Source organism: Roseicella frigidaeris (genome assembly GCF_003258945.1).
GTDB lineage: Bacteria > Pseudomonadota > Alphaproteobacteria > Acetobacterales > Acetobacteraceae > Paracraurococcus > Paracraurococcus frigidaeris.
Map to the genome: position 1 here is coordinate 1 of NZ_QLIX01000024.1, position 55017 is coordinate 55017.

Annotated in this window: 53 protein-coding genes and 1 riboswitch (1 of these 54 only partly in view); of the genes, 26 read left to right on the forward strand and 27 right to left on the reverse strand. The window is 73.9% G+C overall.

What is annotated here, in order from left to right:
- Window positions 1-147 precede the first annotated feature (147 nt).
- The gene (locus tag DOO78_RS21670; RefSeq protein WP_111471974.1) at window positions 148-1455 is read right to left on the reverse strand and encodes an LLM class flavin-dependent oxidoreductase; all 1308 of its coding nucleotides are present in this window, start codon (window positions 1453-1455) and stop codon (window positions 148-150) included.
- Between the two features lie 209 nt (window positions 1456-1664).
- On the opposite strand from DOO78_RS21670, the gene DOO78_RS21675 reads away from it, so the two are divergent.
- From DOO78_RS21675 to DOO78_RS21715, 9 genes are all read left to right on the forward strand, one after another.
- Entirely contained in the window at window positions 1665-2081 is a 417-nt protein-coding gene (locus DOO78_RS21675; RefSeq protein WP_111471975.1) for a 4Fe-4S dicluster domain-containing protein, read from the forward strand.
- Window positions 2072-2899: a (Fe-S)-binding protein gene (locus tag DOO78_RS21680; RefSeq protein WP_111471976.1), complete on the forward strand. Its 828-nt coding sequence runs from the start codon at window positions 2072-2074 to the stop codon at window positions 2897-2899. Before DOO78_RS21675 ends, DOO78_RS21680 begins: the two co-directional genes overlap by 10 nt.
- A 265-nt stretch (window positions 2900-3164) precedes the next feature.
- Complete coding sequence (locus DOO78_RS21685) at window positions 3165-4346, forward strand: phytanoyl-CoA dioxygenase family protein (RefSeq protein ID WP_165839022.1); 1182 nt, start codon at window positions 3165-3167, stop codon at window positions 4344-4346.
- Between the two features lie 16 nt (window positions 4347-4362).
- Window positions 4363-5538: an iron-containing alcohol dehydrogenase gene (locus tag DOO78_RS21690; protein WP_207803005.1), complete on the forward strand. Its 1176-nt coding sequence runs from the start codon at window positions 4363-4365 to the stop codon at window positions 5536-5538.
- Between the two features lie 117 nt (window positions 5539-5655).
- The gene (locus DOO78_RS21695; RefSeq protein ID WP_111471978.1) at window positions 5656-6078 is read left to right on the forward strand and encodes a CBS domain-containing protein; all 423 of its coding nucleotides are present in this window, start codon (window positions 5656-5658) and stop codon (window positions 6076-6078) included.
- Between the two features lie 367 nt (window positions 6079-6445).
- Window positions 6446-7663, forward strand: a complete 1218-nt coding sequence (locus DOO78_RS21700) for a CaiB/BaiF CoA transferase family protein (RefSeq protein WP_243634720.1) — start codon at window positions 6446-6448, stop codon at window positions 7661-7663.
- A complete protein-coding gene (locus DOO78_RS21705; protein ID WP_111471979.1) occupies window positions 7660-8463 on the forward strand; it encodes an enoyl-CoA hydratase in 804 nt (267 codons plus the stop codon). Before DOO78_RS21700 ends, DOO78_RS21705 begins: the two co-directional genes overlap by 4 nt.
- 255 nt (window positions 8464-8718) lie before the next feature.
- Window positions 8719-9393, forward strand: a complete 675-nt coding sequence (locus tag DOO78_RS21710; protein ID WP_111471980.1) for an exopolysaccharide biosynthesis protein — start codon at window positions 8719-8721, stop codon at window positions 9391-9393.
- Window positions 9394-9592: 199 nt separating this feature from the next.
- Window positions 9593-9809, forward strand: a riboswitch (cobalamin riboswitch).
- A gap of 142 nt (window positions 9810-9951) precedes the next feature.
- Window positions 9952-11958, forward strand: a complete 2007-nt coding sequence (locus tag DOO78_RS21715; RefSeq protein WP_165839023.1) for a TonB-dependent receptor plug domain-containing protein — start codon at window positions 9952-9954, stop codon at window positions 11956-11958.
- Window positions 11959-12144: 186 nt separating this feature from the next.
- Here DOO78_RS21715 and DOO78_RS21720 read toward each other — a convergent pair whose 3' ends face one another.
- Entirely contained in the window at window positions 12145-13092 is a 948-nt protein-coding gene (locus DOO78_RS21720; protein ID WP_111471982.1) for a cation diffusion facilitator family transporter, read from the reverse strand.
- 103 nt (window positions 13093-13195) lie between these two features.
- On the opposite strand from DOO78_RS21720, the gene DOO78_RS21725 reads away from it, so the two are divergent.
- Window positions 13196-13522: a YnfA family protein gene (locus DOO78_RS21725; RefSeq protein ID WP_111471983.1), complete on the forward strand. Its 327-nt coding sequence runs from the start codon at window positions 13196-13198 to the stop codon at window positions 13520-13522.
- Window positions 13523-13660: 138 nt separating this feature from the next.
- Here the strand turns inward: DOO78_RS21725 and DOO78_RS21730 are convergent, their stop codons facing one another.
- The 3 genes from DOO78_RS21730 to DOO78_RS21745 form a co-directional block, all read right to left on the reverse strand.
- Window positions 13661-14227, reverse strand: a complete 567-nt coding sequence (locus DOO78_RS21730; RefSeq protein ID WP_111471984.1) for a cob(I)yrinic acid a,c-diamide adenosyltransferase — start codon at window positions 14225-14227, stop codon at window positions 13661-13663.
- A 67-nt stretch (window positions 14228-14294) separates the two neighbouring features.
- Window positions 14295-15173, reverse strand: a complete 879-nt coding sequence (locus DOO78_RS27695) for an energy transducer TonB (protein WP_165839024.1) — start codon at window positions 15171-15173, stop codon at window positions 14295-14297.
- Window positions 15170-16057, reverse strand: coding sequence for a cation diffusion facilitator family transporter (locus tag DOO78_RS21745; protein WP_111471987.1), 888 nt, complete (start codon window positions 16055-16057; stop codon window positions 15170-15172). The genes DOO78_RS27695 and DOO78_RS21745 overlap by 4 nt, the downstream gene beginning before the upstream one ends.
- 410 nt (window positions 16058-16467) lie before the next feature.
- On the opposite strand from DOO78_RS21745, the gene DOO78_RS21750 reads away from it, so the two are divergent.
- A complete protein-coding gene (locus tag DOO78_RS21750) occupies window positions 16468-18339 on the forward strand; it encodes a family 16 glycosylhydrolase (protein WP_128080113.1) in 1872 nt (623 codons plus the stop codon).
- Between the two features lie 178 nt (window positions 18340-18517).
- Here the strand turns inward: DOO78_RS21750 and DOO78_RS21755 are convergent, their stop codons facing one another.
- Both DOO78_RS21755 and DOO78_RS21760 read right to left on the reverse strand, forming a co-directional pair.
- Complete coding sequence (locus DOO78_RS21755) at window positions 18518-19357, reverse strand: NUDIX hydrolase (protein WP_207803006.1); 840 nt, start codon at window positions 19355-19357, stop codon at window positions 18518-18520.
- A gap of 9 nt (window positions 19358-19366) precedes the next feature.
- Window positions 19367-20356, reverse strand: a complete 990-nt coding sequence (locus tag DOO78_RS21760) for a Bug family tripartite tricarboxylate transporter substrate binding protein (RefSeq protein ID WP_165839025.1) — start codon at window positions 20354-20356, stop codon at window positions 19367-19369.
- A gap of 138 nt (window positions 20357-20494) precedes the next feature.
- Between DOO78_RS21760 and DOO78_RS21765 the strand changes: the two genes are divergently transcribed.
- The 4 genes from DOO78_RS21765 to DOO78_RS21780 all read left to right on the forward strand — a co-directional run bounded on the left by DOO78_RS21765 (window position 20495) and on the right by DOO78_RS21780 (window position 24758).
- Window positions 20495-21214: a DUF1028 domain-containing protein gene (locus DOO78_RS21765; RefSeq protein ID WP_111471989.1), complete on the forward strand. Its 720-nt coding sequence runs from the start codon at window positions 20495-20497 to the stop codon at window positions 21212-21214.
- Window positions 21215-21429: 215 nt separating this feature from the next.
- A complete protein-coding gene (locus tag DOO78_RS21770; RefSeq protein ID WP_111471990.1) occupies window positions 21430-22935 on the forward strand; it encodes an amidohydrolase family protein in 1506 nt (501 codons plus the stop codon).
- Window positions 22936-23001: 66 nt separating this feature from the next.
- The gene (locus DOO78_RS21775) at window positions 23002-23694 is read left to right on the forward strand and encodes a cyclase family protein (protein ID WP_111472038.1); all 693 of its coding nucleotides are present in this window, start codon (window positions 23002-23004) and stop codon (window positions 23692-23694) included.
- 56 nt (window positions 23695-23750) lie between these two features.
- Entirely contained in the window at window positions 23751-24758 is a 1008-nt protein-coding gene (locus tag DOO78_RS21780) for a Bug family tripartite tricarboxylate transporter substrate binding protein (protein WP_111471991.1), read from the forward strand.
- 129 nt (window positions 24759-24887) lie between these two features.
- Here DOO78_RS21780 and DOO78_RS21785 read toward each other — a convergent pair whose 3' ends face one another.
- From DOO78_RS21785 to pobA, 5 genes are all read right to left on the reverse strand, one after another.
- A complete protein-coding gene (locus DOO78_RS21785; RefSeq protein WP_111471992.1) occupies window positions 24888-25853 on the reverse strand; it encodes a Bug family tripartite tricarboxylate transporter substrate binding protein in 966 nt (321 codons plus the stop codon).
- Window positions 25853-26749, reverse strand: a complete 897-nt coding sequence (locus tag DOO78_RS21790; RefSeq protein WP_111471993.1) for an NAD(P)-dependent oxidoreductase — start codon at window positions 26747-26749, stop codon at window positions 25853-25855. The genes DOO78_RS21785 and DOO78_RS21790 overlap by 1 nt, the downstream gene beginning before the upstream one ends.
- 372 nt (window positions 26750-27121) lie before the next feature.
- The gene (locus DOO78_RS21795) at window positions 27122-27916 is read right to left on the reverse strand and encodes an enoyl-CoA hydratase/isomerase family protein (RefSeq protein WP_111472039.1); all 795 of its coding nucleotides are present in this window, start codon (window positions 27914-27916) and stop codon (window positions 27122-27124) included.
- Window positions 27906-29921: an alpha/beta hydrolase domain-containing protein gene (locus DOO78_RS21800; RefSeq protein ID WP_111471994.1), complete on the reverse strand. Its 2016-nt coding sequence runs from the start codon at window positions 29919-29921 to the stop codon at window positions 27906-27908. Before DOO78_RS21800 ends, DOO78_RS21795 begins: the two co-directional genes overlap by 11 nt.
- Window positions 29922-29998: 77 nt before the next feature.
- Complete coding sequence (gene pobA / locus DOO78_RS21805) at window positions 29999-31180, reverse strand: 4-hydroxybenzoate 3-monooxygenase (RefSeq protein ID WP_111471995.1); 1182 nt, start codon at window positions 31178-31180, stop codon at window positions 29999-30001.
- A gap of 103 nt (window positions 31181-31283) precedes the next feature.
- Here pobA and DOO78_RS21810 point away from each other — a divergent pair, with 103 nt between their 5' ends.
- Window positions 31284-31979, forward strand: a complete 696-nt coding sequence (locus DOO78_RS21810) for a glutathione S-transferase family protein (RefSeq protein ID WP_111471996.1) — start codon at window positions 31284-31286, stop codon at window positions 31977-31979.
- A gap of 28 nt (window positions 31980-32007) precedes the next feature.
- Window positions 32008-32775 (forward strand): DsbA family oxidoreductase, encoded by a 768-nt coding sequence (locus DOO78_RS21815; protein WP_207803008.1) that lies wholly within the window; start codon window positions 32008-32010, stop codon window positions 32773-32775.
- Between the two features lie 39 nt (window positions 32776-32814).
- Here DOO78_RS21815 and DOO78_RS21820 read toward each other — a convergent pair whose 3' ends face one another.
- The 5 genes from DOO78_RS21820 to folK all read right to left on the reverse strand — a co-directional run bounded on the left by DOO78_RS21820 (window position 32815) and on the right by folK (window position 37520).
- Entirely contained in the window at window positions 32815-33555 is a 741-nt protein-coding gene (locus DOO78_RS21820; RefSeq protein ID WP_111471997.1) for an SDR family oxidoreductase, read from the reverse strand.
- Window positions 33556-33607: 52 nt separating this feature from the next.
- The gene (gene acpS, locus DOO78_RS21825) at window positions 33608-34018 is read right to left on the reverse strand and encodes a holo-ACP synthase (protein ID WP_111471998.1); all 411 of its coding nucleotides are present in this window, start codon (window positions 34016-34018) and stop codon (window positions 33608-33610) included.
- Window positions 34015-36297, reverse strand: a complete 2283-nt coding sequence (locus DOO78_RS21830; protein ID WP_111472041.1) for a RelA/SpoT family protein — start codon at window positions 36295-36297, stop codon at window positions 34015-34017. Before DOO78_RS21830 ends, acpS begins: the two co-directional genes overlap by 4 nt.
- A 93-nt stretch (window positions 36298-36390) precedes the next feature.
- Window positions 36391-36789, reverse strand: a complete 399-nt coding sequence (gene rpoZ, locus DOO78_RS21835) for a DNA-directed RNA polymerase subunit omega (RefSeq protein WP_111471999.1) — start codon at window positions 36787-36789, stop codon at window positions 36391-36393.
- A gap of 224 nt (window positions 36790-37013) precedes the next feature.
- The gene (folK, locus tag DOO78_RS21840) at window positions 37014-37520 is read right to left on the reverse strand and encodes a 2-amino-4-hydroxy-6-hydroxymethyldihydropteridine diphosphokinase (RefSeq protein WP_111472000.1); all 507 of its coding nucleotides are present in this window, start codon (window positions 37518-37520) and stop codon (window positions 37014-37016) included.
- A gap of 84 nt (window positions 37521-37604) precedes the next feature.
- Here folK and DOO78_RS21845 point away from each other — a divergent pair, with 84 nt between their 5' ends.
- Window positions 37605-38240: a LabA-like NYN domain-containing protein gene (locus DOO78_RS21845; RefSeq protein WP_243634724.1), complete on the forward strand. Its 636-nt coding sequence runs from the start codon at window positions 37605-37607 to the stop codon at window positions 38238-38240.
- Window positions 38241-38489: 249 nt separating this feature from the next.
- Window positions 38490-39149: a uracil-DNA glycosylase gene (locus tag DOO78_RS21850; protein WP_111472002.1), complete on the forward strand. Its 660-nt coding sequence runs from the start codon at window positions 38490-38492 to the stop codon at window positions 39147-39149.
- A gap of 52 nt (window positions 39150-39201) precedes the next feature.
- Here DOO78_RS21850 and DOO78_RS21855 read toward each other — a convergent pair whose 3' ends face one another.
- The 3 genes from DOO78_RS21855 to DOO78_RS21865 all read right to left on the reverse strand — a co-directional run bounded on the left by DOO78_RS21855 (window position 39202) and on the right by DOO78_RS21865 (window position 42060).
- Window positions 39202-40629 (reverse strand): ATP-binding protein, encoded by a 1428-nt coding sequence (locus DOO78_RS21855; protein WP_111472003.1) that lies wholly within the window; start codon window positions 40627-40629, stop codon window positions 39202-39204.
- On the reverse strand, window positions 40626-41339 hold the full coding sequence (locus DOO78_RS21860; RefSeq protein ID WP_165839027.1) for a response regulator: 714 nt from the start codon (window positions 41337-41339) through the stop codon (window positions 40626-40628). The genes DOO78_RS21855 and DOO78_RS21860 overlap by 4 nt, the downstream gene beginning before the upstream one ends.
- 145 nt (window positions 41340-41484) lie before the next feature.
- A complete protein-coding gene (locus DOO78_RS21865; RefSeq protein ID WP_207803009.1) occupies window positions 41485-42060 on the reverse strand; it encodes a MarR family winged helix-turn-helix transcriptional regulator in 576 nt (191 codons plus the stop codon).
- 322 nt (window positions 42061-42382) lie between these two features.
- Between DOO78_RS21865 and DOO78_RS21870 the strand changes: the two genes are divergently transcribed.
- Both DOO78_RS21870 and DOO78_RS21875 read left to right on the forward strand, forming a co-directional pair.
- Window positions 42383-43462 carry a branched-chain amino acid aminotransferase gene (locus tag DOO78_RS21870; RefSeq protein WP_111472004.1) on the forward strand — a complete coding sequence of 360 codons (1080 nt, stop codon included), beginning with the start codon at window positions 42383-42385 and terminating at the stop codon, window positions 43460-43462.
- Window positions 43463-43484: 22 nt separating this feature from the next.
- Window positions 43485-44108, forward strand: coding sequence for a LysE family translocator (locus DOO78_RS21875; protein WP_111472005.1), 624 nt, complete (start codon window positions 43485-43487; stop codon window positions 44106-44108).
- An 8-nt stretch (window positions 44109-44116) separates the two neighbouring features.
- Here the strand turns inward: DOO78_RS21875 and DOO78_RS21880 are convergent, their stop codons facing one another.
- Together DOO78_RS21880 and DOO78_RS21885 are read right to left on the reverse strand one after the other, a co-directional pair.
- Window positions 44117-44890 carry a substrate-binding domain-containing protein gene (locus tag DOO78_RS21880; protein ID WP_111472006.1) on the reverse strand — a complete coding sequence of 258 codons (774 nt, stop codon included), beginning with the start codon at window positions 44888-44890 and terminating at the stop codon, window positions 44117-44119.
- A gap of 71 nt (window positions 44891-44961) precedes the next feature.
- Complete coding sequence (locus tag DOO78_RS21885; RefSeq protein WP_165839028.1) at window positions 44962-45714, reverse strand: sulfite exporter TauE/SafE family protein; 753 nt, start codon at window positions 45712-45714, stop codon at window positions 44962-44964.
- Between the two features lie 225 nt (window positions 45715-45939).
- Between DOO78_RS21885 and DOO78_RS21890 the strand changes: the two genes are divergently transcribed.
- Window positions 45940-47367, forward strand: a complete 1428-nt coding sequence (locus tag DOO78_RS21890; RefSeq protein WP_165839029.1) for a hypothetical protein — start codon at window positions 45940-45942, stop codon at window positions 47365-47367.
- Window positions 47368-47453: 86 nt separating this feature from the next.
- On the opposite strand, the gene DOO78_RS21895 is transcribed toward DOO78_RS21890, so the two are convergent.
- From DOO78_RS21895 to dapA, 4 genes are all read right to left on the reverse strand, one after another.
- A complete protein-coding gene (locus tag DOO78_RS21895; RefSeq protein ID WP_111472008.1) occupies window positions 47454-48002 on the reverse strand; it encodes a glutathione peroxidase in 549 nt (182 codons plus the stop codon).
- Window positions 47995-48705: a sulfite oxidase-like oxidoreductase gene (locus DOO78_RS21900; protein WP_111472009.1), complete on the reverse strand. Its 711-nt coding sequence runs from the start codon at window positions 48703-48705 to the stop codon at window positions 47995-47997. The genes DOO78_RS21895 and DOO78_RS21900 overlap by 8 nt, the downstream gene beginning before the upstream one ends.
- Window positions 48706-48767: 62 nt before the next feature.
- Complete coding sequence (gene smpB, locus DOO78_RS21905; RefSeq protein ID WP_111472010.1) at window positions 48768-49253, reverse strand: SsrA-binding protein SmpB; 486 nt, start codon at window positions 49251-49253, stop codon at window positions 48768-48770.
- 58 nt (window positions 49254-49311) lie between these two features.
- The gene (gene dapA / locus DOO78_RS21910) at window positions 49312-50190 is read right to left on the reverse strand and encodes a 4-hydroxy-tetrahydrodipicolinate synthase (RefSeq protein WP_111472011.1); all 879 of its coding nucleotides are present in this window, start codon (window positions 50188-50190) and stop codon (window positions 49312-49314) included.
- Between the two features lie 185 nt (window positions 50191-50375).
- Here dapA and DOO78_RS21915 point away from each other — a divergent pair, with 185 nt between their 5' ends.
- From DOO78_RS21915 to DOO78_RS21930, 4 genes are read left to right on the forward strand one after another with little or no spacing between them, the layout of a single operon-like run.
- Window positions 50376-52388 carry a lytic transglycosylase domain-containing protein gene (locus DOO78_RS21915; RefSeq protein WP_111472012.1) on the forward strand — a complete coding sequence of 671 codons (2013 nt, stop codon included), beginning with the start codon at window positions 50376-50378 and terminating at the stop codon, window positions 52386-52388.
- The gene (locus DOO78_RS21920) at window positions 52388-53242 is read left to right on the forward strand and encodes an alpha/beta fold hydrolase (protein ID WP_128080114.1); all 855 of its coding nucleotides are present in this window, start codon (window positions 52388-52390) and stop codon (window positions 53240-53242) included. The genes DOO78_RS21915 and DOO78_RS21920 overlap by 1 nt, the downstream gene beginning before the upstream one ends.
- A 34-nt stretch (window positions 53243-53276) precedes the next feature.
- Window positions 53277-53741, forward strand: a complete 465-nt coding sequence (locus DOO78_RS21925; protein WP_111472014.1) for a phosphatidylglycerophosphatase A family protein — start codon at window positions 53277-53279, stop codon at window positions 53739-53741.
- 13 nt (window positions 53742-53754) lie between these two features.
- Window positions 53755-54240 (forward strand): CinA family protein, encoded by a 486-nt coding sequence (locus DOO78_RS21930; protein WP_111472015.1) that lies wholly within the window; start codon window positions 53755-53757, stop codon window positions 54238-54240.
- Between the two features lie 165 nt (window positions 54241-54405).
- Here DOO78_RS21930 and DOO78_RS21935 read toward each other — a convergent pair whose 3' ends face one another.
- Window positions 54406-55017, reverse strand: the 3' end of a protein-coding gene (locus tag DOO78_RS21935; RefSeq protein WP_111472016.1) for a serine hydrolase domain-containing protein. Its footprint extends 630 nt past the window's final position; 612 of the gene's 1242 nt are visible here — the last part of the coding sequence; its start codon lies beyond the right edge, outside the window; the stop codon is at window positions 54406-54408.

The window sequence follows — 55017 nt, forward strand, 5'->3', positions numbered from 1 at the left end:
GGACAGTCCGCCGGCTGGGGGCGCGCCCCCAGCCGGCGGCGCCCAAGTCTCTATCCCAGCGCCAAAGACACAAGCTGCCGGAGGCAGCGCCCGGCGTTTGAGGAGGCCGTTGATGGGTCACCAGCAACGGCCGTTCGTAGTGAGGCATCACGGATTGCGCAGGTTGTCGCGCAGCGTGGCGCCGCGATACTCGGTGCGGAACAGCCCGCGCCGCTGCAGCTCCGGCACGACGAGGTGGCAGAACTCCTCGAACATGCGCGGGAAGACCGTCGGCCAGATGATGAAGCCGTCGCAGGCGCCGGAGGTGAAGTAGTCCTCGAGCTGGTCGGCCACGGTCCTCGGGCTGCCGACCAGCAACCCGCGCGGCTTGCTCGCCGCCTCGGCGAAGCTGATCCGCTCCTGCTGCATGAGCTGCAGCACCCGGTCCACCGAGCCGGTGATGCCCTGGTTGCCCTGCGCCGCCGCCATCGCCTCCGGCGTCCGGTGGCGCGAGAGATCGGCGCCGAGCAGGGAGGAGTTCAGCATGAGCTGCGCCTCCGGGTCGATCAGCGATTGCAGATAGGCGTAGCGCTCCTCGGCGATGGCGTCGGTCTCGGCCACCACCACGGCGAAGGAGGGCAGCACCTTGCAGGCCTCCGGCGCCCGGCCGTGGCGCGCCATGCGGGACTTGATGTCGTCGTGGAAGGCGATGGCGTCGGCCTTGCTGTGCGGGGTGCAGAAGATCATCTCCGCCCAGCGCGCGGCGAATTCCCGGCCGCGCTCCGAGGCGCCGGCCTGCAGGAAGACCGGCCGCACCTGCGGCGTGCGCGGCATGGCGAGCGGGCCGCGGGTCTTCACCCATTTCCCCTCGAATTCCGCGTAGCGCACCTTCGCCGGATCGACGAAGACGCCCCGCGCGCGGTCGGCGACGATCGCATCCGCGTCCCAGCAGTCCCAGAGCGCGTTGCAGGCCTCCAGCACCTCGTCGGCGCGGTCGTAGCGGAGATGCTTGGGCGGGATGCCGTCGAGGCCGAAATTGCGCGCCTCCAGGTCGGTCGCCGAGGTGACGACGTTCCAGGCGGCGCGCCCGCCCGTCAGCAGGTCGAGCGAGGCGAGGGTGCGCGCCAGGTAATAGGGCGGGAAGAAGGTGGTGGAGAGGGTGGCGCCGAGGCCGAGATGCCGCGTCACCCGCGCCATCACCGGCAGGATGGTGAGCGGGTCGATATAGGAGATCTGCCCGCCGAGGCGGAGGTAGGCGTCGAAATTGCCGCCATGGATGTCGGGGATGCCGAAGGTGTCGGCATAGAAGCAGGCATCGAAGCGCCCCGCCTCCAGCACCCGCGCGATGTGCTCGTAGCGCTCGGGCGCGAAGAGGTCGTCGAGCGGCGCCTCCGGATGCCGCCAGGCGCCCGGATGGTTGGCGGTGGGGCCGGTCTTCAGATAGGCGACGAGATGCATCCGGCGCGGCGCGCTCATCGGCGGCGGGCCTCGCGGGCGAAGCGGTGACGGCAAGGCATGGGCGATCCCCGGCTGGTGGCCAGCATGGCCGTGCCGCCCGGCGTCCTTCCCCTCGCGCCGCACTATGCGAAGCCCGCCCGCGATGCGCAATCCGGCGCGCCCGGCGGCCGCGGCTTGCAGAGGGCCCCTGCCTTGCCGCAGGCTGGCCGCATCGAGAAGGAGCGGCGATGTCGCGCCCGATGTCCCTCGCCTCCAGCATCCAGGCCGAGAGCGCGCGGCTCGCCGCGGCCTGCACTGGCTGCGGCGCCTGCGTCGAGGCCTGCCCGATGCCGGATTTCCTCGGCCTCGCCCCGGCCGCGCCACCCGCCGTCGCCGCCGGGATGCGGGCGGCGCTGCAGGGCGCGCCGGTCTCGCCCGAGGGCCTCGCCTGGGTCGGCGCCTGCACCCGCAGCGGCCAGTGCAACGCCGCCTGCCCCGAGGCGCTCGACGTCGCGCTCATGCTGCGCCTCGCCGGCATGCGGCTGAAGGGCGCGCTGGGCGAGCCGCCGCGCCTGCCGGTGCCGGGCGATGCCGGCTGGGCGGCGCGGGTGAAGGCCTTCGCCCGCATGACGCTGACCGAGGAGGAGCAGGCGCGATGGCTCTGACCTTCTGGTACGGCTGCAACATGACCCGGCATGGCGAGGTGATCCGCCTCGCCATGCGGCTGCTGGAGGCGGTCGGGATCGAGGCCGAGGCGACCGGCGGCCCGGCGAGCTGCTGCGGCTCGCCGAAGGAGGCGGATGCGCGCATCAGCGGCGGCATGGCCGAGCGCACGGTGGCGAGGTTCAACGCCAGCGGCACGCCGCAGGTCGCCACCTGGTGCCCCTCCTGCCACATGAACATGCAGGACTGGATGGCGCCGGGCGTGCCGCGGAATTTCGAGACGCTGCACCTCACCGAGGTGCTGCATGCCCGCCGCGCGGCGCTGCGGCCGCTTCTCGTGCAGCCGGTACCGGCGCGGGTGCTGCTGCACCGGCATCTCGGCTTCGACGGGCGGGTGCCGGTGAACCGCATGGTGGCCGAGCTGCTGGCGCTGGTGCCGGGGCTGACGCTGGTCGAGCATCCGCTCGCCGTGCCGGGGCATATGTGCTCGAGCCTCGCCGCCGTGCCGGGCGCCCTCGCCCGCGCCCAGCGCGCGACGCTGGAGGCGATGGCGGCGAGCGGCGCCGACACGCTCTGCACCCTCTTCCACAGTTGCCACCGCGATGCGGTGACGCTCGAGCGCGGGCGCGATCTTCGCGTCGTCAACTGGGTGCATCTGCTGGCGATGGCCGCCGGCTGGCCGGTCGAGGATGGCTACAAGACCTGGCGCAACGCGGCCGATCCCCGCGCGGCGGTGGGCGAGGCGGGGCTTGCCGCCGCCGGCGAGGCGGGTTTCGAGCGGCTGGTGGAGCCCGAGCTGCGGCGGGCGCCGCCCGTGTGAATTCCCCACAAGGTCGCTGCGCGCCCTCGTGGGGGCCCCATCCATCCCCACGAAACCGCTTCGCGGCTTCGCGGGGGCCCCGGGATTCGGGTCTGGCCCGAGAGGCGTCACAGCCTGGCGCGGCAAAGCCGCGCCAGGGCAACGGGAGGCGACGGTTGCGAGGGGCGCCTCGAGGGCCGCCTTTCGGGGCGCGGCCCGATTGCGGCTTGCCGGGGGCCGGGCTTCTCGGCGAGCATGCCGGAAACCCAGGGAAGGAAACCGCGCCATGAACCAACTGGCCGCGCCCGTGGCGGCGTCGCAGCCGCTCTCCCGCGCCGAGCATGCCGCCGGCATGGCCGCCTACCAGGCCGCCGGCGAGGCGCTGGCCGCCGAGATCAACAATCGCGGCCCGCTGCGCCTGACCGCGGACGGGCAGCTCCACCCCGACATCCAGGCCGCCTACTGGAAGCACGGCTACTACATCTTCGAGGGCGTGATCGACGCGGCGGAGGTCGCCGCGCTGCGCGAGGATGCGCAGGAGATGCTGGCGCGCGCCCCGGTCGGGCCGGAGGCGAAGCTCGATGCGCAGGGCCGGCCGGCGCTCGGCATCGACTATGCCCGGTTGCCCTACCGCTTCAGCAAGCCGCTCGGCGATCCCTGGGGCGGCACCACGCTGCTCAACGGCCGGCACCCGGCGCAGATGTCGCAGCCGGTGCCGGATGCGGGGGCGCCGGAGCACGTCGTCTTCCTGATGTATGCGATGTGCCAGGCGATGCCCTCCGGCCTGCGGCTCTACGGCCATCCGGGGCTGCTGGCGGCGGCGCAGTCGATCAACGGGCCGGATTTCGTGCCCTTCAACGACGCCATCTTCGTCAAGCAGCCGGGCCTCGGCGGCTCCGTCGCCTGGCACCAGGACGGGGTGACGCATTGGAACAACCCCGCCTGGGACGAGGGCATCCACGGCTTCAACTACCAGGTCCAGCTCTACCCGACGACGCCGGCCAACGGCCTCTGGGTGATCCCCGGCACGCACAAGCGCGGCAAGGCCGACATCAAGGGCATGGTCGCGGCCAATGGCGGCAGCGAGCAGCTGCCGGGCGCGGTGCCGCTGGTCTGCAAGGCCGGCGACGTGACGATGGTGAACCGGCAGACGGTGCACGGCTCCTTCGCCAATTCCTCGCCCGACATGCGCATCTCGCTCACCTTCGGCTTCCACCGCCGACGCTCGGTGCTGGGGCAGCGGGCGGCGCTCTCCATCGCCGAGACCAACGCCATCTACGACGCGCAGCGCATCTTCGACCGCTCGGCCGTGATCCAGGTGGCGATCGATGCGCGGCGCCAGGCCCGCCCGGGCGAGCCGGTCTTCCACTACCAGCCCTTCGCCGGGCTGGAGGAGGAGTTCCGCTGCACGCCGGAGGTCTTCGACCGGGTGATCCGCGACTACAACACCAAGGATCTCGCCATCTAGGCGGGAGCATCGGACCATGCCGCAGCAGGGACGCGTCGTCTTCAGCCGGATGGAGGAGGTGGTCTTCGGCCGCCCGGCGGCCGAGGCGGTGGCGGCGATCGCCGCCCGCGCCGGCGCCCGCCGCGTCTTCCTCCTCGTCAGCGGCACGCTGAACCGCGAGACCGAGGAGGTCGCCCGGCTCCGCGCCGCCCTCGACGGCCGGGTCGCCGCGGTCTGCGACCGGATGCCGGCGCATACCCCGCGCGCCGCCGTGGTGGCGGCGGCCGAGATGGCGCGGGAGGCGGGGGCCGATCTCATCGTCACCCTCGGCGGCGGCTCGGTCACCGATGCGGCGAAGGCGATCCAGCTCTGCCTCGCCAACGACATCCGCAGCCCGGAGGCGATCGCGGTGCTGCTGCCGGTGGCGCAGGCGGATGGCAGCCTCGGCCCGCCGCCCGGCTGCCGTCCCCCAACCATCCGCCAGGTGGCGGTGCCGACCACCCTCTCGGCCGGCGAGTTCAGCGCCATCGCCGGCGTCACCGACGAGGCGACGCGGGTGAAGGCGCTGATCCGCCATCCCGGCATCATCCCGATGGCCGTGGTGCTCGACCCGGCCGTCACCCGGCACACGCCGGAATGGCTGTTCCTCTCGACCGGCATCCGCGCCGTCGACCATTGCGTCGAGGGCCTCTGCTCGGCCGAGGCGCATCCCTTCGCCGATGCCCAGGCGCTGCGCGGCCTCGCCCTGCTCGCCGCCGGCCTGCCGCGGGTGAAGGCCGATCCCGGCGACCTCGCGGCGCGGCTCGATTGCCAGCTCGGCGCCTGGCTCTCCATGGCGCCGCTCGCGACCGGCGTGCCGATGGGGGCGAGCCATGGCATCGGCTACGTCCTCGGCGCCGCGCATGGCATCCCGCATGGCCACACCTCCTGCCTCATGCTGCCGGCGGTGCTGCGCTGGAACCACCCGGCCAATGCCGCGCGGCAGGCGCTGGTGGCGGCGGCGATGGGGGCGCCGGGGGCCGAGGCGGCCGCCCTGCTGGAGGGGCTCATCGCCGGGCTCGGCATGCCGCGCCGGCTGGCCGATGTCGGGATCGGGGCCGCGCAATTCGACGCCATCGCCGAGGCCGCCATGGCGACGCCCTGGGTGCCGCGCAACCCGCGGCCGATCACGGGCCCGGCGGCGGTGCGGGAGATCCTGGCCCTCTCCGCGTGAGGCCAGGGGCTTGCGCGGTGGCTTGCGCGAGGGCTTGCGGATGATCAAGGCGGCCTGCGGCCCCATCTGCGATGCTGCCGCAGGCGGCCGCGCGCGGCCGGCCGCAGGGAGGAACGCATGACCAACCGCCCCATGCATGAGGTGATCACCCGTCGCCAGCCGGTGACGCTGCCGCCGGCGGCGAGCGTGCAGGAGGCCTGCCAGGCGATGCGCCAGCACCGCATCGGCGCCGTGCTGGTGACCGACGAGGCGGGGCGGCTGCTCGGCATCTTCACCGGCCGCGACGCCATCGCCCGGGTGCTGGCCGAGGGCCGCGACGCCGCCGCCACCCGGCTGCAGGCGGTGATGACGCCGCAGCCGCATTGCTGCGCGCCGCATCGCCGCGCCATCGAGGCGCTGCGGCTGATGCGCGACGGCGGCTTCCGCCACATCCCCGTGGTGGAGGGGGAGCGGCTGGTCGGCATCGTCTCGCGCGGCGATTTCCTCGGCGCCGAGCAGGCGCGGATCGAGGAGGAGACGGCGCTCTGGGAGCGGCTCTAGAACGCCCCACAAAACCGCTTCGCGGCTTTGCGGGGACCCCATGGAGATCCCCTCTTGTCCAAGGGGCGTCACAGCCTGCCGCGGCCAAGCCGCGTCAGGACAACGAGCAGCGACGGTTTCGATAGGCGCTCCTACGTCCCGCGAAACCGCTGCGCGGCTTCGTGGGGGCCCCGTGAAGCGATCCAGGCCCAAGGCGTGGCACAGCCTTCCGAGGCGAAGCCTCGGAAGGGCAACGGGCGGCGACCTCCGAACGGGGGGCCGAGCGGCCGGCCGGTCTTCGGTCCGGCCTTGGGCCCTTGGCGGGCCGCCGGGCGGTTTCGCCCTCGGGCGATCGGTTCTAGTCTCGGCCTCCTGCGCGGAGGAAGCGATGCCCGAGAGCCCGATCGACCCCAAGCTGATGACCGAGACGCGGCTGCCGCTCGCCGGCCTGCGCGTGCTCGACCTCACCCTGGCGCGGGCCGGCCCCACCTGCGTCCGCCACCTGGCCGATTGGGGCGCCGACGTCATCCGGGTGGAGCCGCCGGCCAGCACCGACGGTCTCGGCGGGCCGCGCGACGGCTTCGACAGCGTCAACCTGCACCGCAACAAGCGCGGCCTCGCGCTCGACCTGAAGAACCCGGCGGGGCATGCGGCCTTCCTCAAGCTCGCCGCGACCGCCGATGTGCTGGTCGAGAACATGCGCATGCAGGTCAAGCACCGGCTGAAGATCGCCTATGACGACCTGAAGGCGCTCAATCCGCGGCTGATCTACGCCTCCATCTCCGGCTTCGGCCAGACCGGCCCCTATTCCAAGCGCGGCGGCGTCGACCAGATCGCCCAGGGCATGGGCGGGCTGATGAGCATCACCGGCGAGAAGGGGCGCGGCCCGATGCGGGTCGGCATCCCGATCAACGACCTGACGGCCGGCAACCTGCTCGCCCTCGGCATCATGATGAAGCTCTACGACCGCGAGCGCACCGGCCAGGGCGGCTATGTCCATACCAGCCTGCTCGAGGCGCAGGTCTTCATGCTGGACTTCCAGGCCAGCCGCTACCTGATGGATGGCGAGGTCGCCGGCCAGGCGGGCAACGACCACCCGGTGAACATCCCGATGGGCGTCTTCCCGACCGCCGACAAGCCGATCAACATCGCCGCCTCCTCGGGCAAGCTCTGGACCAATTTCTGCAAGGCCGCGGGGCGCGAGGACTGGCTCGAGGTCGAGGAATGGAAGACCCTGCAGGGCCGCAGCAAGGACCGCGCCCGGGTGAACGCCGCCATCGCCGAGGTGACCCGGACCAGGCCCTCCGAATGGTGGATCGAGCGGCTGGAGGAGGCCGGCATCCCCTGCGGCCCGGTGAACGACATCCGGGACGTCTTCGACGACCCGCAGGTGCAGCATCTCGAGATGGCGATGCCGATGCGCCACCGCTCGCGCGGCGACATCCGGATCGTCGCCAGCCCGCTGAACATCGAGGGGCTGGAGACCGGCGTCTATCGCGACGTGCCGGAGCTCGGCGAGCATGGGGCGGAGATCCTGGCCGAAGCCGGGCTCTCGCCGGATGAGATCAGGGACCTGAAGGCCAAGGGAGCGCTGGGCGGGGCATGAGCGGGATGGAATTCGCGGACGGCAAGATCCTCGCCGGCATCGAGAGTGGCGTCGGCCGGGTGGTGTTCAACCAGCCCGAGAAGCGCAACGCCATGTCGGTGAACATGTGGGAGGGGATGGGCCAGGCGCTCGACCTCTTCGCCGAGGATGCCTCGGTGCGCTGCGTGGTGCTGCAGGGGGCGGGCGACAAGGCCTTCGTCTCCGGCGCCGACATCTCGCAATTCGAGAAGACCCGCGCCAATGCCGATGCGCAGCGGGACTACGACCGGCTGACCAGCGCCGGCCGGGCCAAGCTCGCGGCCTATCGCAAGCCGGTGATCGCGCAGATCCGCGGCTTCTGCATGGGCGGCGGCCTCGGCATCGCGATGAGCACCGATATCCGCATCGCCTCCGAGGACAGCCAGTTCGGCATCCCGGCGGCGAAGCTCGGCATCGCCTATGGCTTCGACATGGTGCGCGCCCTGGTCGACCTGGTCGGCCCGGCGCATGCGCACATGATCCTGATGACCGGCGAGCGCTTCGACGCCCGCGAGGCGGAGCGGATCGGCCTGGTGAACAAGCTGGTGCCGGTCGGCGAGCTGGAGGCGACGGTGGCGAAGCTGACGGCGACGCTCGCCGCCAACGCGCCGCTCTCGCTCACCACCAACAAGCAGACGGTGAAGGCGGTGCTGCAGGACCCGTCCGACCGCGACATGGGGGCGATCCGCACCGCCATGGCCGCCTGCTTCGACAGCGAGGACTACCGCGAGGGGCGGCGCGCCTTCATGGAGAAGCGCAAGCCGGCCTTCACCGGGCATTGAAGGCGCCCCCAGGGCCCGGCGGCCCCGGAAATCCCCAGATTCCCGATGCATGCCGGGCCGGTTCCGCCTAGGATGCGCCAGCCATGACGCGCCCGGAAAGAAGGGCCGCAGGCCGAGGCAACAGGGTGGGCCGCCGCCAGGGCGGCCCGGCGGCGTGACCTGACCAGGGCGACCAAAACAAGGGCCGCCTGGACAGGGTGACTGGGACGAGGCGACTGAGGCGAGTCGACTGGGACGAGGGGTCTGAGACCGGGAATGGATGGCAATATCGATGCGCCGATCGTGGCGGCGCATGTCCATGGCCAGACCGCTGGCCAGGGGCATGGGCAGGATTGCGCCGGCGCGCCGATCTCGCGCATCGTGGCGGAGGTCGCCGCCCGCTTCCCGGGCGAGCGCATCAGCCTCGGCGACATGGCCGAGGCCTTCGGGGACCGCGCCTTCGGCCTGCTGATCCTGCTGCTGCTGCTGCCCTCGCTGCTGCCCGGCATGGCCTCGGTCTTCGGCCTGCCGGTGCTGATCCTCGGCGTGCAGATGGGCCTCGGCCGGCGGGTGCCGAAGCTGCCGCGCTTCATCGCCCGCCAGAGCATCAAGCGCAGCGACCTGCTCCGCCTCACCGGCGCCTCCTCGAGCTGGCTGCGCAAGGTGGAGCGCTTCGTGCGGCCGCGGCCGGGCTTCTTCACCTCCCCGCTCGGCGACCGCCTCTTCGGCTGGCTGACCGCCTATGTGGCGCTGATGCTGATCCTGCCCGGCCCCGGCACCAACGGCCCGCCGGCCTTCGGCAACATCATCATGGCGCTCGGGCTGGTCGAGCACGACAGCCGCACCACCGGCCTCGGCGCCGCCCTGACCATCGCCGGCTGCGTCTTCGCCACCTTCGTCCTCGCCATGGTCTGCTGGCTCGGGCTGAAGGCCTTCACCTGGATCTTCTAGAGCGGTTCCCGATCAGGTGGCCTCGCCGCAAGCGTGACTCACGGATCGTGGTCCCCAGGAAGCCGCGGCAGGGCAACGGGCAGCGACTGCTGCGATCGGCGCTCGATGACCGACGGGGCCTGACGGATCGTCGTGTCTGAACCGCCACAGGTGTGGCCGATCCGTCATCCTCCCCTGCCCGCCCCCATCGCCCTCTGCTACATCGCCGCCATGCGCCGGTGGCCCGCAAGGGCTGAAACGGGAACGCGTGCAGCCGGGCTTCACCCGGCCAAGCCGCGGCTGCCCCCGCAACTGTAGGCGGTGAGTCCCTGTCAGACGCCATTGCATCCGCCCGGATGCGAGAAGGCGGCAGGGCCGCGGGGTCGCTCCGACCCCGCACCGCGAGCCAGGAGACCGGCCGGCGCAGAGTTGTCTCGCGCGTGCCGGGCGGGGTGCACCGGCGCGGCGGCGCACGGGCGTCCGGCCGGGCCGGGCACTTGCCGTCTGCGGGAACGACGCATGTCGTCCCGGCCGGGCCACCGGTCGGGGCAGGTTCGTCCTTCGCCGCGGAGACACGCCGTGCGACGCCTCACCCTCGCCCTCACGGGCGGCCTGTCCTTGCTCATCCCGGCGGGCCAGGCCCGGGCGCAAGCCCAGCCGCCCGCCGTCACCCTGCTGCCCGAGACCGTCGTCACCGCGACGCCCCTCGCCACCCCGCAGGAGCGCGTGCCGGCCGCCACCACCGTCATCACCCGCCGGGAGATCGAGGAGCGCGGCTACCAGACGCTCGCCGAGGCGCTCACCGCCGTGCCCGGGCTGCGCATCGCGCCGCAGGGCGGGGCCGGGCAGATCGCCAGCGGCTTCCTCCGCGGCACCGGCAGCGCCAATGTCCTGGTGCTGATCGACGGCGTGCCGGCCAACGACGTCGCCTCGCCCGCCGGCGCCTTCGATTTCGGCCAGGACCTGCTCTTCGACGTGGAGCGGATCGAGGTGGTGCGCGGCCCGCTCTCCTCGCTCTACGGCTCCTCGGCGATCGGCGGCGTCATCAACCTCGTCACCCGCCGCGCCCCGCCCGACCGCAGCTTCGCCCCCTATGGCGAGCTGGCCGGCGGCAGCCAGAGCACGCTGCGCGGCGGCCTCGGCGCGACGGGCACGGTCGGCGCCTTCGACTACCTGCTCTCGGGCTATTCGCAATCGACCCGCGGCTTCAACGCGCTCGCGCCGCGCTTCGAGAGCAACATCCCCGAGCGCGACGGCTTCCGCGGCGCCACCACGACGGCCCGGCTCGGCTGGACGCCGCTCGAGGGCACGCGGATCGAGGGGCAGCTCCGCTGGCGGCAGAACACCTTCGGCCTCGACAACCTGCCGCAGGACGACCCGAACTACACCGGCGAGGATCGCCGCTGGTCCGGCCAGATCCGCGGCGAGACCCGGCTGCTCGACGGCGCCTGGACCACGGGCCTGCGCGTCTTCTCCACCGAGCAGCGCCGCACCTACACCAACCTGCCCGACCAGTACGACGCCTTCTCCAGCGAGGCCTCGCGCTTCCGCGGCACCCGCAGCGGGCTCGACTGGGGCAACTCGCTGCGCCTGCCGGGCTTCGGCCCGCTCAGCGACGGCGCGCTCGGCTTCGGCCTGACGCATGCGCTGGAGGAGGCGCGCACCACCCAGAGCTTCCCCTCCGCTTTCGGCGACTTCACCAGCAGCCTGCGGGCGCAGCAGCACACCACCTCCGGCTGGGGCTCGCTGCAATACCGGCTGCTCGACCGGCTCGACCTCTCGGCCGGGCTGCGGCACGATTCCGTCACCGGCGCCACCGGCGAGACCACCTGGAAGCTCGGCGCGGTGCTGGCCCTGCCGGAGGTGAACACCCGGCTGCGCCTCGCCCTCGGCACCGCCTTCCGCGCGCCCTCGCTGTTCGAGCGCTTCGGCATCGGCAATTTCGACGGCTTCGTGGTCTCGACCGGCAATCCCGACCTGAAGCCGGAGCGCAGCTTCGGCTGGGAGATCGGCAGCGACACCGACATCCCGGGCTTCGGCCGGCGCAATTTCGCCACGGCGAGCTGGACCTTCTTCCAGAGCCGGGTGCGCGACCAGATCGTCAGCGTCAGCACCGCGGCCGGGCTCAGCACCTATGCCAACGTCAACCGCGCCGAGATCCACGGCGCCGAGCTGGGCCTGACGCTGCGCCCGGTGCGCTGGCTGGAGGGGACGGCCGCCTGGACCATCACCGAGGCCTTCGATGCCACGACCGACCGGCGCCTGCCGCGGCGGCCGGAGCATGTGGTGAGCCTGACGGCCCGCCTCGCGCCGCTGCCGCGGCTGGTGATCGCGCCGACCGTGCTCTTCACCGGCCGCAGCCCGGAGGGCGCCTTCGCCTCCTACGCCAATGACGGCACCGCCTATGCCTATCCCCGCAGCAACCCGGCGGGGACGGTGGTGAACCTCACCGCCACTTGGCAGGCGATGGAACAGGTCGCGCTGTTCCTCGAGGCGCGCAACCTCGGCAACAGCCGCTGGGAGCCGGTGAACGGCTTCATGACGCCGGGCCGCAGCGTGCTGGTCGGCACGCGCTTCGCGCTCTAGGCGTTCCCCGCGACGTCGCTGCGCGCCGTTGCGGGGGCCCCGGGATTCGCTCGGGACCCAAGGCGCGTCACAGCCTGCCGCGGCGAAGCCGCGGCAGGGCAACGGGCAGCGACGGCTCTCACCGGCGCCGTTGGTGTCCTGCCTGCGGCATCCGCGCTCGCGCCGCTGGTCGCCGGGCCGGCACCGTCACGCCGCCGCGGCCGCGCCGCCCGGCGGCAGCCGGCGCGGCCGCAGGAAGAGGCGCGTCACCATCGGATGCGCCGCCTCGACCTCGCGGATCAGGGCGGCGGCGGCGCGCTCCACCGCCTCCCCGGGCAGGTCGTCGCGGAAATCGATGGTGACGGCGAAGAGCACCTCGCGCGGGCCGAGATGCAGGCTGAGCAGTTCCTCCACGGCCGCGACGCGCGGATCGGCGAGCAGCATCGCCCGCACCGCGGCGACGAGCGGCGGCGCCGCAGCCTCGCCGGTCAGCAGGCTGTGGGTCTCCCGCGCCAGGAAGCCGGCGGCAAGCACCAGCAGCAGGCCGATGCCGATGGAGGCGACGCCATCCAGCGCCGGCATCGCCAGGTATTCCGCGAGGCCGAGGCCGGCGAGCGCCAGGAGCAGCCCGGCCAGCGCGGCGGCGTCCTCGAGCAGCACCGCGAAGACCCCCGGATCCTTGCTGCGCCGGATCGCCGCCCAGAAGGGCTCGCCGGCATGCGTGCGGCGGAACTCCCGCAGGGCGACACGGAAGGAAAGGCCCTCGAACAGCATCGCCGCGCCGAGCACGAGGAAGTTCACCCAGGCGCTCTCGACCGGATGCGGCGCGCGGATCTTCTGCCAGCCCTCGTAGATCGCCACCGCGCCGCCGAAGGCGAAGATCATCAGCGCCACCACGAAGGACCAAAAATACAGCTCCATGCCATGGCCGAAGGGATGCCGCGGCGTCGGCGGCCGGGCGGCGCGGCGCAGGCCGAGCAGCAGCAGCCCCTGGTTGCCGGTGTCGACGCTCGAATGGATCGCCTCGCTCAGCATGGCGGAGGAGCCGGTGTAGAGCGCGGCGGCGAGCTTGGTGACGGCGATCGCCAGGTTGCCCGCGAGCGCCGCATAGATCACCCGGCGCGACCCGCCATGCCCGCCCTGCTGCGCCGCCATGCCCTGCCCTCCGCCCGATGCCGGCGAGAACGAGGCAGGCACCGGATGGCTCCGGGCGGCGGGCCGTTCGAGCGACCGCTTCCCTGGCGTTAAGCTGCGGCGCATGACCACCGCCCTCGCCTATGCCCTCGCCGCCCTCGCCGAGATCGCCGGCTGCTTCGCCGCCTGGGCGGTGCTGCGGCAGGGCGCGCATGCCGCCTGGCTGTTGCCGGGCGCGCTCAGCCTCGGCCTCTTCGCCTGGGCCCTCACCTGGGTGGAGGCCGATGCCGCCGGCCGCGCCTTCGCCGCCTATGGCGGCGTCTACATCGCCGCCTCGCTCGCCTGGCTCTGGGCGGTGGAGGGCCAGGCGCCGCGCGCGACCGACCTTGCCGGCGCGGCGCTCTGCCTCGCCGGGGCCGGCATCATCCTGGCGGGCGCCGGCCGCGGCTGAGAGCCGTGCGGGAGAGCCGGCGCCGCCGGGCCGGCCAGGAGCCGCGGACCGACCCGCCCGGCTTTCGCAACCCGGCTCCCGGGCCCCGGCCCGCCGTCACGCCCCGTTCCTCACGCCCCGTCCCTCGGGCGCCACCCCTCAGGCGCCGCCCGGCACCCAGGTCACGTCGCGCGCGCCATCCTCGTTCAGGTGCCGCGCCAGCACGAAGAGATGGTCGGAGAGGCGGTTGAGGTAGCGCACCACCTCCGGGTTCAGCGCCTCCGCCGCGGCCAGCGCCACCGCCCGCCGCTCGGCCCGCCGCGCCAGGGTGCGCGCCAGATGCGCCGCCGCCGCGCCCGGGCTGCCGCCGGGCAGCACGAAGCTCCGCAGCGGCGGCAGCCTTGCGTTCAGCGCCGCGATCTCCCGCTCCAGCCGGAGGCATTGCGCGGCGGTGACGCGCAGCCGCTCGGCGCCCGTCCCGGCCTCGCCCGGCATGCAGAGATCGGCGCCGAGATCGAAGAGGTCGTTCTGGATGCGCGCCAGCATCGCATCCGCCTCGGCCAGCCCCGCGGTCTGCAGGCGCAGCAGGCCGAGCGCCGCATTCGCCTCGTCCACCGCGCCGATCGCCTCGATCCGCGCAGCATCCTTCGGCAGCCGCGTGCCGTCGCCGAGCGAGGTCTCGCCCCGGTCCCCGCCGCGGGTGGTGATGACGTCGAGCCGGACCATGGGCCTGTTCCTTTCCTGATCGGGCAGCGGGCGACGGCCCCCGCCGTCTCCCGGCCTGGTGGCCGCGTCAGCGGTCCAGCCGGAAATGGATGGTGTTGCCGACCGTGCTCGGCACCGCAATGCCATCCCGGGTCGCCGGCCGGAAGCGCCAGCCGAGGGCGGCGCGGCGCGCCGACTCGTCGAGCTCGGGATGGCCCGAGCTTTGCGCCACCTCGGCGCTCACCACCTCGCCGGTCGATGCGATGTGCAGGACGATGCGGACCGCCCCCTGATGCCCGAGCTGCTTGCTGAGCAGCGGGTAGTCCGGCTCGGCATTGCGGATGCCGGGGAGCAGGCCGGGCGCGACGAGCGGCCCGAGGGCGCGGCTGCCGCCCGGCGCCGCCGCCTCGGCCGGCTCGGCCGCCGCCAAGGGGGGCGCGGCCAGGGGCATTATGGGGGGCGTTATAGGGGGCGCCATGGGCGCCTGGGCGGGCGCCGCCGGCGGCGAGGGCTGCGGCGAGGGCGGGGGCGAGGGCGGGGGCAGGGCCGCCTCGGCCGGCGGCGCCGAGGGCAGCGGCGGCGACGGCGCGGCGGCCGGATCGGCCGGCGGGCGCGGCGGCGCGGCGGGGAGTGGCGCGGCCGGCGATGGCTCGGCGGGCGGCGGCTCGGCAGGAGGCGGCTCGGCGGGAGGCGGTTCGGGTCCCCGCACCGGCGGCGCCGGCGGCCGCGGCGCCTCGACCCTTTCGTCAACCGGCGTCTCGTCCCAGACGAAGGCGACGCCCGTCTCGGGCCCGGGCTCGGGCGGCGCCGGGCGCTGCGGCAGCCCGAGCACCAGGCCGAGGGTGGCCGCATGCAGCAGCAGCGATGCGCCGCCCCAGGCCGGCAGCCAGCGGCGGGAGGGCGTGGGCCCCGCCGCCCGCCCCTCCCCCGCCCGCAGCGCCGCCGCCGGGCCGGGCGCCGCGGTCACAGCACCAGCACGCCGTGATGCTTGGCCTTGCCCTCCGGCTCGACATGGATGGTGATGGTCGCGCCCTCGATCTCGGCCTTCAGCGCCGCCTCGATCCGGTCGCAGATCACATGCGCCTCGTCGACGCTCATGCTGCCCGGCACCACCAGGTGGAACTCGATGAAGGTGAACCGCCCGGCCTGGCGGGTGCGCAGGTCATGCGCCTCGATCGCGCCATCCGCGCTGGTCGAGACGGCGCGGCGGATGCGGCCGAGCAGACCGGGCTCCACCGCCTCGTCCATCAGCCCGCCGACCGATTCCCGCACCAGTTGGCTGCCGGACCAGAGGATGTTCAGCGCCGTCGCCGCGGCCAGCAGCGGGTCGAGCCAGAGCCGCCCGGTCGCGGCCACCGCGGCGACGCCGATCAGCACGCCGACCGAGGTCACCACATCCGCCAGCAGGTGCCGCGCATCGGCGAGCAGCGCCGGCGAGCGCAGCAGGCGGCCCTCGCGCCGGAGGAGCGTGGCCCAGCCGAAATTGCACGCCGTGGCGAGGGCCGAGATCAGCAGGCCCGGCACCGCCTGGTCCGGCGCGTGCGGCGCGAAGAAGGCGCCCCAGGCTTCGCGTAGAATGGCGAGCGCCGCGACGATGATCAGCGCGCCCTCCAGCACGGCGGAGAAATACTCCGCCTTGGCATGGCCATAGGGGTGGTTGGCGTCGGGCGGCATCGCCGAGTAGCGCACCGCCACCAGCGCCGCCGCCGCGGCGGCGACGTTGACCACGCTCTCCAGCGCATCCGCGAGCAGCGCCACGCTGCCCGTCAGCCACCAGGCGCTGAGCTTGAGGGCGAGCACGAGGCAGGCGACGGCGACGCTGCCCATGGCCAGACGAAGGACGCGCGTCATCGTGATCCAGAGGCGGTGGGGACGGCCAAGGCGGCGGGGCTCCGGGGATGGAGCCGGTTCATGCCCCGAGGCGCGGCCGGCGGGCAACCCCGAACCGGGCGCCGGGCCGTCCTGGCACGGCCGGCAACGCCCAGCCTGGACGCGATTATCCTGGGTGGATCTTTTCTCACATGGCGATAAATCCGCGGGAGCAATCTCTTTTTTGATTGAATGACGTAGATTCGAAACGTTCCCTTGTGAACTTCTTAGCCGTTCGGGCGCAGGGTGCGGGCGGGCTGTGAGCCCCGTTCCCACCCGTTGGCGCATCACAAAAAGCCGCGGGCCGCACCGAATGCCACCGAAGGACCCGAGGCCGCATGTTGAATGCGCTCGCAATCGACCTGAAGACGTCAGCCGCGCCGAAAACCTGGATGACCGCTGCCACCAAGAGCACGGTCAACGGCACGGCCGCGGCCGACAGCCTCAGCGCCCCGAATGGCCCGGCGACGCTCGCCGGCGGCGCGGGCGACGACACCTACACGATCTGGAGCAACACCGTGAGCATCGTCGAGGCCGCCGGCGGCGGCATCGACACGGTGCAATCCTATGCCTGCGCCGTCCTGCTGCCGGGCTGGGTGGAGAACCTGACCCTGATGTGGGGCGGCACCGCCGGCAAGGGCAACGCGCTCGACAACATCATCGCCGGCGGCGCCGGCAGCCAGACCCTCGATGGCGGCGCCGGCAACGACATCCTCACCGGCGGCGCCGATGCCGACTGCTTCATCGTCACCAAGGGCAACGGCACCGACCTGATCACCGACTTCCAGGCCGGCATCGACAGGATCCAGCTCCAGGGCTACGCCTTCTACGACTTCGCCGGCGTGCAGGCGGCGCTGCGCCAATCCGGCGCCGACACCATCCTCACCCTCGGCGGCGGCGAGAGCCTGCTGCTGCGCAACACCACGGCGAGCAGCCTCACCGCGCGCGACTTCGCCCTGCCGGTGAACCCCGCCCATCCCGGCATGCGGCTGACCTTCGCCGACGAGTTCAACAGCCTCAGCGCCTCGGCGACCGGCGTCGGCACCACCTGGAAGACCACGCTCAAGATCATCGACCAGCAGCGCACCCTGGCGAGCAACAACGAGGCCCAGTACTATTCCGACAGCTCGGTCGGGGTGAACCCCTTCGCGGTGGGCGGCGGCGTCCTCGACATCACCGCCGCGCCCGGCAGCAACCCGCTCAACCTCGCCTACACCTCCGGCCTGCTGAGCTCGGCGCATTCCTTCGCGCAGCAATACGGCTACTTCGAGATCAAGGCGCAGCTTCCCGCCGGGCAGGGCTTCTGGCCGGCCTTCTGGCTGCTGCCGGCCGATGGCAGCTGGCCGCCCGAGATCGACATCTTCGAGATGCTGGGCAACGACCCGACCACCGCCTATTTCAGCCTGCACAGCACCGCCTCCGGCGCGTCCGGTACCAACAAGGCCAGCCTGCTGCCCGATCTCTCGGCCGGCTTCCACACCTATGGCCTGGACTGGGAGGCGGACACGATCCGCTGGTATGTGGACGGCAACCTCGTCGCCCAGGCGGCGACGCCGGCCGACATGCACAAGCCGATGTACATGCTGCTCAACCTCGCGGTGGGCGATGCCGGGAGCTGGGCCGGGAAATACGATGCCAGCCTGCCCACCGGGCACATGCTGGTCGATTACGTGCATGTCTGGCAGACCGGCACCGTCGCCCCCGCGCCGGCGCCGGTCGTCACCACCGCCACCGGCCCGGACAGCGCCGCGGCCCTCGGCGGGGTCTACACGCTGAAGGCGGATGGCAGCGACCTCTACGACTTCACCAAGGCCCGCGCCGGCATCTCGCTCGATGCCGCGACGATGTCGACCAAGGCGACGCACACCGTCTGGGGCAGCAGCTTCGACGACGTGGTGCATGCCGGGGCCGGCCCGCTGAACGCCACGCTCGGCGCCGGCAACGACACCTTCGCCTTCGGCAGCGGCACCTCGCGCGTCGCGGGCGGGGCGGGCAGCGACGTCTTCGTGCTGACCAAGGGCGCGATCGCCGCCGGCGACCAGATCATCGACTTCCAGCGCGCCGGGGCCGCCAACGGCGACCACGACTTGCTGCGGCTGGAAGGGTTCTCCGCCGCGGCGCATCTCGACTACAAGGGCAGTTCGGGCGCGCTGCAATACTATGTCGTGGTCGATGGCGCGACGACCTCGCCGGTGCTCACCCTCCAGCTCAGCGGCAGCACCGGCACGCTCGGCGCCCAGGACTACGTCTTCGCGCATGCCTGAGCGGGGGCCGGGCGCGCCGGCCTCCTGCGAACGGCCGTTGATGGCGACCCATCAACGGCCCCCAGGGGCGGTCCCCTTGGCGCCGGGCGCAACCCTCCGGGTTGCCTCGGCCTTCGCGGCATGGGCCGCGGCGCCCATCCGGGCGCTCGGCATGCAGGAAGCCTTCATGCCGTCGGCATCAGATGGCCGGCGCGTCCAGCACCTCGAAGACCGAGCCACCGTAATCCGCCTCGGCCGGGATGGTCAGCCGCCAGCCCGCCTCGGTCTGGATCATCTCCGGCATCACGGTGACGACGCGGGCGGCGCGGCTGGCCGCCAGCGCCTCGGCGACGGTCGCGTGGCGCGCCAGCTTCTCGAGGTTGCGCCGGGTCGGGAAGACCAGGCGGCGCAGCCCGGCATTCGCCTCCTCGATCGCCTGGCGCGGGCGGATCCAGACGCTGTCCTCGCTCTCGAAGCCGTCATGCACCGCCACCTGGTCGGGCGGCGCGGCGGCGAGGAAGAACTGCGTGTCGAAGCGCTTGCTGCGCGAGAGCGGCGTGACCCAATGGGCGAAATGCACCATGCCGTCGATCGCCGGCTCCAGCGCCTCGGCCTCCAGCACCGCGGAGAGCGGGGTCTCGCCCTTCGCCACCCGGGCCCGGTGCACCGCCTCGATGCCGAGCAGCCGCGTCGCGTCGATGATGCCGCCGCCGCCGCGCGGCCGGGCCAGCAGCACCCCGCATTCCTCGAAGGTCTCGCGGATGCCGGCGATGCGGAAGGCATCGAGCCCCTCGCCGCCGGCCAGGCCGCGGTCGTCCTCCTCCACCCGGCCGCCGGGGAAGACCAGGGCGCCGCCGGCGAACTCGATCTGCCGGTGCCGCACCACCATGAACACCTCGATCCCCTGCGCCCCGTCCCGCACCAGCAGGACGGTCGCGGCGGGCCGCGCGGGAACGGGCTCGGCTGGCCGCGCGGGCACGGGCTCGGCGGGCCGCGCGGGGACTGCGTCGGCGGGCGGCGCGGCGTTGGTCTCGGTCATCGTCTCTCCTCACTCCAGGCGCAGGCCGAGGCTGCGGACCAGCGGCGTCCAGCGGGCGATCTCGGCCCCGATGAAGGCGGCGAATTGCGCGGGCGTGCCGCCGACCGGCTCGCCCGCCTGGCGGCTGCGGATCGCCTCGGCCACCGCCGGCTCGGCCAGGATGGCGTTGCAGACGCGGTTCGCCGCCAGGGTGATGGCGGGCGGCAGCCCGGCCGGCCCGACCACGCCGTTCCACACCACCGCCTCGAAGCCCGGCAGCGCCTGCGCCACCGGCGGCACGCCGGGCAGCAGCGCCACCGGCTCCCGCGTCGAGACGGCGAGCGCGCGCATCCTGCCCTCGTGGATGAAGGGCAGCGCGGTCGAGACGGTCATGAAGGTCGAGAGCGTCTCGCCGGCGAGGATGCTGCGCGCCACCTCGGCGCCGCTGCGATAGGGCACCGGCACCATCCGCAGGCCGAGGTCGCGGTTCATCAGCTCCTGCGCCAGATGCCCGGAATAGCCGATGCCGGGATGCGCATAGGGCATGTCGCCCCGTTGCCGCGCCAGGGCGACGAAGCCGGCCAGGTCCTCGGCCGGCAGCGAGGCCGGCGCGGCCAGGACCAGCGGCATGTTGGCGAGGTGGCAGATCGGCGTGAAGGCGGTGGCCGGGTCGTAGGGCGTGCCCGGCTGCAGCTCGCGCGCGATGGCATTGGCGCCGAGATCGGCGAGCATCAGCGTCGCGCCATCGGGCTTCGCCTGCGCCACCGCGGCGCCGGCGATGGTGCCGCCGGCGCCGCCGCGATTCTCGACCACCATGCTCTGCCCGCCGGTCGCCGCGGGGAAGGCGTTGGCCAGGCTGCGGGCCAGGGTGTCGGAGGCGCCGCCGGCGCCGAAGGGCACGACGAGCCGCACCGGCCGGTCCGGCCAGGCCGTCTCCGCCCCACCTGCCCCGCGCGTCGCGGCGATGCCGCAGGCGGCCGCCCATGCCAGCGACACGGCCTGGCGCCGTCGGATGCCCATGCCGGACCCTCCTTCCCTCCCCGCCGACCCTGCCGCCGACGCAGGCCCGACGCAACCGGGCAGCGCGGCGTCATGGAGCGTGCCTTCCCTGGGCCAGCCGGCGGGCGCAGGCTCCGGGACGCTCCCTGGGGGACTCGCATGACCTGGTCCATCGTCGCGCATGATCCGGCGACCGGCGCCTTCGCCGTCGCGGTCGCCACCTGCAATTTCGCGGTCGGGGCAAGCTGCCCCTATGTGCGGTCGGGCGTCGGCGCGGTCTCCACCCAGTCCTTCACCAACCGCTACCTCGCCCCGGCCATCCTCGACGGGCTGGCCCGTGGCCTCGGCCCGGCCGATGCCATCGAGGGCGCGCTGGCCGGCGACCGCGGCCGCGCGATCCGGCAGGTGCATGCGGTGGACCGGCATGGCCGCGCCGCCGCCTGGACGGGCGGGAATTGCGTCGAGTGGTGCGGCGATGCCGCCGCCCCCGGCGTCTCGGTCGCCGGCAACATGCTGGCCGGCCCGGCGGTGGTGGCGGAGACCCTGGCCGCCTTCGCGGCCGGCGCCGCCCTGCCGCTGCCGGAGCGGCTGATGGCGGCGATGGAGGCGGGCGAGGCGGCGGGCGGCGACCGGCGCGGCCGGCAATCCGCCGCCATGCTGCTGACCACGACCGAGGACTTCCCCGATCTCAACCTCCGCGTCGACGACCATGCGGCGCCGCTGCCCGAGCTGCGCCGGCTGCTCGGCCTCTGGCGCGAGACCCGCGCGCCCTTCCTGCACGAGGCGCCGCGCAAGGCCGACCCCTCCGGCGCCTGCGACATCGATACCATCGAGGCCGGCTGGATCGCCCGCAGCGTGACGCTGCGCTTCCGGCGCTAGTTCATCCCCACGAAGCCGCTGCGCGGCTCCGCGGGGACCCCGTGAGGCGCCTCGTCGGCGAGGCCCGTCGCAGCCAGCCGAGGCAAAGCCTCGGCTGGGCTACCGGCAGCGACCGCGGCACCGGGCGCATGCTGGGGGAGCCATCGCCGCGCCCGACCCTTCGCGGCGGCGGCGCCATGCTGGCATGATGCAGTGCCGCAACCGGGAGAGGCGCGATGGCGAGGATCGAGACGGGCCGCATCCTGATCCGCGGCGGGCGGCTGGCCGATCCGGCCCGCCGTCGCGCCGAGCCGGCCGATATCCTGGTCGAGGACGGCGTCATCCGCGCCCTCGGCGCCGATCTGCCGGCGCCGGCCGATGCCCGCATCGAGGACGCGACCGGCCTGCTGCTGCATCCCGGCCTGGTCAACGCCCACACCCATGGCCATGGCGGCCTGGCGCGCGGGCTTGCCGATCGCTGGACGCTGGAGCTGCTGCTCGCCGCCGCGCCCTGGATGGGCGGCGGCCGCAGCCTCGCCGACAAGAAGCTCTCCACCCAGCTCTGCACCGCCGAGATGGCGATGAAGGGCGTCACCGCCTGCTACGACCTCCATGCCGAGGCGCCGCTGCCGACGCGGGACGGGCTGGACGCGGCGGCCGAGGCCTATGCCGAGGTCGGGCTGCGCGCGGTGATCGCGCCCATGGTCGCCGACCGCACGGTCTGGGAGGCGGTGCCGGGGTTGAAGGACGCGCTGCCCGAGCCGCTGCGACGGCAGGTGGAGGGCGCCGGCCCGGCCCCGGGCGAGGCGACGCTCGCCGCCATGGCGGAGATCCTGCGGCACTGGCGCTGGGCGGGCGAGGACATCCGCGCCGCGCTGGCGCCCACCATCCCGCTGCATTGCGCCGACAGCTTCCTCTGCGGCTGCGCCCGCCTTGCCGAGGAGCATGGCGTGCCGCTGCAGAGCCATGTCGCCGAGAGCAAGCTGCAGGCGCTGGCCGGGCTGCAGCGCTATGGCCGCAGCCTGGTGCGGCACCTGGATGCGCTCGGCTTGGTCGGGCCGCGCTTCTCGGCGGCGCATGGCATCTGGCTCACCGATGACGACCTGCGGCTGCTGGCCGATCGCGGCGCCGCCATCGCCCACAACCCGGGCAGCAACATGCGGCTCGGCAACGGCATGTTCCGGCTGCGCCGGGCGCTCGATCTCGGCGTCGCCATCGGCATCGGCACGGATGGCGTCTCCTCCTCCGACACCTCCAACATGTACGAGGCGATGCGCGCCGCCTTCCAGCTCGCCGCCGTGCAGGGACCGGACCCGGCGGAATGGGTGAGCGCGGAGGAGGTCTGGCGGGCCGGCACCCTGGGCTCCGCCCGGCTGCTCGGCTTCGACGACATCGGCGCCATCGCCCCCGGCATGAAGGCCGATATCGTCTTCCTCGACCTCGCGCATCCGAACTGGATGCCGCTGAACGGCACGGTGAACCAGCTCGTCCACACCGAGGATGCGACTGCGCTGCGGCATGTGATGGTGGGCGGGCGCATGATCCTGCGCGACCGCCGGCTGCTGACCATCGACCTCGCCCGGCTGGCGCGCGAGGCGGAGGCGGCGCGGGCGCGGCTGGAGGCGCTGAACGCCGAGAAGCGCGCGCTTTTCACGCTGCTCGAGCCGGTGGTGCGCAGCTTCTGCCCCGCCTTCGCGCGGCAGCCCTATCCGGTGCGGCGCTATCTCTGCGACGGCGGCTGAGGCCAGCCCGGCTTTACGCCGGGCGCGGCGGGAGCGACCATCGCGGTGCAGCAGGAGCCGCCGCCGATGCCGGAATTCGTCGATCTCTCGCGCGAGATCTTCCACCGCACCCAGACGCATCCGAGCCATCCGCCGGTGGTGATGACGGTCTGGAACGACCATACGGAGAAGAAGGTGGCGGGCAACACCACTTTCACCAGCAAGGCGCTGTCCCTGGCGATGAGCGACCATGCCGGCACGCATGTCGACGCGCCGGTGCATTTCGACCCGCGGCCGGGCGCCCCTTCCATCGACGAGGTGCCGCTCGGCAATTTCTACACCTCCGGCATCTGCCTCGATCTCAGCCATGTGCCGCTGAAGCACGCCGTCACCGTGCCGGAGCTGGCGGCGGCGCTGGCCGCCTCGGGGCAGGAGATCCGCCCGGGCGACACGGTGCTGCTCTGGATGGCGGTGAACGAGCGGCTGCTCGGCAAGCCGGGCTATACGCATGACTTCCCCGGCCTCGCGCTCGAGAGTGTGCACTGGCTGGCGGATCGCGGCATCGGCATGTTCGGCGTCGAGGCGATCAGCCCGGCGCCGGAGGGGGAGCCGAATTTCCAGGCGCACATGGCCTGCGCCGAGCGCGGCATCACCCATATGGAATGCCTCGCCAATCTCGGGGCGCTGGTCGGCCGCGGCCGCTTCACCTTCATCGGCTTCCCGCTGAAGATCCGCGGCGGCACGGCCAGCCCGATCCGCGCCGTGGCGATGTTCCCCTGAGCCGGGTCCGGGCGGCGCGCCACGGCATGGCACGCGGGTTGCTGCGACCGCGGGCCATGCCCGCCCCGCTCCATCCTCTCCTGGCCCATCCTCGCCTGGCGCGCCGCGCCCTGCTCGCCGCGCCACTCATCCTGGCTGGCCCGGCCCGCGCCGCCGCCCCTTCCGCCTGGCCGACGCGGCCGCTGCGCTGGATCGTCAATTTCCCACCGGGCGGCGCCGCCGACACCCTCTCCCGGGCGCTCGGCGAGAGCATCGGCCTGTCGCTCGGCCAGCCCATCGTCATCGAGAACCGGCCCGGCGCCGGCGGCATGCTCGGCGCCGACCTGCTGGCCAAGGCGCCGGGCGATGCGCATCTGGTCATGATGTCGAGCGCCGCCTCGCACGGCATCGGGCCGGTGCTCTACCCCAACCCGCCCTATGACCCGCTGCGCGACTTCACCCATCTCGGCCTGGTCGGCAGCTTCGCCAGCGTCCTCGTCGTCAATCCCGGCGTGCCGGCCCAGGGCCTGGCGGAGTTCCTCGCCCTCGCCCGCGGCCGGCCCGGCGGCCTCGCCTACGGCACCGGCGGCAACGGCACCATGAACCACCTGGTCGGCCAGCTCCTCGCCCGCGCCGCCGGGGTGGAGCTGACGCATGTGCCCTATCGCGGCTCGGCGCCGGCGCTGGCGGATGCGATCGGCGGCCAGATCCCAGCGGTGATGGAGAGCCTGCCCATCGCCCTGCCGCATCTCCGCGCCGGGCGGCTACGCCCGCTCGGCACCAGCGAGGCGGGGCGCGATGCCGCCACGCCGGAGGTGCCGAGCTTCACCGAGGCGGGCTTCCCGGCGGCGCGCAGCACCAACTGGTTCGGCTTCTCCGCCGCCGCCGGCCTGCCGCCCGAGATCGGCGCCCGCTGGGTCGCGGCGATCCGCGCCGCGTTGCAGGATCCGGCGCTGCGCGCGCGCTTCGCCGGCCTCGGCGTGGTGCCGGGCCCGATGGACCCGGCCGCCTACACCGCCCTCATCGCCGGCGAGTTGGAGCGCTGGCGCGGCGTTATCGAGGCCGCCGGCGTGAAGCCGGATTGAGAACGCCCGCCGGACCTGCCGCTGCCCGTTGCCCTGTCGCGGCTTCGCCGCGGCAGGCTGTGACGGCTCCTTCGGCCTGAGGGCATCCTCCAGGGCCCCAGGAAGACGCGCAGCGGCGTCGTGGGGAGTTCAGCCCGGCTCGATCCCCGCCTCGCGCGCCCGGGCGCCGAGCTCCTGGATCTGCTTGCGCAGGAAGGCCCGGAACCACTCCGGCTCGGTCGGCGTCGGCACATAGCCGAGCCGGGCGACGCGCTCGGTGAATTCCGGCTGCCGCAGCGCCGCGTTCATCGCCGCATTGGCGCGGGCGATGATGGCCGGCGACGTCCCGGTCGGCACCGCCATGCCGAACCAGAAGCGGAAGCCGTAGCCCGGCAGCACCGAGCCGACCGGCGGGATCTCGGGCAGCAGGGCGAAGGGCTCGGGCTGGGTGATGCCGAGGGCGCGCACCTTGCCCTCCTTCATCTGCGGCACGCCGGCCGGGATGTCGGTGAAGGTGCAGTCGATGCGCCCGGCGATGACGTCGGTCAGCGCCTCCGGCCCGCCGCGATAGGGGATGCCGGTCATCTCGACGCCGGCCATGCGCGCCATGGTGGCGGTGGCGATATGGGCGCTCTGGTTGCCGTAGCTGAAGGTGAGCGCGCCGGGCTTCTGCTTCGCCAGGGCGAGCAGCCCCTTGAGGTCGCGCGCCGGATGGCCGGTCGGCACGACGAGGATATAGGCGGTCTCGGCGACATAGCCGATCGGCGCGAAATCCTTCACCGGGTCGTAGGGGAGCTTCGGCACCACATAGGGGGCGAGGGCGCCGTTGGTGACCGAGAGCACGCACCAGGTCAGCCCGTCCGTGCCGGCGCGGGCGGCGCTGTCGGTGCCGACCACGCCGTTGCCGCCGGGCCGGTTGTCGATGATCACCGGCTGGCCGAGCTCGCGCCCGAGCGGCTCCGCGAGATGGCGCAGCAGCGTGTCGGTGACGCTGCCGGCGGGAAAGGCGACGACGATGCGCACCGGCCGGTCGGGCCAGCCCTCCTGCGCCCGGGCCGGCAGGGCGAGCAGGGCCGGCGCCGCGAGCAGGGCGCGGCGCGCGAGGCGCGGCCGCATCACGTCGCCCTCCCGAGGAAGCGGTGGATCTCGGTGTTGTCGGCCTTCGGCCCGAGCGCCGCCACCGCCTCGCCCCACAGCGCGCGGCAGAGCTGCAGCGCCTGCGCCTCCACCCCGGTCTCGGCCGAGATCGCGCCCGCCGTCTCCAGGTCCTTGCGCATCAGCCCGAGCTGGAAGCCGCCCTGGTAGCGGCCGGGCAGGATCTCCTGCTTCACCTTGGTCTCGGTGGCGACGTTGCGGCCGGAGGAGGCGTTCAGCACATCGGCGAAGATGCCGAGATCGAGCCGCATCGCCTCGGCCATGCGCAGCGCCTCGGCGCTCGCCAGCAGCCCGGCGGCATAGACGTAGTTGTTCAGCGCCTTCATCGCATGCGCGCTGCCGGTGGCGCCGGTGCGGATCAGCGCCTCGCCCATGTCGCGCAGCACCGGCTCCGCCCGCGCCCAGGCCGCGTCGTCGCCGCCGGCCATGATGGCGAGAGTGCCGGCGGTGGCCTTCACCACGCTGCCCGAGACCGGCGCGTCGATCAGCGCCGCGCCGCGCGCCGCGGCCAGCGCCGCCAGGCGCTGCGTCTCCGCCGGCAGGGAGGAGCCCATGTCGATGACGAGCTGGCCCGGCCGCAGCGCCGCCAGCAGCCCGCCCTCCCCCTCCATCACCTGCGCGACGATGCGGCTGTCGGGCAGCATCAGCACGATCACCTCGGCCTCGTCGGCGACCCCGGCGGGCGTCGCGGCGAAGCGCACCGCCCCGGGCTCCGCGCCCTCGGCCAGGGCGGCGCGCGCCGCCTCGCTGCTGTCGCAGGCGATGAGGTGCCGGCCGCGCCGCAGCAGGCTCCGCGCCATCGGCAGCCCCATCATGCCAAGGCCAATGAATCCAACCGGTGCGCCGGCTGCGGCCATCTCGTTCCCTCCAGAGGATCGCGTCCTGTCGCCGCGATGCTCCCCTGCCGGCCGCTCGCTGGCAAGGCGCGCCCTGTCCGGGAAGCTCCCTCCCGCGCGGCGCCGCTCAGCCGGCCCGCTGCAGGTCGCGCAGGGCCCGGTGGCTGATGCGGCGGATGCGGTGCAGGGCGAGCAGCGAGGCGAGCGCCGGATCGGTCAGGCAGGCGGCGTCATGGCTGCGGAGCGCCGCATGACGGGAATCGTAGTGGCTGGAGCCGAGATCGTCGCAGGTGACGATCAGCAGCCGGTCGCCGGGGGCGTAGCCGAGCCGCCCCGCCAGGCTCAGCCGCCCCGTCCACGCCTCGCCGGCCCTGGTGTCAGCCGGAGGCGCTATCAGCCGGCCCAGCCCGGCTGGCGCCTGGCCTTGAAGGCGGCGATGCCCTCCGCCGCCTCCTCGCTCGAGGAGGTGCGGGCGAAGGCGGCGGCGCCGGCCTCGGCATAGCCCTCGGGCGAGACCGGGCCGAGGGCGGCGAGCAGCCCCTTGGTCTCGGCGAGCGCCCCGGGCGCGCCCTGCAGCACCGCGGCGATGGTCGCCGCGAGCTGCGCCTCGAGCGCCGCGGCATCCTCCAGCACCTGGTGCACCAGCCCGATCCGCGCCGCCTCCGCCGCCGCGATCACCGTGCCCTCCAGCACCAGCCGGGTCGCGGCGGTGCGGCCGGTGCGGCGGGCCAGCCAGGGCAGGATCTGCGCCGGCACCAGGCCGCGCCGCACCTCGGGCGCGGCGAAGCGGGCCGAGGCGGTGGCGAAGGCGATGTCGGCGGCGCAGCAGAAGCCGAGGCCCCCGGCATGGCAGGCCCCCTCCACCGCCGCGACCACCACCTGCGGCAGGGCCGAGATGGCGGCGAAGCGGGCGCCGGTGCGGCGGTTGCGCGCCTCCGCCCGGGCCAGCCGCTCGGCCGGCGGCAGGTCGGAGGCGACCTCGGTGAGGTCGAGGCCGGCGCAGAAATGCCCGCCGGCGCCGGCGATCACCAGCACCCGCGCCGCGCGGTCCGCGGCCAGCTCGGCCAGCAGTTGGTCCCAGGCCTCGCCCATGGCGGCGCTGAGGGCGTTGCGGCGCGCCGGCCGGTTCATGGTGGCGCGCACCACCGGCCCCTCGCGGGTCACCAGCAACGGGGTGTCATCGGCCATGCGGGTCTGCCTCCACGGGGCGCAGCGGCGCCGGTCCTTCGCGCTCGGCGGCCAGCGCATAGGCGGCGCCATCCTCGGGCAACAGCAGCCGCTCGGCCACCAGCAGCTCGGCCGCGACGCGCACCGCCGCGGCATAGGCGGCGCGGCCGGGATAGCGCTCGGCGAGGCTCGGCCGCGGATCGCCGGCGGCGCGGCGGGCGGCGGCATCGGCGGCGAAGGGGAAGAGGCTGCCCTCGCGGTCGCAGGGCTCGCCCTGCAGCCCGGCCGCGGCGTAGAGGTTCCAGCCGGCATAGGTCGCGCGCGGCACCGCGATGTCGGGCAGGCGGATGCCGGCCAGCTCGTTGCCGTCGGCATCGATGGCAGGCACCAGGGGATGCCAGGCCTCCTCGGCGTCGCGGCGGCCGGCGACCCAGTCGGCCACCGCGGCGGCGGGGGTGACGGAGGGCGGCGGCAGGGCGCCGGGCAGGCGCGGGAAGCGCTGCTGCACCCGCTCCGCCGGCACCAGCGTGGCATCGGCGATGCGCGGCACGCGCGAGGGCGGCGGCGGCCGGCCGGTCTCCACCCAGTCCTCGAGCGCGGCGAGGAGGGCGCGCAGCACCGGGCTCGCGGAATGCGGGTTGTTGGCGTGGCGGCAATTGCCCCGCGCGCCGGTGGCGCCGAAGCGGCCGCCATGCCGCGTGCCGGCGACGAGGTAGTGGCGCGTGTTCGGCAGCTCCGGCAGGTCGCGCAGGCCGGCCGGGTCGGTATGGGTGAGCGAGGCGCCCTTCTGCCAGTATTCGGTGGAGGTGTTCACCTCCATCAGCAGCGGGTCGCTGCCGTCGCCCCGCATCAGCGCGGCGCGCCGGCCGGTCACCGGGTCGGTGGTCGCCGCCGCCGCCATCGGGAACCAGATCTCGGGATAGGCGAAATCCTCGTGCCAGGTCGCGGTGCGGTCGGGCTGGCCGAAGCGGTGATTGGCGAAGACCCGGCCGGCGCCGGCGATATGCGCCAGCACGCCATCGAAGACCCGGCCGCCGCGCCCGTCGGCATTCATGCCGAGATCGATGAAATGCCGCAGCCAGCGGCCGGATTGCGATAGGCCGACGGCATAGCTGGCGCGGATGGCGATGCCGGCGAGCGGCCCGGGCCGCCCATGCCCCTCCCCAGCCCCGCCCCCAGGCCCATCCCCCTGCCCGCCCTGGCGGAGGAAGCCGATCAGGTCGCGCGTCGCGGCGAAGCCGATGCCGAGCGGCCGGGCGCCGGTCGCGGGATAGCGGAATTCGTAGATGCTGCCGGGGGTGAAGCGGCGCCCCTCCGGCTCCAGCCGGATGGCCCGGTCGCCTGCATAGGCGAAGGCGACCGGCTCGGGCGCGTCCTGGCGGGTGCGGCGGACCGTCAGGCTGGCCTTGCCCGGATCGGGGTCGGCGACGGGATAGGACAGCGGCGCCGTCGGCCGGTCCGCCGGGTTGATCCGGGTGCCGAAGACGAACTCGTCCCGCACCGGCCCGGTGACGCCGGGCAGCACCGGCAGGGCGATGCGAAGCCCATCGTTGGCGGCCGGCGCCTCGGGGTCCCAGCCGTTCCAGACCACCGTCGTGCCGCGGCGCAGCGGCAGGGCGAGGCCGGCCGAGCCGGCGCTCCGCGCCGCGTTCAGCGCCGGCTGCGCCTCGGGGGAGTCGAACAGGTCGCGGAACAGCATCTTCCGGCCGCGGTTGGTGATCTCGGTGAGCAGCCGGCCATCGGCGCGCGCCGGGTCGGCCGGGCGCAGGATCACCACCTCGGTCGCATACTCCACCCAGCCGCGTTGGTTGCGCGGCGCCAGCGCCAGGTCGGCGATCGGCGCGTTGCGCGGATCGGCGGGGTCGAGCTCGCCCCGCGCCGTGGCGGCGATGCGGAGATAGGGGCCGGCGCCGAAATCCTGGCCATCGGCGAAGCGCTCCTCGGCCGTGACCTCGAAGGCGGTGAGGCGGGCGGCGGCCGGGGCGGCGGCCAGCAGCACCGCGGCGGCCGTGACGGCGCGTTTCATGATGGACCCTCCCGCGGCCAGGATAGCCGGATGCGCATCCTCGTTCCAAAGCCCCAATGCGTGCCGGCGCCCGCGGCTCAGCCGGCCTCGAGCGGCAGGCCGACATAGTTCTCCGCCAGCGTCAGGGCCCCGGCGGCGGAGCGGCAGACATAGTCGAGCTCGGCGAGCTGCACCCTGTGCTCGAAGGGATCGCCGCCGTCGAAGCGGTGCAGCAGGCTGGTCATCCACCAGGAGAAGCGCTGCGCCTTCCAGATCCGGCGCAGCGCGGTCGATGAATAGGCATCGAGCAGCGCCAGGCCCTGGCCGCGATGCCAGGCCTCGATGGCGCGGGCGAGGACGACGACATCGGCGATGGCGAGGTTCATGCCCTTGGCGCCGCTTGGCGGCACGATATGCGCGGCATCGCCGGCGAGGAAGAGGCGGCCGTGGCGCATCGGCTCGACGACGAAGCTGCGCATCGGCGTCACGCCGCGCTGCAGGATCGGCCCCTCCTTGACCGGCGAGGCGCCGTCGCGCCCGGCCATGCGGGCATGCAGCTCGGCCCAGATCCGGTCATCCGGCCAGGCGGCGAGGTCCTCCTCCGGCCGGCATTGCAGGTAGTGCCGCGCCAGGGAGTTGCTGCGCATCGTCGCCAGGGCGAAGCCGCGCTCGTGCCTCGCATAGATCAGCTCGTGCGAGGCGGGCGGGGCGGCGGCGAGGATGCCGAGCCAGGCGAAGGGATAGACCCGCTCGAAGACCTGCAGCCGCCCGGCGGGGATGGCGTCGCGGCAGATGCCGTGGAAGCCGTCGCAGCCGGCGAGGATGTCGCAATCGAGCACCTGCTCCCGGCCGTCCTGGCGGAAGGCGAGGCGCGGGCGATCCGTGTCGAGGCCCCGCACCGCCAGGCCCTCGGCCTCGAAGAGCAGCGGCGCGCCGGCGGCGAGGCGGGCGGCGATCAGGTCCTTCACCACCTCCTGCTGGCCGTAGATCGTCACCCGCTTGCCGGTCAGCCCGGCGAGGTCGATGCGGTGCCCCTCGCCGTCGAAGCGGAGCTCGATCCCAGCATGCGGCAGCCCCTCGCGGCGCAGCCGCTCGCCGACCCCGGTCGCGGTCAGCACGTCGACCGTGCCCTGCTCCAGCAGCCCGGCGCGGATGCGCTCCTCGACATAGGCCCGCGACCGGGCCTCGATGAGGACGGTCTCGATGCCCGCCCGGTGCAGGAGATGCCCGAGCAGCAGCCCGGCCGGCCCGGCGCCCACGATCCCCACCTGCGTCCGCATGACGGCCTCCCTCTCCTGCCGAGACTCTGCCGGCCGGGCCAGGGCTGGCAAGGGTTTGCGCCGGCGCCGCGCGGGCGCGACACTGCCGGCGGGAGGAACCGCCATGGCCCGCCAGCTCTACGACCTCGCCAGCGCCGACCCGGCGCTGCGCTTCAGCCCCTATTGCTGGCGCATCCGCCTCGCCCTCGCCCATAAGGGGCTGCCGGTCGAGACCATCCCCTGGCGCTTCACCGAGACCGAGCGGCTCGCCTTCTCCGGCCAGGGGCTGGTGCCGGTGCTGGTCGATGGCGAGCGGGTGGTGCACGAGTCCTGGGCCATCGCCGAATACCTGGACGCGGCCTATCCGGACCGGCCGAGCCTGTTCGGCGGCCCGGCGGCGCAGGCGGTGACGCGCTTCGTCAACGGCTGGGCCGATGCCACCCTGCACCCGGCGCTGGCGCCGATGATCCTGCGCGACCTCCTCGACGTCATCCTGCCCGAGCACCGCGCCTATTTCCGCGAGAGCCGGGAGCGGCGCTTCGGCCGCACGCTGGAGGCGATGGCGGCCGAGCGCGACCAGGCCGTGACCGGCTTCCGCAGGCTGCTGCAGCCGCTGCGCCTGGTGCTGCGGGCCCAGCCCTTCCTGGCCGGCGCGGCCCCCGCCTATGCCGACTACATCCTGCTCGGCACCTTCCAATGGGCGCGCTGCGTCAGCGGCTTCCGCCTGCTGGAGGGCGACGACCCGGTGCATGCCTGGCGGGCGCGGATGCTCGATGCGCATGACGGGCTTGCAGGGCGCGCCCCCGGCCACGAGGTGTAGGGCGGGCTGCCCGGAAAGGATGCGCGGCATGGCGGAACAGGAGGCGGAAGGCATGGTCTGCGGCCCGGAGGGCTGCGCCGATGGCCGGCCGACGCCGGCCGGGGCCGGCGGCGCGCGGCCGCTGCCGCGGGCGGCCTCCCGCATCGACGTGGTCTCGGACGCGATCTGCCCCTGGTGCTGGGTGGGCAAGCGGAACCTGCGCCGCGCGCTCGACCTGCTGGCGGCCGAGGGCGAGGCCTTCGAGGTGCATTGGCGCCCCTTCCAGCTCAATCCCGACATGCCGCCGGAGGGTGTGGAGCGCGAGGCGTACCGCGCCGCCAAATTCGGCAGCCTGGAGCGCAGCCGCGAGCTGGACGCGCAGGTGGCCGCCGCCGGGCGCGCCGCCGGGCTGGAATTCCGCCACGCCCTGATCCGGCGGACCCCGAACACGGTGGCGGCGCATCGCCTCATCCGCCTCGCCGGCGAGACCGGCCCGGCCTTGCAGGACCGCGTCGTCGAGGCGCTGTTCCAGGCCTATTTCCACGACGGCCAGGATATCGGCGACCGCGCGGTGCTGGCGGCCATCGCCGCCGGCGAGGGGCTCGAGGCCGGCGCCCACCTCATGGGCGAGGACGGCCGCGCCGAGGTGCTGGCGGAGGATCTGGGCTTCCGCCGCGCCGGGATCTCGGGCGTGCCGAGCTTCGCGCTGGAGGGGCATGTGCTGTTCAGCGGCGCCATGCCGGGCGAGCGGATCGCCGATGCGCTGCGCCGGGCGCTGGCCATCCTCCGCCAGCACGCCGCCCGCGCCGCGGAGTAGGACGCCCGGCGGTCGAGGGCGGCCGCCGGGCGACCGGCGTCAATACGTGGCCCGGCCGCCCGAGACGTCGAAGACGGCGCCGGTCGAGAAGCTGCAATCCGGGCTGGCCAGCCAGCAGATCAGGCCGGCGATCTCCTCCACCTCGGCGAAGCGCCCGGCCGGGATCTTGGAGAGCATGTAGGCGATCTGCGCCTCCGTCATCTGCTTGAAGATGTCGGTCGCCGCCGCCGCCGGGGTGACGCAGTTCACCCGCACCCCGGTCTGCGCCAGCTCCTTGCCGAGCGACTTGGTGAAGCCGATCACCCCGGCCTTGGCGGCGGAATAGGCGGCGGCGTTCGGGTTGCCCTCCTTGCCGGCGATGGAGGCGACATTGACGATGCGGCCGTAATTGCGCGCCCGCATCCCCGGCACCACGGCGCGGCAGGAGAGGAAGACGCCGGTGAGGTCGATCTCGATCACCTGCCGCCAGGCCTCGATCGGATAGGCCTCGACCGTCGCGTTCGGCCCGGTGATGCCGGCATTGGCGACCAGGATGTCGAGCGGGCCGAGGCGCGCCTCGGTGGCGGCGAGCGCCGCCTCGATGCTGGCATAGTCGGCAACGTCGACCCGCGCCGCGACGCCGCCGAGCCGGGCGGCCACCCGCTCGGCCTCGGCGAGGTCCACGTCCCAGATCGCCGGCCGGCCGCCGCTCGCCGCCACCCGCTCGGCGACGGCGAGGCCGATGCCGCGCGCGCCGCCGGTGATGGCCGCGACGCGGCCCTTGAGATCGAGTGCGTTCATCGCTTGTCCCTCACGCGTGACGGCCGATCCTATGGCCGGCGCGTGGCCGCGCCTATCCCGGCAGGGGCACCGCCGAGATAATGACGATGGCGCTGGCATAGGGGTATTCGTCGGTAATCGTCAGGTCGAGCTGCGCCGCATGCCCGGCCGGGGTGAGCGCGGCGAGGCGCGCCGCGGCGCCGCCCGCGAGATGCAGCGTCGGCTTGCCCGAGGGCAGGTTGACCACGCCGAGGTCGCGCATGAAGACGCCGCGGGCGAAGCCGGTGCCGAGCGCCTTGGAGGCGGCCTCCTTGGCCGCGAAGCGCTTGGCATAGGTGCCGGCGCGCAGCTTCTCGGTCCGCCGCTCCGCCTTGGCCCGCTCGACCGGGGTGAAGACGCGCTCGAGGAAACGCTCGCCGTGGCGGGCGATGACCTGTTCGATGCGGCGGATGTCGACGACGTCGTTGCCGAGGCCGATGATCATCCGCGCATGCGCTCCACCCGAAGGTTGTCGGCCGGGGCGCGCAGCGCCGCCATGATGCGCTCCAGGTGCCGCAGGTCGGTGACCTCGACGTCGATCAGCACCTCGATGGTCTCGCCGTCCCGGTGCTGCACCTTCAGCCCGGTCACCGCGCCGTCGTTCTGCGCCACCGTCTCGGTCAGGGCGGCGAGGGCCGAGTTGCGCGTCCGCGTCTCCACCACCACGCGGCCGACCCGGGTCGCGGAAGAGGCCTCGTCCCAGTCGATGTCGAGGAAGCGCTCCGGCGTCGCCGCGAAATTCTCGAGCGTGTGGCAATCGGCGGCGTGGATCGTCACGCCCTTGCCGGTGGTGACGATGCCGAGGATGCGTTCGCCCGGCAGCGGATGGCAGCAGCCGGCGAAATGGTAGGGCATGCCGCTGACGAGGCCGGTGACGGGCAGCCCGGCGGCGGCGGTGGCGCGGCCGCCGCCGGCCCGCTCCGGCCGGCCGAGCATCGGGCTGGCGCCGAGCCGCGCCCGCGGCCGGGTGAGCGGCAGCGGCTCGGTGTTGCGCGGCGGGATGCGCAGCTCGGGCACCGCGGCGTGCAGCACCTCGCGCGCCGAGAGCGAGCCGGAGCCGACCGCGGTGTAGAGCTCGTCCAGCCCCGGCTGCTTCAGCGCCTTCAGCGCCCCTTCCAGCAGCTTCTCCGACCCCTCCAGCCCCTCCTGGCGGAAGACGCGCACGATGGCGGAGCGGCCGCTCTCGCGGTTCTCCTCCTTCTGCCGGGCATGCACGAAGCGGCGGATGCGGGCGCGCGCCTTGCCGGTGACGACGAAGCGTTCCCAGGCCGGGTTGGGCTGGCCGCCGCGGGCGGTGATGATCTCCACCTGGTCGCCATTCTCGAGCTGGTGGCGCAGCGGCACGATCTTGCCGTTGACCTTGGCGCCGACGCAGGAATCCCCGACCTGGCTGTGGACCTCGTAGGCGAAGTCGATCGGCGTGGCGCCGCGCGGCAGCTCGATCAGGTCGCCCTTGGGGGAGAAGCAGAAGACCTGGTCGCGGTGCAGCTCGAGCTTGGTGTGGTCGAGGAAGTCCTGCGCGCCCTCGGCATTCTCCAGGATGTCGAGCAGCGCCCGCACCCAGGGGTAGCGCTTGCGGTTGGCGCCCGGGGTCTGGCCCGCCGGCCCCTGCTTGTAGATCCAGTGCGCGGCGACGCCGTATTCCGCGACCTCGTGCATCTCGCGGGTGCGGATCTGCACCTCGATCTTGGCGTTGCGCCGCTCCGGCACCGTCACGCCGGTGTGCAGCGACTGGTAGCCGTTGGTCTTTGGCGTCGAGATGTAGTCCTTGAAGCGGCCGGGCACCACGCGATAGGCGTCGTGCACGGCGCCGAGCGCGGCGTAGCAGGCGGCGCGGTCGTCGACGATGACGCGGAAGGCCATGACGTCCGAGAGCGCCTCGAAGGCCACGTTCTTCTTCTGCATCTTCAGCCAGATCGAGTAGGGCGACTTCTCCCGACCCGTGACGTCGATCGCATGCACCCCGTGCCGCCCCAGCACGCGCTTCAGGTCCTGCTCGATCTCCTTGATCAGGTTGGCGCTCTGGCCGCGCAGATAGGTCAGGCGGGCGGCGATGGTCTGCCGCGCCTCCGGATGCATCTCCTGGAAGGAGAGGGTCTCGAGCTCGGTCTTCAGCGCATCCATGCCGATGCGCTCGGCGAGCGGGGCGAAGATCTCGATGGTCTCGCGCGCCGTCTTCCGCCGTCGCTCCGGCTGCGGCACGAAATGCAGCGTGCGCATGTTGTGCAGCCGGTCGGCGAGCTTGACGAGCAGGACGCGGATGTCCTCGCTCATCGCCAGGACCAGCTTGCGGAGGTTCTCCGCCTGCTTGGTGCGCTCGGATTGCAGCTCGATGCGCGTCAGCTTGGTGACGCCGTCCACCAGCCGGGCGACCTCGGCGCCGAAGCGGCGCTCGATCTCCTTCAGCCCGACGCTGGTGTCCTCGGCGACGTCGTGCAACAGCGCGGTCGCGATGGTCGCGCTGTCGAGCCGGTAGTCGGCGAGGATGTTCGCCACCGCGATCGGGTGGGTGATGTAGGGGTCGCCGTTCTCGCGGCGCTGCGTCGCATGCGCCTCGGCGGCGGTGCGGCCGGCGCGCTCGATCAGCGCGACATCGGCGCGGGGGTCGTAGCCGGCGACCCGCCGGGCGAGGGCTTCCACCTCTTCCAGTCCCGGGGGCAGTCCCGGGGGCAGCCCCGGCGGCGGGCCGGCCGGCGGCGCGGCTGCGAGGCCCGCCGGCGCCAGGCCGGCGGCCGGGCCTTCCGGGGCGCGCGGCACCGGAGCCGCCAGAGGCCCGGTGTCGCGCGTGGTCAATGGCGCCTCCTCAGCGACGGGTCCTCAGCGACGGGCGCCGTTGAGCTCGGCCGCGATCGCCGCCTCGAGATCGTCCGGCGACATGTCTTCGAGGCCCTGGCCCTCGGCGGGCAGCTCCTCGTTGACATCCATGACGCCGAAGATGTTCTCGTCGGTGGCGATGAGGTCGAGCACCTCCTCCTCCGCCGGCTCGGGCTCGGGTGCGCGCTGCAGCGACTTGATCAGGTCGGCCTCGATGGCATCGAGCGGCACCGTCTGGTCGGCGATCTCGCGCAGCGCCACCACCGGGTTCTTGTCGTTGTCGCGGTCGAGGGTCAGCTCCTCGCCGCGGCCGATGTTGCGGGCCCGCTGCGCCGCGAGCAGCACGAGCTCGAACCGGTTGGGGATCTGGAGGATGCAGTCTTCGACTGTGACACGCGCCATCGCGGCCTCGTTATCGCTTGGGGCGACGCGCGGAGGAGACCCCCGCAACGCACCGCTTTTCAGGAGAATCCTTCAGATAGACACCCCGCCGGCCCGGCGCAAGCATCAAGGCCCCCGCCATGCCGCTGCGCAGCATGGCAGCCCGGATCGGCGCGGCAGGACCGGCGGCGCCGGTTACAGTTTGCGGCACGCCACCCCCTGGCCAAACGTGGGTAAAACTCCCACTATCCGGCCAGCACCGGCACGGACGGGGCCTGGTCGGCCAGATCCTCCAGCAGCGCCTCGACGGTCCGGCCGAGGACGGGGTGGACCCAGCCGGGCGCCACGTCGCGCAAGGGCTCGAGGACGAAGCGGCGCAGATGCGCCCGGGGGTGCGGCAGGATGGGATCGGGCGCGGCGCGGCGCAGGCCGTCGACATCGATCAGGTCGAGATCGAGGGTGCGCGGCGCATTGGGGAAGGGCCGCTCGCGGCCGGCACCGGCCTCGATGCGTTGCAGCATGCGGAGCAACTCTCCCGGCTCCGGGGCTGTTCCCTCTAGACGCGCGATGCCGTTGATGTAAGGCGGCGACCCCGGCAGGGGGGGAACCGGGTCAGTTCTGTACCAGCGCGAGAGCGCCGCCAGCCGCAGGCCCGGCAGGGCCGCCAGCGCCGCCGCGGCCGCTTGGCAGGTCGCCAGGGGCGAGGCGCCGGTCGCGGCGGGCAAATTCGCGCCAAGGGCGATAATTATCACGTTTTCTCGCTTACAAATCGATAAGACCAGGGTAGTATGGAAAGGTGCCACATCGGCATGCATCACATTTCGAGAGCGCGTAGCTTGCAGCCCGAGCGGATCGAACGCGTCGCCGTCTTCATCGACGGCGCAAACCTTTACGCCGCGTCCCGGACCCTCGGGTTCGACGTGGACTACAAGAACCTCCTGGCCCATTTCCGCCAGCGCGCCTATCTCGTGCGGGCCTACTACTACACGGCGCTGCTCGAGACGGAGGAGTACTCGCCCCTCCGGCCCCTGGTCGATTGGCTCGGCTACAACGGCTATGCCGTCGTCACCAAGCCGGCGAAGGAGTTCACCGACGCCACCGGCCGCCGCCGGGTGAAGGGCAGCGTGGACATCGAGATGGCGGTCGACGTGCTGGACCTGACGCCGCATCTCGACCACGCCGTGATCTTCTCGGGCGATGGCGACCTGCGCCGGCTGGTCGAGGCGGTGCAGCGCCGCGGCGTGCGGGTGACGGTGATCTCCACCATCCGCACCCAGCCGGCGATGATCGCCGACGACCTGCGCCGGCAGGCGGATTCCTTCATCGACCTCGCCGACCTCGCCGAGCACATCACCCGCCGGCAGGTGGAGCCGCGGGCCCGCACCGCGCCGCCGCCGGCGCGCGCCGCCGCCACCGGGACCCGCGCCACGCCGGCCGATCCCTTCCGCGAGGGGCCCGAACTGCCCGACTAGGGCGGGTCCCGTTCGCGTGGGACCACGCGAACGGATGAAGGTCGTCTGAAAGCAATGGCCTGGTGCATGCTGCGCGAACCCGGGCGGACGCGGCATGCCCAGGTCCGGCCGAGGGCCCGGGGGCCCGCTGCCGCCCGGGGCCGGGCATCGGGCGGCCAGGCCACGGACCCGGCTGCCCCTGCCCGCCGGCCCCTTCCCGCCCACCCCTTCCCGCCTTGGCGCGGCCGCGCTACCTCGCGGCCAGCCGCGATGATCCCCGCCCCCCTTCCCCCCGATCCGCCCCAGCCGGACCGCGACTGCCCGCTCTGCCCGCGGCTCGTCGCCTTCCGCAGCGCCAACCGCGCCGCCTTTCCCGACTGGCACAACGCCCCGGTGCCCTCCTGGGGCCCGCGCGACTCGCGCATCCTGGTGCTCGGCATGGCCCCCGGCCTGCGCGGCGCCAACCGCACCGGCCGCCCCTTCACCGGCGACCATGCCGGCAAGCTGCTCTACGCCACCCTGCTCGACCAGGGTCTGGCGCGCGGGCGGTACGAGGAGCGGCCGGATGACGGGCTGGTCCTCACCGGCTGCCGGGTGGTGAACGCGGTGCGCTGCGTGCCGCCAGCGAACCTGCCGCAGCCGGTCGAGGTGCGGAGCTGCAACGGCTTCCTCGCCGGCGAGCTGGCGGCGATGCCGGCGCTGCGCGTCGTCCTCGCCCTCGGCGTGCTGGCGCACAACGCCCTGCTGCGGACCTTCCGCATCCCCGCCGCCCGCCTGCCCTTCGGCCATGGCCGGCTGCATGCGCTGCCGGGCGGGCTGCTGCTCGCCGACAGCTACCATGTCAGCCGCTACAACACCTCGACCCGCCGGCTGACGCCCGCGATGTTCGAGGCGGTGATGCAGGAGGTCGTCGCCCGGGCCGCCGCCTGAGCGCGGCCGCCCGACCGCGACGGGGCGCCTGCCGCGACGTCGGACCGCGACGTCAAACTGGCAGCCGCACCCGCGCCCGCAGCCCGCCCATCGGGCTCTCCTCCAACGAGATCTCGCCGCCATGCGCCCGCACGATGTCCCGGGCGATGGCGAGGCCGAGCCCGGTGCCGCTCGGCGAGCCGCTGTGGAAGGGGCGGAAGGCACCCTCCCGCTGCCCGGCCGGGATGCCGGGCCCGTCATCGTCCACCACCACCTCGGCCCAGAGGGGCCCCGACGCGGATGAGCCCGACTCGCGCCCCCCCGGCTCGCCGGGCCCCGCGCCGGCCGGGCTGCCGCGCGGCACCGTCCGCACCGCCACCGCGACGCGGCCGGCATGGCGCCGCGCATTGTCGAGCAGGTTGCCGAGGCAGCGGCGCAGCGCATCGGGCCGCAGCGGCATCAGCAGCGCCGGCGGCGCCGCCACCGCCACCTGCGCCCCGGCGCGGCGGGCATTGGCGGCGATGTCCTGCACCAGCTCGACCAGATCCGCCTGCCGCGCCTGCTCGGTCCCCTCGCCGCGGGCGAAGGCGAGATAGGCGGCGGTCATCCGCTCCATCTCCTCGACATCCTGGGTCAGGGCGACGAGGTCCTCCTCGGTCTCCGGCGCGCGCGGCAGCATGGCCAGCGCCAGCCGCATGCGGGTCAGCGGCGTCCGCAGGTCGTGGCTGATGCCGGCCAGCATCTCGGTGCGCTGGCCGACGAAGCGGCGGATGCGCTCCTGCATCTGGTTGAAGGCGGCGGCGGCCTGGCGCACCTCGCTCGCGCCCTCGGGCTTGATGGCACCGACATCGCGGCCGAGGCCGAAGGCCTCCGCCGCATCGGCGAGGCGGCGGATTGCCCGCACCTGGTTCTTCATGAAGAGGATGGCGATGCCCGAGAGCAGCAGCGCCGAGCCGACCAGCCAGATGACGAAGAGGTAGAGCGTCGCGGTGAAGAGGCGCTTGCGCGGCGCCTCGACATGCAGCACGCCGTCCGGCAGCTGCACCCGGATGATGACGCTGCGCGGGTCGCTCTGCCAGTCGGTGTCGAAGGGCAGCCGCACCCGCTCCCAGAGGGCTTTGTTCAGGTCCTCCTCGAGCGGCAGCAGCGGCAGGCTGGCGGGGCGGGTGACGAGCTCGAGACGCGCCCCCGGCTCGAAGGCGAGCGCCAGGTCGAGCCGCCAGACCGCCTCGCGGAACAGCCAGGGGCGGTTCTCCGGCTCCTCCCGCCGCACCAGCTCGACCAGCATCGCCACGTCGCCGGCCACCCCCCCGGCGAGCCGGCGCGAGATGACGTCGAGATGCCCGCCGTAGAAAAGCTGCAGCGCCACCGCCTGCAGCACCAGGATGGGTACCAGGATGATCAGCACCGAGCGGCCGAGCAGCCCGCGCGGCACCAGCGCCCGCAGCACCCGCGCCAGCGGCCGGCGCGCCGGCGGCGCCTCGGCGGCGCGGGCGCTCACGGCCCGGGCCGCAGCACGTAGCCGCGGTGGCGGACCGTGTGCAGGAAGCGCGGCTCGCGCGGGTCGGGCTCGATCTTGCGGCGCAGCCGGGTGACCTGGACATCCACCGCCCGCTCCCCGGCCTCCGGCGTGCCGAGGGCGGCGGCGATCTCCTCGCGGCTCAGCACCTCGCCGGCGCGGCGGGCGAGCGCGGTGAGCAGCGCCGCCTCGCCGCCGGTGAGGCGGATCGTGCCCTCCGGCCCGCGCAGCTCCGAACGCTCGGCATCGAACCAGCGCATGCCGAGCTGCACCGGCGCCTGCGGCAGCACCGGCTGCGGCGGCGGCGAGGTGCGGCGCAGGATGGTGCGGATGCGCAGCGCCAGCTCGCGCGGGTCGAAGGGCTTCGCCAGGTAGTCGTCCGCGCCCATCTCGAAGCCGGCGACGCGGTCGTCCGGCCCGCCGCGCGCGGTGAGCATCAGCACCGGCACGTCCTTGCCCTCGCGCCGCAGCGACTCGACCAGCTCCAGCCCGCTCTCGCCCGGCATCATGACATCGAGCACCAGCAGGTCGAAGGCCATGGCCGAGAGCGCGCCGCGGGCCGCGGCGGCATCGGCCGCGGCGGTGACGCGGAAGCCCTGCTCGGCCAGGTAGCGCTGCAGCAGCGCGCGCAGCCTGGCATCGTCGTCCACCACCAGGAGATGGGCGTTGTCGATGGCGAGTTCGGCCGGCATGTCCTGCGTCTTCCCCCGGGAGGCGGGCCGCGGCGACCGATCGGCGGCCGGGGCGCCCGTTCTCCGATAGGCTGGGATGGCATCCGGCGCCAGCGGCAAGGCGGCCCGTACCGCTTGGCGCGCGGGGACGCCGCGGCGCGGCAGCTCAGCCGGTGCGGGCGAGCGGCGGCGCGCCGGGCCGCGGCGGGGCGGGCCGTTCCAGCCGCTCGAGCTGGGCCCGGGCCGCCGGCCCCATCAGCCCGCGCATGACGCGGCGGAATCCCTCCACCGCGACCGGCCCGGCCTCCCGATAGGCCTGCATCACCCATTCGCGCTGCCGCTCGAAGAGCCGCCGCTCCAGCGCCTCGCCCGTCTCGGTGAGCGACAGCAGGCGCTGCCGCCGGTCGTTGCGCCCGGTCGCCTGCAGCACGTAGCCCTGCTCGATCAGCGGCGTCAGCACGCGCGCCAGCGACTGCTTGGTGATGCCGAGGATGCCGAGCAGCTCGCCGACCGTGATGCCCGGCCGGCGGCCGACGAAATGCAGCACGCGGTGATGCGCCCGGCCCATGCCGAGCTCGGCCAGGATCTGGTCGGGCCCGGCGGTGAAGTCGCGGTAGCCGAAGAAGAGCAGGTCCTGGGCGAGGCGCAGCTCCTCCTCGCGCAGGAAGAGCAGGTTGCGGCCGGCCCCCACCGGAGCCCCGACCTGCGGCTCCGCCCCCGGCTTGTCCGTCTGATCCGGCATGGCTGGCATGCTGCGCCGTCCGGCCTCCTATTGGGTCAGTAAGATTGACACATTTTTCCAATGAGGTCTAGTTTGGCTCCCGTCAAGCAAGGATATTGCGGAGAGCGCGGTCATGGCGTTGGTTCCTTACGGTGATACGGATCGCCTGCCCAGCCCCGGCGGCCCCGTCCGCGGCCCCGCGCGGCGCCGGCCGCGAGTCGCCGGCCGCCTTCGGGCCTGATATTGGCGGCCGCCCCCGGCACCCCCGGTGCCCCGCGGCGCGGCGCCCTCCCCTCCCCCGATCCCGCCGGCCGCCCGCCGGCACCATGAAAGGACCGCACGCATGGCCGACTTCCCCATCACCCGCACCAGCCAGCCGAAGCCGAAGCCGGCGGATGAGGGCCTCGCCTTCGGCAAGCTGCTCACCGACCACATGTTCCTGATGGACTACACCGAGGGCAAAGGCTGGCACGCGCCGCGCATCGTCCCCTACGGGCCGATCAGCATGGACCCGGCGACGACCGTGCTGCACTACGGCCAGGCGATCTTCGACGGGCTGAAGGCCTTCCGCGGCGCCGATGGCCGGGTGCGGCTGTTCCGCGCCCAGCGGCATGCCGAGCGCTTCGCCCGCTCGGCGAAGATCATGTGCATGCCGGAGCTTCCCGTCGACCTCATCCGCGAGAGCTTCGACGCGCTGGTGAGCGTGGACCAGGACTGGGTGCCGCGGGCGCCCGGCACCTCGCTCTACCTGCGCCCGACCATCATCGCCACCGATGTCATGCTCGGCGTGCATCCGGCGCACAGCTACCTGTACTTCCTGATCCTCTCGCCGGTCGGCAGCTACTACAAGGAGGGGGTGAAGCCGGTGCGCATCCTCGCCTCCGACACGCATGTGCGGGCGGTGAAGGGCGGGCTCGGCGAGGCGAAGACGGCGGCCAATTACGCCGCCAGCCTGGCCGGCCAGCGCGACGCCGAGGCGGCCGGCTACACCCAGGTGCTCTACCTCGACGGCGTGCAGCGCAAATACCTCGACGAGGTGGGCACGATGAACATCATGCTCCGCATCGGCGACGAGGTGATCACCCCGCCGCTCGCCGGCACCATCCTCGACGGCGTCACCCGCAACAGCGCGCTGACCCTGATGCGCGACTGGGGGCTCCGCGTCACCGAGCGGCCGATCACCATCGACGAGGTGATGCAGGCCGGCCGCGACGGCAGGCTGCAGGAGATGTGGGGCACCGGCACCGCCGCCGTGGTCTCGCCGGTCGGCACGCTCGGCTACCGGGGCGAGGACGTCACCATCAATGGCGGCCGCACCGGCGAGCTGACGCAGAAGCTCTACGACACCATCACCGGCATCCAGTACGGGCGCGGCAACGACCCGCACAACTGGACCAGCCTGGTGCCGGCGCCGCGAGGCTGATCCGGCCGGCGGGGAGGCGGCCATGGCGGATGCCGCATGGCTCGCCTCCGCGGCCGGCTTCGCCCTGGCCATGGCGGCGTCGCCGGGGCCGAACAACATGCTCGCCGCCACGGCCGCGGCGAATTTCGGCCTGCGGCGCAGCCTGTCCCAGGTGATCGGGGTCTCGCTCGGCTTCCCGGTCATGCTGGTCCTCGTCGCCCTCGGCGCGGCGACGCTGCTGCAGGCGGTGCCGGGGCTGCTGCTCGGCCTGCGCTGGCTGGGCGCCGCCTGGATGCTGTGGCTGGCCTGGCGCATCGCCACCGCGGCGCCGGCCGCGCCCGTGGCCACCCCCATGGCCGCCCCGATGACCGGGCCGCGCGCGCAGCCGATGACGGTGCTGCAGGCGGCGCTGTTCCAATGGGTGAACCCCAAGGCCTGGATCATCGCTGGCGGCGCGGTGGCCGCCTATACCGGCGGCGGGGTGCTGGCGGATACGCTGATCCTCGCGCTGCTCTTCGCCGTGGTCAGCTTCGCCAGCCTGCTCGGCTGGGCGGCGCTCGGCCTCGGCACGGCGCGGCTGCTGCGCGGCCCGGCGGCGCTGCGCTGGTTCAACCGCGCCATGGCGGCGCTGCTGGTCGCCTCGCTGGTGCCGCTGCTCGCCGGATAGCCTTGGTCTCACGGCGCCGGGTCGAGGCCGGTCTCGTGGATCACCGGCCAGGCCGCCGGCGAGCGCAGATAGGCGACCAGCGCCGCCGCCGCCTCGGGCTGCTCCGCCCGGATGGCAAGACCGGCGGAGAAGGCGGTGACCCGCTGCAGCGCATCCGGCAGCGCGCCGACATACGCCGCCCCGGGCACGCCGAGGATCTCGCTCACCTGCTGCAGCCCGACCGCCGCCTCGCCGCGCGCCACCACCGCCGCGACACGCTCGCTCAGGATGCGCCGCGCCTTGGGCAGCACCTGATCGGCGATGCCGAGGCGCTGCACCAGCTCGGTCGAGACATAGACGCCGCTGGCGCTGGCCGAATAGGCGATGGAGGGCGCCTCCAGCAGCATCCGCGCCACCGCCTCGGGCGTGGCGATGTCGGGATGCGGCGCGCCGGCGCGCACCGTCACGCCGATGCGCGAGAGGACGAGGTCGGTGCGGCTGCCCGGCCGGACCTGGCCGGCGGCGATGAGCGCATCCACCGCCTCGCCGGCGATGATGACGAGATCGGCCGGCTCGCCGCGCGCCAGCCGGTTCGGGATGGCATCCGGCGCGTTGCCCATGGAGGCGCCGAGGGCCAGCGCGACGTGATGGCCCGAGGCGCGCTCGAATTCCGGGATCAGCCGCTTCAGCGCGGCGGTGAAGCCGCCCGAGCACATCACCCGGATCTCCGCCGCGGCGGCGAGGCCGGGCAGCAGCGGCAGCAGGGCGATGGCGGCCAGCAGGCTGCGGCGGATGCGGCGCATGACGATCCTCCCCGATCATGGCGGCCGCCATTCGGCACCGCCGGCGCCCCGGCGGCAAGCCATGCACCGGATCAGCCGAAGGCGCGGATGGCCAGCCAGCCCCCGACCAGGCCGAGCGCCGCCTGGATGACGGTGCGGAACCGCGCCTCCGGCATGGCGCGCCGGAGCCGCGTGCCGATCGCCATGCCGAGGGAGGCCGGCAGCACGCCGATCAGCGAGGCGAGGCCGAGATCCGGCGGCAGCAGCCCGGCCCCCGCCATGCCGAGGGCGAGCGTCAGCGTCGCCAGCAGCGCGGCGAGGCCGAAGCCCTGCACGAAATGCTGCGATGGCAGCCGGAGCGCCGCCAGATAGGGCGCGGCCGGCATCAGGAAGCTGCCGGTCATGCCGGCGAGCAGGCCGGAGGTGCCGCCGACCAGCGGCGAGAGCCAGCGCTCCCGCGCCGCGCCCGGCGGCGGCAGCGGCCGGCCGGTGAGGGCCAGCCCGGCCGAGAGCAGGAGCAGCAGGCCGAGCAGGCCGGAGAGGGTCTGCGCATCCGCCCGGGCGAGGATGCCGGCGCCGGCGAGGGTGCCGAGCATGCCGGCGAGGAGGAAGCCCCAGAGCCGACGCAGCACCGGCCGCAGCGCCGGGCCGACCAGCGCCTGCCAGACATTGGCGGCGAGCGTCGGCACCAGCATCAGCGCCATGGCCTCGGGCAGCGGGCGGGTCAGCGCCAGCAGGGCGAGGGTGACCGTCGGCAGGCCGAAGCCGGCGATGCCCTTCACGAAGCCGGCCAGGGTGAAGCTGCCGAGGACGAAGGCCGATTCGGCGAGGTCGAAGCTGGTCATCCGGCGGGAGCCTATACCAACGGGCCGGAGGCCGGGCCGGGCGAGGCCATGCCGGCCTCCGCACCGATGCATCCTGTCTGGTGGCATCCGGGCCGAGGCCTGTAGGCTCGCCCCGGGGAGCGCAGACGTCGCGGGCCGATCGCCACGAGGATGGCGCGCGTCGATACGCCATCGCCATCGGGCACTCCGCCGAGCGCTCTCCCGTGCCAGGAGGGAGAAGACGACATGTGCGAGGACCAGACCACCGCGCCCGTGCAATACATCTTCGCCGCGCGCGACCCGGTGCATGGCGGCGCCTCGGATCTCGAGCCATGGGTCACCGACGGCACCGCCGAGGGCACCCATCTCCTGCTCGACATCGTCCCGGGGACGGGCGGCAGCTCGCCCAGCGGCTTCACGGCGCTCGGCGACGGCCGCGCGGTCTTCACGACGCGCGACGGCACGGACTGGATCACGGACGGCACCGCCGAGGGCACGACGCCGCTGCCCGCCACCCTCCCCGCCCTGACCGGCGGCAGCGTGGCGGCGCTCGGCGATGGGCGCTTCCTGCTCGCCCTCGACGATGGGATGCACGGCACCGAGCCTGTGATCACCGATTTCACGGCGGCCGGAACCCGCCTTCTCGCCGACCTCAACCCGGGTCCGGATGGCAGCGCCCCGGCCCTGTTCACGGCGCTCGGCGACGGCCGCTTCGTCTTCAGCGCCAGCGACCGCAGCCCCGCCAGCGCCCCGCCGGCCGGGGGCGAGGGCGAGGGCGTTGGCCGCGAGCTCTGGATCAGCGACGGCACGGCCGGCGGCACGCATCTGCTGGCCGACATCAACCCAGGCGCCGCGTCCAGCGATCCGGGCGGCATCACGCTGCTCGGCGACGGGCGGTTCCTCTTCACCGCCGATGACGGCACGCATGGCGAGGAACCCTGGATCAGCGACGGCACCGCCTGCGGCACCCATCTCCTCGCCGACATCCAGGCCGGCGCCGGGCGCTCCACCTTCGGCAGCGGCTTCACCGCGCTCGGCGACGGCCGCTTCATCGTCACGGCCGATGACGGCATCCACGGGCTCGAGCCCTGGATCACCGACGGCACCGCCTGCGGCACGCATCTGCTGGCCGACATCAATCCCGGCCTTCTCGACGGCGTCCGGATCCTCACCTCCTATCTCGTGCTCGAGGACGGTCGCGTCCTCATGACCGGGGATGACGGGATCCATGGCCTCGAGCCCTGGATCACCGACGGCACGGCCGAGGGCACCCGCCTGCTCGCCGACATCCAGGCCGGCGGCGCGGATGGCGCCAGCGTCTTCGCCAGCGCCTTCTACACGGCGCTCGGCGATGGCCGCGCCCTGTTCGCGGCCAGCGATGGCCTGCATGGCCGGGAGCCCTGGGTCACCGACGGCACCACCGGGGGCACGCAGCTGGTGATGGATATCCATCCGGGGGAGGTCGGCAGCGACACGCTCATCGTCGGGCCGCTGGCGGAGGGCCGCGTGCTGCTGCGCGCCGACGATGGGGAGCACGGCATCGAATTGTGGTCGACCGACGGCACGGCCGAAGGCACCGCGCTGGTGAAGGACATCTGGCCAGGCAGCTTCAGCAGCATGGCGCTCTTCTTCACCCGCCTCACCCCGATGGATACGGATGCCTGGGGCGCCTAGCAGGCTCGGCGGAGGGCGATCGCACAGACCGGCGGCCGTTGATGGCGGCCCATCGACGGCCGCCTCCGACGACCGGTCCGCCCGTGTCAGCCGGCCAGCGCCGCCTCGATCGCCTGCACCAGCTCCGGCGCATCCGGCGCCACCCGCGAGCCGAAGCCGCGCACCGTGCTGCCGTCGCGCGCGACCAGGTATTTGTGGAAATTCCAGCCCGGCGGCCCGCCGCCGCGCTCGGCGAGGAAGCGATAGAGCGGCACCGCCGCCGCGCCGCGCACCGCCGAGACGGTGGTCATCGGGAATTCGACATTGTAGGTGGCGTCGCAGAAATCCTTGATCGTCTTGTTGTCGGAGGATTCCTGGTTGAAGTCCTGCGAGGGCACGCCGAGCACCACCAGGCCGCGCGGCCCGTAGCGCTCGTGCAGCCGCTCCAGCCCGGCATATTGCGGCGTGAAGCCGCAGAAGCTCGCCGTGTTCACCACCAGCACCGGCTGGCCGCGATAGCGGGCGAGCGGCAGGGGGCCGCCCTCGATGGCCTCCAGGGTGAAGTCGGCGAGGCTCGCCCCCGCCGCACTCCCCGCGCCGCCGGCCATCAGCGCGCCCCCGAGCAGCAGGCCGGTGCGTCGCCCGATCTCAGCCATACCGTTCCTCCAGCCAGGGATCGCCGTTGTTGTGGTAGCCGCGAACCTCCCAGAAGCCGGGCCGGTCCTCGCGCAGCAGCTCGATCCGCGTCACCCATTTCGGGCTCTTCCAGAAGTACAGGCGGGGGATGACGACGCGCACCGGGCCGCCATGCTGGCGGGTCAGCGGCCGGCCCTCCCAGCTATGGGCCAGCAGCACCTCGTCGCGGATGAACTCGGCGAGCGGGACGTTGGTGGTGTAGCCGTCATAGGAGGTGAAGGCGACGAAGCGGGCCTCGTCCTTCACCCGCGCCGCCTCGACCAGGTCGCGGGCGCGCACCCCCTGCCAGCGGTTGTCGTAGCGGCTCCATTGCGTCACGCAATGGATGTCGTTGACCAGCTCGGCCTGCGGCAGGGCCATGAACGCGTCGAGCGTCAGGCGCAGCGGCGCCTGCACCAGCCCCTCCACCCGGAGCCGCCAGCGGTCGCGCGCCACGTCCGGCTGCACGCCGAGATCGAGCACCGGCCAGTCCTTCACCAGGGTCTGGCCGGGCGGCAGGCGCTCCCGGGTCGCGGTGCCGCCGAGGGGATAGGCCTCGCCGGTCAGCAGCCGGCCCTCGCGGGCCCAGGCCTGCTTGGTCTCGATCAGCTTCTCCCGGACCTTGCCGGTCAGGGGGACCGCCTCCTCCGGGGAGGGGCTCTCGGGGGTCTCGTCGGGGGCCATCGCGCTCTCCTGCACCCCCTTAGGTGCCAGCCGCCGCGGCGGTTGCAAGCCCCCGGGGCCGCCTACCCCTTCGCCCGCATCAGCCGCGCCTTGTCGCGCGCCCAGTCGCGGGCCGCGATGGCCGCGCGCTTGTCGTGCTTCTTCTTGCCCTCGGCGAGGCCGAGCAGCACCTTGGCGCGGCCGCGGTCGTTGAAATGGATCTGCAACGGCACCAGCGTCGTGCCGTCCCGGGTGATGCTGCCGATCAGCTCCCGCACCTGCTTGCGGTGCAGCAGCAGCTTGCGCGGGCGGCGCGGCTCGAACCGCGCCACCACGCTGCCCGCCTGCCATTCCGGGATGGTGCAGTTGAACAGCCACATCTCGCCGTCGCGCTCGCCGGCCCAGGCCTCGACGAGCGTCGCCCGGCCGGCGCGCAGCGATTTCACCTCCGGCCCGACCAAGGCGAGGCCGGCCTCGATCGTCTCGCCGATCGTGTAGTCGTGCCGCGCCTTGCGGTTCTGCGCGGCGATGCCGTGCGAGATGAGGGTCTTCTTCTTGTCCTTGGCCATGCGATCTACCGGGAAGGGGTTGGTCCGGCCGGGGAAGGCCGTGCCGCCCCCGACCGCCTCAGTTCAGCAGCCCGACCGAGACCATCGCCTCGCGCACCCGCAGCTTGGTCGCGGGCTGCGCCGGGGCGAGGGGCAGGCGGCAGCGCTCGGCGGTCTTGCCGAGCAGGCTGGCGGCATACTTCACCGGGCCGGGCGAGGTCTCGGCGAAGAGCGCGTCGTGCAGCGGCAGCAGCCGCTCCTGGATCGCCTGCGCCTCGCCGACCCGGCCCTCGCGCCAGGCGCGCTGCATCTCGGCGCAGAGCCGTGGCGCGACATTGGCGGTGACGCTGATGCAGCCGACCCCGCCGGCGGCGTTGAAGGCGAGCGCGGTGTGGTCCTCGCCCGAGAGCTGGATGAAATTCTCGCCGCAGGCGCGCTTCGTGTGCAGCGGCCGCACCAGGTTCGCCGTCGCGTCCTTCACGCCGACGATGTTCCGGTGCTTGGCCAGTCGCGCCATGGTCTCGACCGACATGTCGATGACGCTGCGCGGCGGGATGTTGTAGATGAAGAGCGGCAGGTCCACCGCATCGGCGATAGCGGTGAAGTGCAGCACCATCCCCTCCTGCGTCGGCTTGTTGTAGTAGGGCGTCACCACCAGGCAGGCATCGGCGCCGGCCTGCTTGGCATGGCGGGTGAAGTCGATCGCCTCGGCGGTGCTGTTGCTGCCGGTGCCGGCGATGACCGGCACGCGGCCCCGCGCCGCCTCGACGCAGAGCTCGACCACCCGCTTGTGCTCGGCATGGCTCAGCGTCGGGCTCTCGCCGGTGGTCCCCACCGGGATCAGCCCCTCGGTCCCCTCGCTGATCTGCCACTCCACCAGCTCGACGAAGGCCTTCTCGTCCAAGGACCCGTCGCCACGCATCGGCGTGATCAGCGCGACCATCGATCCCTTGAACATCTGGCGTTCCTCCGGAAGGGCCTGCGGCGGCCGGGCTGGACGGGCGCTCCGCCGCCCTCCCGGGCGGGGCGCGACGGCCGGCGCCATCAGCGACGCGTGAACCTAGTCACCGGCGCCCGCAGCGGCAAGGGCGCGGCCCCATGATCGGTCACACATCGGTACCGGAAAGCGCCTAAGCTCGCCGCATGCGCCGCCGCTCCCTCCTCGCCCTGCCCGCCCTGCTCGGCGCGCCCCTGCTGCCGCTCGGGCTTCGGGGCGACGCCACCGCCCAGCCGCTCGCCGCGGACCCGGCCGCCGCCCGCGCCGCCGGGCGCCAGGCCCTCGCCCTGGCCGGGGCGCAGCGCTGGGCGGAGGCGGAGGCTGCGGCCCAGGCCGCCGAGCCGCCGATCCGCGCCTATGTCACCTGGCTGCGGTTGCAGCAGCGCGGCCAGGCCACCGGCGCGGCCGAGGTGGTGGGCTTTGCCCTCGCCCGGCCGGACTGGCCGGGCCAGGAGACGCTCGGCCGCCGGGCCGAGGAGCTGCTCGCCGCCGAGCCCGATGACGAGCTCGCGGCGCAGTGGTTCGCCGCCCGCGCGCCGCGCAGCCTCGATGGCTACCAGCGTCTGGCCGATGCCCTGACCCGCGCCGGCCGCCCCGGGGAGGCGGCGCAGGTGCTGCGCACCGGCTGGGCCGAGGCGCCGGCCGATCCCCTCGCCGAGCCGGCCTTCCTGGCGCGCAACGCCGCCCTGCTGACGGCGGCCGAGCAGGCCCGGCGCTTCGACCGGCTGGCGCTGGCCCGCGACTTCGCCGGCGCCTCGCGGGTGCTGCCGGCGCTCGACCCGGCGCGGCAGGGCGCGGCCTCGGCCCGCCTCGCCTATGCGGCCGACCGGCCGGAGGCCGACAGCCCGGAGCTTGCCGCCGCGGCGCCGGGCGATGCCGCCCTCACCCTGGAACGCGCCCGCTGGCTGCGCCGGCGCGAGCGGGATGCCGAGGCCGCCGCCGCCTTCGCCGCCGGCACCCGCCAGATCCCCTTCCCCGAGGCCCCCATCGCCCTGGCCGCCTGGCCGGAGCGGAACATCCTGGCGCGCAAGCTGATCCGGCTCGGCGATCCGGCCGCCGCCTATGGCGTCGCCGCCGGCCATGGCATCCGGGCGCCGGGCGAGGCGCGGCAGGATGCCGAGTTCCTCGCCGGCTTCATCGCGCTCGGCCTGCTGCGCGACGCGCCGCGGGCGGAACGGCACTTCGCCCGCCTGGGCGAGGACAGCCGCAGCGTCATCACCCGCGCCCGCAGCCATTACTGGCAGGGCAGGGCGGCGGCGGCGCAGGGCGCCGGCGGCCGGGCCCGGGCGCAGTACCAGGCGGCGGCGGCCTTCCCCCTCGCCTTCTACGGCCAGCTGGGGATCCTCGCCCTCGGCGAGGACGGGGCGCTGCTCGGCGCCCGCATCGCCCGCGCCCCGGTGCCGCAGCCCGGCGCGGCGGAGGAGCGGGCGCTGCTGGCGCGCGAGCCGGCGCAGGTGGTGCTGGCGCTGGCCGAACTCGGCGAGGCGAAGCGGGCACGGCCCTTCCTGCTGCGGCTCGAGGACCTCGCGGCCGATCCGGCGGAGAAGCTGCTGGTGGTGCGCCTGGCGCACCGGATCGGCCGGCCCGACCATGCGGTCTGGGTGGCGCGGCGGGCCGGGGCGAGCGGGCTGATGGCCGGCGCCGATGCCTGGCCCAACCCCTACCCGCCGCCGGCCGAAGGGCCGGAGCCGGCGCTGGTCCTCGCCATCTCCCGCCAGGAGAGCAATTTCGACCCCGAGGCGGTCTCCTCGGCCAATGCCCGCGGCCTGATGCAGCTCCTGCCCTCGACCGCCACGGGTGTGGCCAAGCGGCTCGGGCTGCGGCATCAGGTGGCCATGCTGACCACCGACACGGCACACAACATGCGCCTCGGCGCCGCCTATCTGGACGAGCTGCTCGCCCGCTTCGGCGGCACCCGGCCCTTCGCCATCGCCGGCTACAATGCCGGGCCGAACCGGGTCGACGAATGGCTCGGCACCTATGGCGACCCGCGCAGCGGCAGCCCCGCCATGCTCGACTGGATGGAGCTGATCCCCTTCTCCGAGACCCGCAACTACGTGCAGCGGGTGATCGAGAACATGGCGATCTACCGGGCCTTCGACCCCGCCACGGCGGCGCTCGAGCACCCGATGACGCAGTGGATGCGGGCTGCCGGCTGATGCGGCCGCAGCGTCGGTTCTTCAGCGCCCGCGACGGGCTGCGCCTGTCCGCGCTCGACTGGGCGGGCCCGCCGGGCCGGCCGGCGGCGACGCCGCTGCTCTGCCTCTCCGGCATCTCGCGCTCCTCGCTGGATTTCGAGGCGCTGGCCACCGGCCTGGCCGCGGAGCGGCGGGTGGTCGCCCTCGACTATGCCGGCCATGGCGAGAGCGACCGCGCCGCCGAGCCCGCGCGCTATGCCGGGCCGGAGGCGGTGCAGGACGTGCTGGACGCCGTGGCGGCGCTCGGCCTCGATCGGGTGGCGCTGCTCGGCACCAGCTTCGGCGGCGTGCTCGGCCTGGCGCTGGGCACGCTGCGGCCGGGGCTGCTGGCCGGGCTGGCGCTGAACGACAGCGGGCCGGCGCTGCAGCAGGGCGGCCTCGAGAGCATCCGCGACATCATCGGCCGCGACCCGGGCTTCGCCAGCCGCGAGCAGGCGATCGCCTTCCTGCGGCGGGTGCTGCCGCCGCTCGGCATCGCCGAGGCGGCCTGGCCGGAGGTCGCCGAGCGCACCTACCGGCAGGGCGCGGACGGGCTCTGGCATCCGCGCTGGGACATCCGGATCGTCGACATCCTGCCGCGCGCGCCGGGGGCGACGCCGGATCTCTGGGGCTTCTTCCGCGCCCTGCCGGCGGTGCCGCTGCTGCTGGTCTGGGGCCAGGAGAGCACGGTGCTCACGGCGCCGACGGTGCAGGCGATGCGGGCGGCGCGGCCGGAGATGACGCTCTGCTCGCTGCCGGGGATCGGCCACGCCCCCTCCCTCGGCGAGCCGGCCGCCCGGGCGGCGATCGCGGCCTGGCTGGCCGCGATGCCGTGACGCGGGGCGTGGCGGCGCGGGCCACGGCCCGGCGATGAGGCCGGTGCAGCGCGCCGCCTGGCTGGTGGCGACCCTCGGCGGCATCGGGCGGCTGCGGCCGGCGCCCGGCAGCTGGGGCTCGGCGGCGGTGCTGCCGGCGGCGCTGCTCGGGCCGGGCTGGTGCCTCGGCCTCGGCCTGCTGCTGACCCTGCTCGGCTACTGGGCCTCGCTCCGGCTGCTCGGCGAGGATGCGCCGGCCGATCCGGGCTGGGTGGTGGTGGATGAGGGGGCGGGGCAGCTCCTGACGCTGGCCGCCCTGCCGGCCGGGGCCGGGCTGCCCGGGGTGGCGCTGGCCTTCCTGCTCTTCCGGCTGTTCGATATCACCAAGCCGGGCCCGGTGGGCTGGGCCGACCGGCAGCACGGCGCGCGCGGCATCATGCTCGACGACCTGATCGCCGGGGGGTTGGCGGCGCTGCCGCTGCTGGCGCTGCGCGGCCTGCTGCCCGCGGGGATGCTGTAGGGGGAGGCCGGGAATGCTGCCGTCATCGACGCTCGAGGAGGCGAAGGCGCTGCTGGCGCTGCTGGAGGCGCGCGGCCTCACCCTCGCCACCGCCGAGAGCTGCACCGGCGGGCTGATCGCCGCCGCCCTCACCCATGTGCCGGGCAGCTCGGCCGCCGTCACCCATGGCTTCGTCACCTATTCCAACGAGGCGAAGCGCGACGTGCTCGGCGTGCCCTGGGGGGTGCTGGAGGGCTATGGCGCGGTCAGCGACAGCGTCGCCCGGCGGATGGCCGAGGGGGCGCTGGCCCGCAGCGGCGCCGGCATCGCGGTGAGCTGCACCGGCATCGCCGGGCCGGGCGGCGCGACGCCGGGCAAGCCGGTCGGCCTGGTGCATCTCGCCGTGGCGATGCCGGGCGCGACGCGGGCGGTGCGCCGGATCTTCCCCGGCGACCGCGCCGCGGTCCGCGCCGCCACCGTCGCCGAGGCCTTCGCCCTGGTGCGCGGCATGGTCGGCTGACATCGCCCCGAGGCGCCTCCCGCTGCCCTGCCGCGGCTTGGCCGCGGCAGGCTATGACGGCTCTGGGGCCCAAGGAGACTCACGGGGCCCCCACGAAACCGCGCAGCGGCTTCGTGGGGAAATATCTCGGGGCCCCCGCGGCGGCGCGCAGCGACGTCGTGGGGACTACAATAGCGCCGCATAGGTGAGCTGGCGCATGGCATAGCGATACTGGGTGCGGTCCGAGGCGCCCTGCAGCAGCAGGATGGCGAACAGCTCCTCCTGCGGGTCGATCCAGAAATAGGTGCCGAAGGCGCCGGTCCAGAAATAGTCGCCGACATGGCCCGGCACCGGGCTCCGCCCCGGCATGGTCCGCACCGCGACGCCGAGGCCGAAGCCGTAGCCGACCTCCGGCGCCGGGGCGAGGCCGCCGAAGATGCGCAGCAGGTTGGGCCCGAAGCCGATATCGGGCGGCAGGTGGTCGGCGGTCATCAAGGCGACGGCGCTGCGCGAGAGCAGCCGCGCCGCGCCGAGCCGCCCGCCCCCCAGCAGCATCTGGCAGAAGCGGGCATAGTCGGCCGCGGTCGAGACCAGCCCCTGCCCGCCCCAGAGCCAGCGCGGCCGGCGCTCCACCGGGAACATCGCCTGCCGCACCCCGGTGACCGGATCGACCTGCGCCGCCGCCAGCCGGTCGCGCTTCTCCGGCGGCACCCAGACATCGGTATCCGCCATGCCGAGCGGATCGAGGATGCGGCTGCGGAAGAAGGCCTCCAGCGACTGGCCGGAGGCGACCTCGAC

Coding starts and splice junctions, on each gene's coding strand:
- DOO78_RS21670 (WP_111471974.1), bottom strand. CDS start 1,455: ATGAGCGCGCCGCGCCGGATGCATCTCGTCGCCTATCTGAAGACCGGC.
- DOO78_RS21675 (WP_111471975.1), top strand. CDS start 1,665: ATGTCGCGCCCGATGTCCCTCGCCTCCAGCATCCAGGCCGAGAGCGCG.
- DOO78_RS21680 (WP_111471976.1), top strand. CDS start 2,072: ATGGCTCTGACCTTCTGGTACGGCTGCAACATGACCCGGCATGGCGAG.
- DOO78_RS21685 (WP_165839022.1), top strand. CDS start 3,165: ATGAACCAACTGGCCGCGCCCGTGGCGGCGTCGCAGCCGCTCTCCCGC.
- DOO78_RS21690 (WP_207803005.1), top strand. CDS start 4,363: ATGCCGCAGCAGGGACGCGTCGTCTTCAGCCGGATGGAGGAGGTGGTC.
- DOO78_RS21695 (WP_111471978.1), top strand. CDS start 5,656: ATGACCAACCGCCCCATGCATGAGGTGATCACCCGTCGCCAGCCGGTG.
- DOO78_RS21700 (WP_243634720.1), top strand. CDS start 6,446: ATGCCCGAGAGCCCGATCGACCCCAAGCTGATGACCGAGACGCGGCTG.
- DOO78_RS21705 (WP_111471979.1), top strand. CDS start 7,660: ATGAGCGGGATGGAATTCGCGGACGGCAAGATCCTCGCCGGCATCGAG.
- DOO78_RS21710 (WP_111471980.1), top strand. CDS start 8,719: ATGGATGGCAATATCGATGCGCCGATCGTGGCGGCGCATGTCCATGGC.
- DOO78_RS21720 (WP_111471982.1), bottom strand. CDS start 13,092: ATGGCGGCGCAGCAGGGCGGGCATGGCGGGTCGCGCCGGGTGATCTAT.
- DOO78_RS21725 (WP_111471983.1), top strand. CDS start 13,196: ATGACCACCGCCCTCGCCTATGCCCTCGCCGCCCTCGCCGAGATCGCC.
- DOO78_RS21730 (WP_111471984.1), bottom strand. CDS start 14,227: ATGGTCCGGCTCGACGTCATCACCACCCGCGGCGGGGACCGGGGCGAG.
- DOO78_RS21745 (WP_111471987.1), bottom strand. CDS start 16,057: ATGACGCGCGTCCTTCGTCTGGCCATGGGCAGCGTCGCCGTCGCCTGC.
- DOO78_RS21750 (WP_128080113.1), top strand. CDS start 16,468: ATGACCGCTGCCACCAAGAGCACGGTCAACGGCACGGCCGCGGCCGAC.
- DOO78_RS21755 (WP_207803006.1), bottom strand. CDS start 19,357: ATGACCGAGACCAACGCCGCGCCGCCCGCCGACGCAGTCCCCGCGCGG.
- DOO78_RS21760 (WP_165839025.1), bottom strand. CDS start 20,356: ATGGGCATCCGACGGCGCCAGGCCGTGTCGCTGGCATGGGCGGCCGCC.
- DOO78_RS21765 (WP_111471989.1), top strand. CDS start 20,495: ATGACCTGGTCCATCGTCGCGCATGATCCGGCGACCGGCGCCTTCGCC.
- DOO78_RS21770 (WP_111471990.1), top strand. CDS start 21,430: ATGGCGAGGATCGAGACGGGCCGCATCCTGATCCGCGGCGGGCGGCTG.
- DOO78_RS21775 (WP_111472038.1), top strand. CDS start 23,002: ATGCCGGAATTCGTCGATCTCTCGCGCGAGATCTTCCACCGCACCCAG.
- DOO78_RS21780 (WP_111471991.1), top strand. CDS start 23,751: ATGCCCGCCCCGCTCCATCCTCTCCTGGCCCATCCTCGCCTGGCGCGC.
- DOO78_RS21785 (WP_111471992.1), bottom strand. CDS start 25,853: ATGCGGCCGCGCCTCGCGCGCCGCGCCCTGCTCGCGGCGCCGGCCCTG.
- DOO78_RS21790 (WP_111471993.1), bottom strand. CDS start 26,749: ATGGCCGCAGCCGGCGCACCGGTTGGATTCATTGGCCTTGGCATGATG.
- DOO78_RS21795 (WP_111472039.1), bottom strand. CDS start 27,916: ATGGCCGATGACACCCCGTTGCTGGTGACCCGCGAGGGGCCGGTGGTG.
- DOO78_RS21800 (WP_111471994.1), bottom strand. CDS start 29,921: ATGAAACGCGCCGTCACGGCCGCCGCGGTGCTGCTGGCCGCCGCCCCG.
- pobA (WP_111471995.1), bottom strand. CDS start 31,180: ATGCGGACGCAGGTGGGGATCGTGGGCGCCGGGCCGGCCGGGCTGCTG.
- DOO78_RS21810 (WP_111471996.1), top strand. CDS start 31,284: ATGGCCCGCCAGCTCTACGACCTCGCCAGCGCCGACCCGGCGCTGCGC.
- DOO78_RS21815 (WP_207803008.1), top strand. CDS start 32,008: ATGGCGGAACAGGAGGCGGAAGGCATGGTCTGCGGCCCGGAGGGCTGC.
- DOO78_RS21820 (WP_111471997.1), bottom strand. CDS start 33,555: ATGAACGCACTCGATCTCAAGGGCCGCGTCGCGGCCATCACCGGCGGC.
- acpS (WP_111471998.1), bottom strand. CDS start 34,018: ATGATCATCGGCCTCGGCAACGACGTCGTCGACATCCGCCGCATCGAA.
- rpoZ (WP_111471999.1), bottom strand. CDS start 36,789: ATGGCGCGTGTCACAGTCGAAGACTGCATCCTCCAGATCCCCAACCGG.
- DOO78_RS21850 (WP_111472002.1), top strand. CDS start 38,490: ATGATCCCCGCCCCCCTTCCCCCCGATCCGCCCCAGCCGGACCGCGAC.
- DOO78_RS21860 (WP_165839027.1), bottom strand. CDS start 41,339: ATGCCGGCCGAACTCGCCATCGACAACGCCCATCTCCTGGTGGTGGAC.
- DOO78_RS21865 (WP_207803009.1), bottom strand. CDS start 42,060: ATGCCGGATCAGACGGACAAGCCGGGGGCGGAGCCGCAGGTCGGGGCT.
- DOO78_RS21870 (WP_111472004.1), top strand. CDS start 42,383: ATGGCCGACTTCCCCATCACCCGCACCAGCCAGCCGAAGCCGAAGCCG.
- DOO78_RS21875 (WP_111472005.1), top strand. CDS start 43,485: ATGGCGGATGCCGCATGGCTCGCCTCCGCGGCCGGCTTCGCCCTGGCC.
- DOO78_RS21880 (WP_111472006.1), bottom strand. CDS start 44,890: ATGCGCCGCATCCGCCGCAGCCTGCTGGCCGCCATCGCCCTGCTGCCG.
- DOO78_RS21885 (WP_165839028.1), bottom strand. CDS start 45,714: ATGACCAGCTTCGACCTCGCCGAATCGGCCTTCGTCCTCGGCAGCTTC.
- DOO78_RS21890 (WP_165839029.1), top strand. CDS start 45,940: ATGTGCGAGGACCAGACCACCGCGCCCGTGCAATACATCTTCGCCGCG.
- DOO78_RS21895 (WP_111472008.1), bottom strand. CDS start 48,002: ATGGCTGAGATCGGGCGACGCACCGGCCTGCTGCTCGGGGGCGCGCTG.
- DOO78_RS21900 (WP_111472009.1), bottom strand. CDS start 48,705: ATGGCCCCCGACGAGACCCCCGAGAGCCCCTCCCCGGAGGAGGCGGTC.
- smpB (WP_111472010.1), bottom strand. CDS start 49,253: ATGGCCAAGGACAAGAAGAAGACCCTCATCTCGCACGGCATCGCCGCG.
- dapA (WP_111472011.1), bottom strand. CDS start 50,190: ATGTTCAAGGGATCGATGGTCGCGCTGATCACGCCGATGCGTGGCGAC.
- DOO78_RS21915 (WP_111472012.1), top strand. CDS start 50,376: ATGCGCCGCCGCTCCCTCCTCGCCCTGCCCGCCCTGCTCGGCGCGCCC.
- DOO78_RS21920 (WP_128080114.1), top strand. CDS start 52,388: ATGCGGCCGCAGCGTCGGTTCTTCAGCGCCCGCGACGGGCTGCGCCTG.
- DOO78_RS21925 (WP_111472014.1), top strand. CDS start 53,277: ATGAGGCCGGTGCAGCGCGCCGCCTGGCTGGTGGCGACCCTCGGCGGC.
- DOO78_RS21930 (WP_111472015.1), top strand. CDS start 53,755: ATGCTGCCGTCATCGACGCTCGAGGAGGCGAAGGCGCTGCTGGCGCTG.